Below are 54,111 nucleotides of genomic sequence, written 5' to 3' on the forward strand. Positions count from 1 at the left end.
CACGGGTGTGACACGACTCCCAACGCGCCCCCCGGGGTTGCGATTTCGTCCAGGAGCGATTCCAGAGTGACGCTGTGCGTACTTGCGACTGCGCGCTAGCAGGGCGCATTCGGTATCACGCATCCACCCACCTACGAGGGTCGGGTCGCCGCGTTTCTATCCGGTGACGACGAAGATCTCGACGGTGCCGTCCTTCGCGTGTCGGGCGAGCCCCGGGACACCGACCATGTACGGGGAGTCCCCTGTGTTCATCGTCCGCACGACCTTTTCCCAGTACGGCGTCTCTGGCGTGGCATGCGCAAGGATTACGCCGCCGAGGTCTCGCGGTATCGAACTCAACGTGATCACGACCGTACGAGCGTCGATGACGCTCATCGAGATGTGATGACCGCTCGCCGAACCCTCACCGATCACAAGAGTGCCCGCCTTCGGAAGGTGCCGGTTGATGCCGGAGGAGCTGATCCCTTCACCTGACAAGGCGAGAGTGAACCCGATGCTGGAGTCACCGAAGCTGATCGGAACCGTCTTTCGCTTGCGTCCGAACAATGTGGTCCATCCTCTCGGAGCAGCTTGGGCTGGGCGTCAGGATACTAGGAAGTCGAGACGCTGCACAGTCCTCGGCGGGTGGTGGGGCGTCCTTCGCGTGCCGAAGAACGGGACGTCTCCAGTTTGGCCGTGCTGTTTCCGCTCGACGAGCGACCTGTTTCAACGATTCCTGAGAGGGTCTGCCATAATCGCGAGCATGCTGCCTCAGTTGGACTCGACGACGGGACTTCTGCCGTTAGGACGACACCACGTGTCTCTAGCTGCGGTTAAGGCGCAGTTCGTCGATGCTGCGATGTTCGCATCGTCGGTCAACCGCGGCGTGATCTGGGACAACTTCGAGGATCTGGTTGCTGAACTTCAGAGGATCCTCCCGGTGGCGTACGTCTGGATCGCGGGTTCGTTCATCACGAACAAGCCCGAACCGGATGACCTCGACCTAGTCTTCTGGTGTGAAGACCGCTTCGTTCAAGCAGTGTCCGACCCCCGGGACATGATGATGCTTCAGGTGATAGCTCAGAATCAGCTTCGGCAGGCGACCGGGCTACGTCTCGATACGCGAATCGCTCACTGGCACGTTCACGCCGAGGCCGCCTCGAAACGTACACCTGCACACGATGCATATGTTTCGGCGAGGGGGTATTGGGATGATTTCTGGCTTCGGCGACGTAGCGGGGCGAAGACTGACCCTCCAGTACGGTCTGATGCTCTTCCACGAGCGGGCTATCTCGAAATCATGTTGGATGGCGTAGATGTCCTTTGATTGGAACTCCTACCGTGAAGGTCTGAACCCCGACGATCTGATCTGGGACAGTCCGACCGATCTGGCGCGCTTGAGCATGAGCACCTTCATCGCCGAACAGTCGCCTGTGCGCCGCGATTCCTCAAGCGGCTACTTGCGTCTCCTTGGTCCTGGAGTCCACGGGCACAGCGCATCGCTGACTCATGTAGCGGGCGTGATGACGCAGTTCCAGCGACTCGTTCTCGCGTCGGGACTCGCACTCGCCGGATGGAAAACGTCCCGAGGGCGTGCGCCCGCAGATGTTGTTGCGCGCACCAAGCTCCTCTTGGATGGATCGGCGGCACCTGGCAGCCTGGTCTTGCAGATGGTTCCGGCCGCTCTTCCTGCCGAGGAAATCATGCCCAGCGGCCAGGGGGAGTTTTTCCGAGAGGACGATAACCAAGTCGTCGATAACGCGATGGCTCGGTCCATCGATCTCCTCAACCTTGGTAAGGCGACGGGGCCGGATGCTGACTCGTCCCCATTCCTGACGGAGGTGAAGGCGTCTGGGCCGCGCGTGGCTGCTGCGTTGCGCGACTTCTCAAAGGACCTAGCTAGTAGCGGGTTCGAAGCGGATATCCTCTGGGCTCAGCCTCGCGTTAAGCCGAGACGCTCACGCTTGTCGGTGGGTGAGCTCTCGAATGTTGCCGCCCTCGTTGCGTCTCGTGAGTTGGAGAAAGAGCCGGTGACGTTGGAGGGGGTGCTTCGAACCGTAAGTGACATCGGCCCACTCAAACTGGAGATAGCTCCGGGGGAGTACGAAGACATTTCGGCGAAGAATATTCCGGGTTCCGTGATTGCCGGTCTCAACGTTGGTGATCGCGTGAAGGTCCTTGCTGATGTCACTGAGGAAGTTTCCGCTGGAGGCGAGTCCAAGGTGAAGTACCGAGCCACCCAGGTGACCGTCCTCTAGGACCCGTCGGAATCGTTGCGGGCGGGGTGGTGCAAGGGGGCGAGAAGGTCGCCGAGATCGGTGTCGAACGCCTGCGCAATCCGGTACCAAGTGGTCAGTGTGCCGGTGGTAGCTGGTTTCTCTGGGTTTCGGCGAGGGCTACCGCTCTCTAGCGTGACTAGCGTGCTCCGTCCGACGCCGGATCGTGCAGCGAGTTCGTCGTAGCTCCAGCCGCGTTCGTGACGTAGGCGGGCGAGATGAAGACGCAGAGCGTCGAAGTTCGGGTCGTCGTCAGCATGAGGCACTCTGCAAGCTCAGTCGCGGAACGCTTGCAGTAGGTTATGGCTATCCATCACAACTGATGGTTAGCCATCCTGAAAGGGCGAGATGATGTCGACGCCAGGCTCAGTTCCTCAACCCGCGCCGAGCGCTGTACCGGCAGGGTGGTACCCAGATCCGCATGATGGCCGCGTGCAGCGGTGGTGGGATGGATACCAATGGACGCAGCACACCTACCCGCGGGGTTCGCAGCCGCAGCTTGCTGGGGCCGGACCAGGGAGTCTGTATAACGGTGCGAAGGATGCGGAGTCCGGCAAGAACAGCGCGGGTGCATGGTCGCTCGTTCTCGGCCTGGTGTCGATCCTGGCTGGCATCCCTCGCGGACTGACGCTCCTGAGTGTGGCGCTCGGTATCGCCGCGATCGTGTGGGGTTGCATCGGTCTAGCTCGGGCGAGCCGCTTCGGCGTCAAGCGTGGCGCGGCCATCGCCGGACTCGTCCTCGGGGTGTTGACGCTGGTCATCACCCTCGTGTGGCTCGCCGCTCTGTAGGACATCCGGGAAGCAAGCGCGGAGGTCGCGCCTGGGCAGTACGGTATTTGCCATGCCGCCTACGCCCACTCCGTCGCCCTCACCCTTTCTAGTACAGCTGGTGGGGGAATCGAATGGTGCCTCCTGGCTCGGCCCCGCTCTCTTGTCGGGACTCTTTCTCGTGCTGGGCGCTGGGTTAGCGTTGCTCTCCACCTACCTCTCCGACAGCCGTCGGGCCAAGCAGGAGCGTGAGCAGCGGTTCCACGATGAAGTGCTCGCGATCTGCGCACGGCTCGTTGTTACCACCGGCGATCTCTACAAGCACATGAGCGCCCTTGACCACCTCGTGATGCTGAAGGAACAGCTCGATGAGCGGAACAAGCAATTCGCGGATACCGCCTTCGTCCTCGACAAGGTTCTTGGCGCAGTTGAATCCATCAACTCCGACGTCGCGACCCTGCGTCTCATCGCGCCTGAAGCGATTCGGACGGCATCCGTGGAGGTGGTGGTGCATGCGGGCCGGATAGGCAAACTCGCGTCATCCCAGTCGCCAGACCTTCACGATGCCGCGGGTCGATTGCTGGAACTGGACATCGCGTTCCAGGACGCGGTGCGCAAGTCACTCACTGCTGATCGGTAGCGGTACACCGTGGATCTGTTGTGATTCCGGATTCTGGCGCACGATAGATGCATGCACGATGACAAGTATCTGGTAACGCGGACCCGGGCGGATGCTGCTGAGCGGGCATCGAAGGCATGGCGGATGCGTGTTGCCGGTGGCGCGTGGGATGACATCGCGAAGGCTCTTGGCATGAGGGGTGGTGCTCCTGCGGCGTATCGCGCGGTGAAGAACCACTTCGGGAAGGTGCCACAGCCTGATCGGGAGATGCTGCGCGAGGTGGCCCGTCAGCGGGGTGAGCGGCTGTGGCTGAGGGCGCTCGCGGCGGTGGAGGAAGTGCCGTCTCCTGCGGCGATCCGAGCCGCGGTTGCGGTGTTGGATCGGGCCGCGAAGCTCGATGGCTTGGACGCCCCGACTCAGGTCGCTATCGGGTCCGTTGATGACGCTTCGTTCCAGGCGTTCGTCGATGCAGCTGCGCGCGGCCTGGGGTTGGCGATGCCTGAGGAAGCCGACATCTTCGCGGACGAGTACGTGGACGCGGAAGTGGTCGACGATGCGTCTCCCGCTGACGAGCCTCAGGTGCGTTCTGACGCGACAGCTGGCGAGCCTGGGGTGCTTGCCCGTCGCGAGCCTCGTTAGCGCGTCTAGGCACGGCGAGGCCGCGATGGTGGGTTAAAGGGGACCGCCCGCGGAGTGTGTTTTCATCAGATCCGCCTGCGGACGGCCCCCGGTCTGTCACCAGGCGGACGCGTGTTCGGTCTCAGCCTGCTGCTGCGCTTCCCGCTTGGTCTCATCGATGCGTTCGCGGAGGCGCTGCGCGAACTCGTCGCGCCGATCCTCCGGTGCGAGACTCGGGCGGTCAGCCCAGATCACTTCGCGGAACTCGCGGATGCCGTCACCATAGTCCCAAGCGAGCGCGTGACCGTTCCCGTCGCAGTCCTTCGTCTCGGCGTACAAGCGGAACTCGTCGGGGGCGCGGTAGTACATCTGGGCGAACCCGGTCGCGATCTCGACACCGATGACGCGAAGCTGATCGATGGTCCCCGCCTCGGGGCGGCGGTCGACCACTCGCTGGCATTCGGCGCACACCGGAGCGGGCGAGCCATCCGGCCACCTCAGGAAGCTCGGTCCTTCGTGCCAGCGGAGCGATTCGCGCCGTCCGCAGAGGCCGCACGCACCCCACTCGGAGATCCCCGGACGACGGTCGTCGATGACTGCGCGAAGTACGTTCCGAACACGACGACGGTCCTCGGTGCCGAGGTGCCCCCAGGGGCGACCGGTGCCACGCCCTGCCGTCTGCGCGGTCGGGAACTCCACCACGAGGACATCGTTCACGTCGAAGTTCCGCATCCGCCCGAAGACCCGGCTCGCATCGTTCGTGTCGACGGTGTGGCCGACGACGGCAGAGACGATCTCGCCAGGCGTTGCGACCACACACGCTGCGCATGTCCGCCGCCAGTCGTCAGCATCTGCGGGAGCCGTCGGCGGCGACACGACTACGCGACGGCTCGGATCGGAGGGGTGAGGTGCAAGTCCTCTGAACGGCTCCGCGTCGCGGCTGCCTTCGCCCGCCTTCGCCCAACCGCCGCACACCCGGCACTGGGCGCGGGGGAGTTCCCTCTCACGTTCCCGGCGCTCATCGTCGCCAGCGATCCAGTCATTCAGGCGGCTCAGCTTGTCGTTCATGTCGTCTTCCTTTCGCATGTGGTGCAGATGGTGGTCGTCCCCCGAATGAACCCTCGTTCGGAGCGGGGGAGCTTCTGAGCGCAGCGGGCGCAGTAGCTCTCGATGTGGTCACGGACGCGGAAGATTCCGTTGTCCCGATGGACGGTTCCCGCCACGATGAGGTCGCGGAGCGCTCGTTCGCGGTCGCGCGGTTCCAGGTCACGGGTTCTGCGCTCAATCACGTCGAGGTCGGCCCCACCGTGGCAGGCCATCGCGACGGCCCTGAGTACCTCGTTCGATGTCATGACGCTTCTCCTTCGTTCCAGCAGGTGGCGCACCATGCGCCGAAGATCATCGCGTGTCCGGCGACGGTGAACGCCGCCAGGCGACCGCTTTCGTCCACGACCCGAGCGCAGGACACGCAAGTAGTCATCAGCGCGGCGATCTCAGACTCCGCGGCGCACGTTGCGCACCACGCGTCGGGCCGTCCGACGATGCGGAACACGACGCCCGTGGTCGCGACGGCGATGGAGTGCGGGCACGGAGTTGCCTGGCGACGCAGCCAGCGGGAGATGTCATCGCGAACATGCGTAGGCATCTCTGTCAGGCCGTGCATCGGTACAGTGCCGCTGTCGTCGGCGTACCTCCAGATCACCTGATCAGCAGCGTCCACGGCGACCCTCCAGCCATTCCTTCGCCCACTCCGTCGAGACGTGGACGCCCGCGTTCGAGAGCGCATCGCGGACCTGTACAGGCGTCGCTCGTCGCGGGTCGAGACGCGCGAGTGAGCGACGCACCGTCTCGTCGAGCGATGAGGTTGCGAACGATGCCGCCGCCCAGATGGGCCGCTCGTGCGGGATGTCGCTGGGGAGAGCGCTCATGGTGTTTCCTTTCGTATTGACAGCGGGCGGTTACGAAGCATCGCGGAATGCATGGCGTGGCTTCTCGGCGCGGAGAGTCGCGAGCGCGTCGGCGTAGCTCTCCGGTCCGGGGAAGTGCAGAGTGTTCTCCACGCGCAGCGGTTCGCCGTGTACGCGCTCCCACTCCGGTGCGTACTCTTCCCACTGAGCGCGGTTCAGCCGCCCCCGCCAGCCCCAGGCAAGTTCTCGAGTTACCTCGGGTGCGGGGGTAGTGATCTCTTCCCGTTCTGACCGCGCGCGCGAGAAGCTGCCGTCCTCTACGGGGGAGGGGGCAACCTCGCCGGTGGGCTGCCTAGGTTCGAGGCCAACCTCGGCGGTGGGCTGCCTAGGTGCATCGGAAGGGGCTGTCGCAACCTCGCCGGTCGGCTGCCTAGGTTCCGAGTGCTGCACCTCGGCAGTGGGCTGCCTAGGTTCGAGAGCGGGACCAATCGGAGATACCCACCTCGGGTAGACGGTGTAGACGGTTGTGCGCCCTGAGTGTCGGTGCGCTCGGATCGCACCGATGTTCTCCAGGCGCGGGACAGCATCGCGAACAGTCCTCGGAGCCACCCCCGTCTCTTGGGCGAGTACCGCATCGCTGATGCTGATGACACCTGCGCGTCCTACCTCTCCGTCTGCCGGGCTGTCCTTGGCGTTGACAATCAGATAGAGGAGGATGCGCCACGCGGCTTCACCGATCATCTCCACGGCGGCGAGGCGGCCCTTGCCAGGCTCGAAGGGGTGGGACGGAGTCTTCATGGCGAACCGCCCTCGGACTCGTCGCGGTCGCGTCCCTCAGATGGTGCTTCCAGCTCGGCAACAGCGCGCTGGCGCTCAGCCGAGTTCATCCGCTGCACCTCATCTCGGGCGCGCCGGAACTCATCCATACGAGTCGTTCGGGGGTTCACGTCAGCATCCCTGCAAGCAGGACTGCAATGGCAGCGAGCATGAGCAGGCTGGCGATGATGAGCCGTGCCCGTGAGGGGTGACGACTCGGGGTCGAAGTGGTCATCTCGGAGCACCCTGTTCCTGATCTCGGTTCGATCTTTTGAAGGCGTCCACGTGTCCGCATGGGCGCTTTCGTCGTGTGGTGGTTAGTCCTCGATGCCGAGCTGACGGCGAAGCGGGGCGCTCAGCACGTGGATTCGATGTCCCAAGCGGATGGTTGCGATGTCGCCGGATGCGATAGCGCGGCGCACAGTCGTCTCCCCCCAGCCAGTCAGCGCCATCACGTCGTAGACGGTGATCGTCGCGCGCGTCATCAGCCGTTCCGTCGCTTCATCACGGCGCGAGAGGCGATTCGTTGAAGTCACTCGCTGTACCTTCCCTTCGTTGTTCGGTACCTCTACCTTCGAATCTTGTGCGACGAATAACAAGCAGATATATTCGTCACATGGACAGTTCACGAGTTACGGTCTCGATGACTCGCATCCCCCTCGGGCGCGGGGCGAGCCGAAGCGATTGCGATGCAGTCATCATTCGTGACCGTGAGTCAGGCGTGCGGTGGGTGCTGGTACCGAAGCGTGTAGATGGTCGTCCGGCGCTGTTGTACATCAGCGAAGAGAGCCCTCCAGGGGTGGTCTTGTCGCGCATCTCCCACCTCGACCGTGACAAGTTGGCCATCGTCGCCCTGCGTCATATGGAGAGAAGTGCGGAAGAAGATGCTCAGGGCTTCGTGACGCAGCGTCGCGCGACCGGCTTGACCGTCCGCTCAGCCATGCCTGACGACTCCGACCTGTTGCAAGTGATTCGAGACGCCATCGCCTGCCAGAGGAGCGTTCGGCAGACGCTAGCCGAGGTCTACGGCGTCTCCGTGAACACCGCCGACAAGTGGTACAAGTACGCGCGCGGACGCCCCGGCACGGACGACCTTCCCGAGCCTCGGCGGGGTCGCCCGTCAGGTCGCAAGAACCTCAACCCGAAGGATCAGTCATGACTACCTCGCGTCAGCGTGGATCGAGCATCAAGAAGGTTCTGCTGTCCAGTGGGGATGTGCGATGGCGGTTCCGCATCGATGCCGAACCGGACTCGAAGGGCAAGCGCCGTCAGCGCACCCTCACCTTCCGCACCGAAGCTGAAGCCGTCCAGGCTCAGGCACGCGCACGGGCTGACATAGCGCAGGGCACGTGGACCGAGCCGAGCAAGGTGACTGTCGACGAGTGGTGCCAGACGTGGCTGGACATCGGGGAGCGCACTTGGAGGCCGTCTACCCACGACAGCTACAGGCGAACACTCGCACTCCCACGCCGCGAATTCGGTCATGTGCGGCTTCAGAAGCTGACTCGCGCCGATGTCGAAGCTCTCGTGCGGAAGATGGCGCGAGAAGGTGGCAACGGGGGCAACGGGCGCTCGCCGCGTACCGTCAGCCTCATGCTCACCGTTCTCGGCAAGGTGGTGAAGGAAGCCGTGCGGGAAGGCTATGTCGGCTCGAACGTGGTTGATCGCGTGCGCAAGCCGCGTCGTGCGCCCCGAGAGATGCAGACGTGGACGGCAGCAGAGATGTCGCGCTTTCTCGGATCGGTGGCGGACGATCCTCTCGTCGGCGTGTGGCACGTCGCCGCACTCGGTCTTCGCCGGGGCGAACTGCTCGGCATGCGTTGGTCCGACATCGACCTGGACAAGGGGCTTCTGACGATCCGTCAGGCTCGGGTCCAGGCGGGGAAGGAAACGGTGGTGGGCGACCCCAAGACCGACCGTGGGCGGCGCACCGTGCCCCTCCACCCTGCCGCCGTGAACGCGCTACGTGAGACGCGGCGCATGACGCTTACCGAAAACCCCGCCGTGCCGATGAGGGAGAAGGTGGGGAGGGATCGTCTCGTCGCCGTCGATGCCATCGGAGAACCGATCAGCCCCGCCGCCTTCAGCACTGCATTCCAGCGTCATGCCACAGCGGCAGAGCTTCCGCGCATCCGGCTCCACGACATGCGCCACTCGGCAATCTCGATCCTGCTTCAGCAGGGAATCCCTATCGTCACAGTAGCCAAGCTGGCGGGTCACGACCCCGCGATGACGATGAGCGTCTACGGTCACGCGACCGACGACACGACGCGGGTAGCAACCGACCTTCTCGGGCGTCTCTACGGCTCCTGAGCCAGTGCTCTTGCTGCCCAGATCCGGAGCGCTTGTGACAGAACGGGCAAGTCTCGTGACATCGGCAGAGCAGGGCCACCGGGGGAGCAAGCGAGGCAGCGGCGGAATCACGCGGAAGTTGACGCGTGCCCCCGCTGGGACTCGAACCCAGACTGAAGCGATTTTAAGTCGCCTGCCTCTGCCATTGGGCTACGGGGGCGTGACCCTGGTCAGCCTATCGGGGAGCAGAGGCGTGCCCCGCGCCGAAACCCGGTGCCGTGAAGGGTGAATCCCGGTCCCTCACGCCGTATGGTGGGGGAGTGCTCGACCTCACCGCCGAACTGAGCCCGATCGAGGCTCGACACCCCGTCGCCCCCGAGTGGGACGATCCCGCGCGCTACTGGCCGAGGCTGTCCGCCGCGACAGGACACCTGCCCGCGCCGGTCGCGGTGATCGATCGCGAGGCGCTGCGTTTCAACGCGATGGATCTGCTCGCGCGTTCGGGGGGCCTTCCCATCCGTGTCGCCTCGAAGTCCGTGCGCGTGCGCGCGGTGCTGGACGCCGTCCTCGCCCTGCCCGGCTACCACGGCATCCTCGCCTTCACGCTCGCCGAGGCGCTCTGGCTCGCCGCCGATCACGACGACATCATGCTCGGCTATCCGACGGTCGACCGCGCCGGGCTCGCTCAGCTCTTCGCCGACGAGGATGCCGCGCGCCGGATCACCCTCATGGTCGACGACCCCGCCCACCTCGACGTCATCGACAGCGTGGCGGCTCCCGGTTCGCGGCCCGAGATCAGGGTGGCGATCGACGTCGATGCGTCCTGGCGGTCCGCGCTGCTGGGGCACATCGGGGTGCGGCGCTCGGCGCTGTTCACGGCAGGCGAGGTCGCGGCCTTCGCGCGGCGCGTGGTCGCCCGGCCCGGATTCCGTCTCGTCGGTCTGCAGATGTACGACGCGCAGATCGCCGGCCAGGGCGACGACGCGGGGCCCGACGCGCCGCTGATCCGCCTGGTGCAGGCGCGCTCACGGACGGAACTGCGCGAGCGCCGCGCGGCGATCGTCGCGGCGGTGGCCGAGGTCGCCGCGCTGGAGCTCCTCAACGGCGGCGGCACGGGCTCGCTCGAGTTCTCGGGCAGCGACGAGTCGCTGACCGAGGCGAGCGCCGGCAGCGGCCTGCTCGGCGGTCATCTCTTCGACGGCTACCGGTCGTTCCGTCCCGCTCCGGCATCCGCCTTCGCCTTCGATGTCGTCAGGCGTCCCGCCGCGGACATCGCGACGGTCCTGGGCGGGGGATGGATCGCGTCCGGTCCGGCTGTCGCGTCGCGGCAGCCGCTGCCCGTGTGGCCGCAGGGTCTGCGCACCCTCCCGCGTGAAGCGGCCGGCGAAGTGCAGACGCCGCTGCAGGGTCGCGCCGCCGAACGTCTCGGCGTGGGGGACCGGGTGTGGTTCCGGCACGCGAAGAGCGGCGAGCCCGCCGAGCGCACCGACCGGTACCACCTCGTGTCGGGCGACGAGGTCATCGACGAACTGCCCACGTACCGCGGCGAGGGAAAGGCGTTCCTGTGACGCGGATCGGCGGCACCTGGCAGAACTGGGGGCGGTCGGTGCAGGTCACGCCGTTGCGCGTCGAGCGTCCTCGGACGCCCGAAGGCGTGCAGCGCGCGGTGGTCGCGGCGGCCGCACGCGGCCTCTCGATCAAGGCGGTCGGAGCCGGTCACAGCTTCACCGGCATCGCGGTGGCGCCGGGGGTGCTGCTCGAACTCGACGACATGCAGGGGCTGGTGTCGGCTGATGCCGCGAGCGGTCGCGTCACCCTGCTCGCCGGCACCCGGCTGCACCGCATCCCCGCCCTCCTCGCACCGTTCGGGCTGGCGATGGAGAACCTCGGCGACATCGACCGTCAGTCGGTCTCGGGAGCGATCTCGACCGGCACGCACGGCACCGGAGCGCGCTTCGGCGGCCTTGCGACCCAGGTCGTCGGCGTCTCCCTCGTGACGGCGGCCGGCGAGCTCCTTCGGATCGACGAGCACCGGAATGCGGAGCTGCTGCCCGCGGTCGCCCTGGGTCTCGGCGCGCTCGGGATCATCGTCGAGGTGACGCTGCAGTGCGTGCCCGCGTTCGTCCTCGACGCGGTCGACGAGCCGGTGCCGCTGGACGAGGTGCTCGACACGGTGTCGGAGCGCGTCGCGGCCTCCGATCATTTCGAGTTCTACTGGTTCCCGCACACCGACGTGGCACTCACGAAGAGGCAGACGCGTCTCCCCGAGTCGACGAGGCGCCGGCCGCTCCCGCCGGTGGGACGCTGGATCGACGAGACGCTGCTGTCGAACGGCGTCTACCGCGCCGTGTGTGCGGCCGGACAGTTCGCCCCTGCCGTCACCGCGCCCTTCAACCGCCTCGCGGTGACCCTCACGGGTGACCGTCGCTACACCGACCTGTCGCACCGTGTGCTCACGCAGAGTCGCACGGTGCGGTTCCGCGAGATGGAGTACGCGCTGCCCGCCGAGAACACCGTCGCGGCCTTCCGCGCCGTGCGAGCCCTGATCGACGAGCGCGGATGGCGGATCGAGTTCCCGATCGAGGTGCGCTTCGCGGCGGAGGACGACCGCTGGCTGTCGACCGCGTACGGCAGGGCGAGCGGATACATCGCCGTGCATCGGTACTGGCGGGTGGATCCCACCGAGTACTTCGAGGCGGTGGAGCAGATCATGCTCGATCACGGGGGCCGGCCGCACTGGGGCAAGCTCCACACGCTGACGGCCGACGGGCTGCGGGAGCGCTATCCGCGCTTCGACGACTTCAGCGCGCTGCGCGACCGTCTCGATCCCGACCGAAGGTTCACCAACCGCTACCTCGATCGCGTGCTGGGCGCGTGAGGGCGATCCACGGAGTCGACGACGGCACCGCACCCAGTCGACGCGCAGACTGCGCCGATAGGATGAGAAAAACACGAGGAAGGGTGGGCTTCTGATGGAATGGCTCGTGCCGGTACTGATCGTCGTCGGTGTGATTCTGCTCATCGGGATCTACCTGTGGGCGACGTACAACTCGCTCGTGCAGCTCAACGTCCGCGTGGACGAAGCCTGGAGCGGGATCACCGTGCAGCTCAAGCGCCGGGCCGATCTGATACCCAACCTCATCGAGACGGTCAAGGGCTACGCGTCGCATGAGAAGGCGGTCTTCGAGAACGTCACGAGGGCGCGAGCCGAGACGCTGTCGGCCGCCGGGCCCGGCGAAGCGGGGATCGCCGAAGGACACCTCCAGCAGGCTCTGCGCAGCCTCTTCGCGGTCGCCGAGGCATACCCGCAGCTGCAGGCCAGCCAGAACTTCCTCCAGGTGCAGCAGGCACTCGTCGACACCGAAGACAAGATCCAGGCCGCGCGTCGCTTCTACAACGGCGGGGTCCGCGAGCTGAACACGAAGATCAAGGTCTTCCCCAACAATCTCTTCGCCCGGGGACTGGGCTTCACCGAGCGCGAGTTCTTCGAGGTGGCCGACAGCGGAGCCATCTCCGAGCCGCCGCGCGTGCAGTTCTGACGCGACGGTCGACCTCGGTCACCAGACGTCGAGTGCGACGTTCGTGCCGTCGCGTGTGACGTCGCCGCGCACGCTCCACGAGTCGGTGTGGTAGGTCTCGGTCCTCGCCGATCCGTTCTGCCCCGTGCCGGTGACCGTGACCACGAGAACGCCGTCCTCGGCGACGAATCCCTCGTCGGTCAGTTCGAGCGTGGGCAGCCGGTCGATCCGCATGCGCACACGATCGACCGCGGCGAACTCGGTGCCCCACGGAATGCGCAGGCCGCAGCCCTCGGGGAGCACTGCGCCGACGGCATCCGCGATGCAGCTCCCGAGGTGATCGTCGAGCTGCTGCTGCGCGACCTGCTGCACGTCCGCGTCGGTGGCGACCGATGTCGGAGAGCGAGATGCCGCGGGAGCGGGATCCTCGAGCGACGACTGCCACCACCAGACGGCAATGCCGGCCAGCAGCAGCGCCAGCGCGATCGCGCCGAGCGACCAGGCGGCGCGTCGGGTCATGGGGCGCTCTCTCTGGGGTGCACATGGCGTCGCACCGAGGCGTCGGGGCGGGCGATGAGGGCGGCATGGACCGCGTCGGCCGCCGAGCCCCACCGCGAGACCGACACGTGCTCGAGGCCCTGCCACGATGCCGCGAGCCGCAACTCGGCTGCGATCCGGTCGGCATCGTCGTGAGGCCGGGCCTGGGGCTCCCACCAGGCGGACTGCACCTGCAGCGTCGACGTCGCGCGATCGGCCTTGAGATCGACCCTGGCGACGATGCGGTCACCCACGAGCACCGGCAGGGAGTAGTACCCGTAGCGGCGCCTGTCTGCGGGCACATAGATCTCGATGCGGTAGTCGAGCTCGAACGCTCGCAACGCCCGGTCGCGGAACCACACCACGGGGTCGAACGGCGTCAGCAGCGCGGCGGCGTCGATCGCACGAGGCAGCGACGCGTCGCGATGCCGCCAGGCCTGCAGGGGACGACCGCCGCGCTCCCACCCGCGCACGGTGACCGGCAACAGCTCGCCCGTGTCGACGAGGTCGGCGATCGAGCGGGCGACGGCCGCGCGATCGCGGATCCGGTGGTAGTCCGCGAGATCGGACTGCGTCGCCACCCCTGAGTGACGGGCGGCCCGGCGGGTCAGCTCACGGATCGCATCGTCGCGTGTGACGTGCTGATCCCGGAGCGCATCGGGGATGACCTGCTCAGCGAGCGCATAGCGTCGCTCGAAGCCCTTTCGACCGCTGATCGCCACGTCGCCGGTGCGCCAGAGGTGCTCGAGTGCCAGCTTGACGTCATCCCAGTCCCACCAGCCGCCGCGCTCCCTCGGCACGTCGTCGCGAAGATCGGCGGGGCGCAGCGGACCCCGCGCTCGCAACTCGTCGCGCACCCAGTCGAGGGTGCGCGCGTTCGTGCTCGTCCAGGAGTCGGGGGCCGCCCAGCGCTCGCGGAAGCTCTCCATCCGGAATCGCCACAGCGGCCAGTCCTCGATCGGGATGAAGGTGGCCTCGTGCGCCAGATACTCCACGTAGTGCGTCGTGCGCGAGTGGAAGACCCGGTCGAACACCGCGGGGTCGTACGCCCCCAGGCGCGAGAACATCGGCATGTAGTGCGACCGCGCGAAGACGTTGACCGAATCGATCTGCAGCACACCGAGCCGGGACATGGTGCGATGCAGGTGCGCGGCCGAGACCGTGGTCGGGCGGGCCCGGGAGAACCCCTGCGCACCCAGCGCGATGCGGCGGGCCTGGGCGGCGCTGAGGGAGTCGGTCACGTGGTCAGCGTAACGCCGTGTGCCGACATCCGGGCGGGCGTCGTGGCCTGCAGCGACAGCGCCGTAGAATCGGACGATGAGCGAAGAGCAGCGTCCGCGGCTGAGGGATCTCTTCCGTCCGCGCGCGGTGTCCACGCAACGCACGGTCACCACCGACGCTGATGCGGCGGTGCCGATCGGGCTGCGCGTCACCGCGGCCTACGCCTGGCGTCTGCTGCTGATCGCCGCGGCCGTCGCCGGCATCATCTGGCTCGTCATCGAGCTCAAGCTCCTGGTCATCCCGCTCATGGTGGGCATCCTGATCACGGCTCTGCTGTGGCCGGCGCTGCAGTGGATGCTGCGGCATCGGTTCCCGCGATGGCTCGCCGTCGCGGTCTCGCTCATCGGCACGATCGCGATCGTCTCGCTGCTGCTGTGGCTCGTGATCTGGCAGGTGCGCGAGCAGCTGCCCGACGTGCAGCAGCGCAGCTCGCAGGCCATCGAGGAGTTCCGGCAGTTCCTCCTCAACGGGCCGCTGCACCTGAGCGAGGCCCAGATCCAGAGCTACATCGACCAGGGTCTGCAGATCATCAACGAGCAGACCCAGGCGCTCCTGAACGGGGCACTCGCCGTCGGCACCACCGCGGCCCATGTGGTGACGGGCGCCGTGCTGTCGCTGTTCATCCTCATCTGCCTGCTCGCCGACGGACGCGGCATCTGGCGGTGGACGCTGCGCCTGTTCCCGCGCGCGGCCCGTCCCGCGGCCGACGCCGCGGCCAGCAACGGCTTCGCGACCATCATCAACTACGCGCGCACCCAGCTGCTCGTGGCGGCGATCGACGCCGTCGGCATCGGGGTCGGTGCGGCTCTCCTCGGCGTGCCGCTGGCGATCCCGGTCGCCGTCCTGGTCTTCCTCGGATCCTTCATCCCGATCGTCGGTGCCGTCGTCACCGGCGCGATCGCGGTGCTGCTCGCTCTCGTGTACAACGGTCCGCTGATCGCACTGGCGATGCTGGCCGTCGTGCTCGGGGTGCAGCAGCTCGAAGGCCACATCCTGCAGCCGATCCTGATGGGCTCCGCCGTGAAGGTGCACCCGCTCGCCGTGGTGCTCGTCGTCGCCGGCGGAGCGATGGTCGGCGGCATCCCCGGCGCACTCTTCGCCGTGCCGCTCGCGGCGTTCGTCAATGTGGCGGCGGTGACCGTGAGCAGCGGCGCCTGGCGTACGGGGGACCAACCCGACGCCGACCTGATCTGGAGCACAGTCCCGCGCGAGCGGACACGGAGGAATCGATGAACGCAGTCCCCAGCCTGACCGAGTTCGAGGAGGCCGCTCGGAGTCTGGCTGAGGTGATCACGCACACGCCGACCCTGCCGTCGAGGGCGCTGTCGGACATACTCGGTGCCCCCGTGCTGCTCAAGATGGAGAACCTCCAGCGCACCGGGTCGTTCAAGATCCGCGGAGCCGCCTATCGGCTGTCGCGCCTGAGCGAGGAGGAGCGCTCGCGCGGCGTCGTCGCCGCATCCGCCGGCAACCACGCGCAGGGCGTCGCCCTCGCCGCGCAGGCCCTGGGCATCCCGGCCACGATCTTCATGCCGCTGGGGGTCCCGGTGCCCAAGCTGCTCGCGACGCGCGGCTACGGCGCCGAGGTCGTTCTCGAGGGCGAGACCGTCGCGACCTCCCTGCGTCTCGCCGCGGAGTTCTCGGAACGCACCGGAGCGGTGCTCATCCACCCCTTCGATCACCGCGACATCGTCATCGGCCAGGGCACGCTCGGACTCGAGCTGCTCGACGACGCACCCGAGGTCGACACGATCGTGCTCAGCATCGGCGGCGGCGGTCTCATCGCCGGTGTGGCCGCGGCGGTGAAGGCCAGGGCCGCCGAACTCGGACGAGAGGTGCGGATCATCGGCGTGCAGGCCGAGAACGCGGCCGCCGTCCCGCCCTCGCTGCTGGCCGGACAGCCCGTCGACATCGAGACGCGGCCCACGATCGCCGACGGCATCCTCGTCGCCCGGCCGGGAGCGGTGCCCTTCGACATCATCAAGGATCTCGTCGACGAGGTCGTGACGGTCTCGGACGACGACCTCGCCCGAGCGATCCTCATCATCCTGGAGCAGTCCAAGGTGGTCGCCGAGCCCGCGGGCGCGGCCGGCGTCGCGGCGATCCTCGCGGGCAAGGTGTCGGCGACCGGGACGACGATGGCCGTGCTGTCCGGAGGCAACATCGATCCGCTCCTGCTCCAGCGCGTCGTCTCCCACGGTCTGGCGGCGTCCGGACGCTACCTGACGATCCGGATCCCGCTTCCCGACCGTCCCGGTCAGCTGGCACGCGTGTCCGAGCTCATCGCTGAGGCGGGGGCGAACGTCATCGAAGCCATGCATACCCGACACGGACACGGCCTGCAGATCAGCGACGTGATCCTCGAGCTCAGCGTCGAGACCCGCGGAGCTGAGCATTCCGAGCTCACGCTCGACACGCTGCGCCGCGCGGGCTTCCACCCCATGATCGTCCCGGACTGACCGGGTCCCACCCGCATGCAAGAGGGGCCCCGTCCACATGGACGGGGCCCCTCTTGCATGCGGGCGCGGCTCGGCGCCTGCCGTGTCAGCCCGTGTAGGTCTCGACCGCGACGATCTCGACCGAGATCGAACGGCCGTTCGGGGCCTCGTACGACGACTTCTCGCCGACCTTGAGGCCCAGGATCGCCTGGCCGAGCGGGCTGGCCTCGCTGTAGACGTCGTGGTCGCTGCCCGCGGCGATCTCGCGGCTGCCGAGCAGGAAGACCTCCTCGCCTCCGGCGACGATCGCGGTGACGACGGTGCCGGGCTCGACGATGCCGCGGCTCGCGGGCGCCTCGCCGACCTTGGCGGTCTTCAGGAGGTTCTCGAGGGTGCGGATCCGCGCCTCCTGCTTGCCCTGCTCGTCCTTCGCGGCGTGGTACCCGCCGTTCTCCTTGAGGTCGCCCTCTTCGCGGGCCGCCTCGATGCGCTTCGCGATCTCCTCGCGCCCCGTGGTGGAGAGGTGTTCGAGCTCGGAGACGAGCCGGTCGTACGCTTCCTGCGTGAGGAAGGGAACCTGAGCGTCAGTGGACATGACGGAGCTCCTTCGTTAGGTACCCGGCGATGGTCCGCGGGGGATATGCCAAGACGCCCTGGCACAGTGCCAGGGCGTCATCTGTCTGCGATGAGTCTAGGCGACCCAGCAGCTGTTCACCAAACCTGTGGTGGCCTCGGACACGGTGGGCACGCTGGCCGACAGCGCCTGCGAATGGCTGTTCCCGGCCGGGATCTCGACGACCTTCCAGCCGACGACGCCGAACTCCTCATCGAGGGCTTCGACCGCGCACGCGACATCCTTGCCCTGCACCCCGGTGACCTGGAAGCGCACGGTCACGCTGTGCTCGTCGACGAGGTCGTAGCCGAGGTCGTCGGCATCGACGGCGTTCATCTGCGTCGTGACGATCGACCACCCGAACGCGGCGATGATCACGACGGCGATCGTCAGGAAGACGATCCAGGGGCCGCGTCGTCGTCGGGTTCGGCCATAGCGGGCGTCGAGCTGTTCTGCGGTCGTCACGGGGCGGGTCTTCCGGTCGTTAGGCTGGTGACACCAGGTTATGCGACCTGCGCAGGAAAGGCAGAACCCCATGCTCGCTCTGACCGAGACTCCGATGCCCACCCCCACGATGACGGTGGACCCGCAGCTGGTCACCCCGGGCTTCGTCGGCTTCGCCGCCGTGGTGATCATCCTGGTCGCCGTGATCCTGCTGATCCTCGACATGAACCGACGGATCCGCCGGGTGCGCTACCGCGAAGAGGTCAGGGAAGAGCTGGATGCCGAGGAGGCCGCCCTCGCCGCGGATCGGGCCACCGAGACCGATGCCGATCTGCCCATCGTCACCGAGGGCGACGACGACCCCGACAGGCGCTGACCGCTCGGGGCGGGTGCCCCGGCCTCGACGGTCCGATAGGACCGGTCTGAGACGACGGTGCTGTGCGCCGGTGCGATCCGATGCGCCGGCGATCAGGCTCCCAGGGACGGCGACAGCGGGCCGAGGGCGATGAGCAGACACGCCGCCCAGTGGCAGAGGAACGCGAGCACGGTGCACACGTGGAAGATCTCGTGGAAGCCGAAGTGGCCGGGCCAGGGGTTCGGCTTCTTCAGGGCGTAGACGATCGCGCCGCCCGTGTACAGCAGTCCGCCGATGATGACCAGCACCATCATCGTCGCGTTCGCCGTGAACAGGTCGACCATGAACATCACCGCGGCCCAGCCCATGAGCAGGTAGAGCGCGACGTAGAGCCAGCGCGGCGCATTGATCCAGAACACGCGGAACAGGATGCCCACCACGGTGCCGCCCCACACGAGGGCGAGCAGCAGAGCGCCCTTCCCCGGAGGGAGCGCGAGCACGGCCAGGGGCGTGTACGTGCCGGCGATCAGCAGGAAGATGTTGGCGTGGTCGATGCGCTTGAGCGTGATCTTGACCTTGGGGCTCCAGTCGAAGCGGTGGTACAGCGCGGAGTTTCCGAACAGCAGCATCGACGTCACCATGAACACCGCCGCAGCCCACTTGGCGGCCCCGCCCTGAGCCACCGCGATCAGCACGATGCCCGCCACGATGGCGACGGGGAACGTGGCCGCGTGGATCCACCCTCGCCAGGTCGGTCTGATCTCGACCGCGGAGTCGTGCGCCGCCTCCTCGAGGAGCGGCAGCTGGGGGAGGTCGGGTGCCGAGTCGGGAGTGCTCACGGCCCCACTCTATTGCGGCGGGCATTCCGCGAACCGTACATATCCGGTGCTGCTGCTCTCTCACACGTGCCCCGCACAGTCGGGCACGATAGCGTAGGGAGGTGATGTCACGCGACGGCCAGGGGCGAGGCCCGCTGTACCGGCTGTACACCAGCCGGCTGCGCCGCCATCTCGACCCGTCGTCCGTGCCGCACCACGTCGCCATGATGATCGACGGCAACCGGCGCTGGGCTCGTCAGCTCGGTTACGCGACGCCCGCGGAGGGGCACCGCGCAGGCGCGGCGAAGATGCGCGAGTTCCTCGCCTGGTGCGACGAGCTCGGCATCCGGGTGGTGTCGCTGTACCTGCTGTCGAGCGACAACCTGCGCAAGCGCGACTCCGCCGAACTCGCCGATCTCATCGAGATCATCGCGGAACTCGCCGAAGCCGTGTCGGAGGAGCCGAACTGGCGTGTCAAGCACGTCGGCCGCTCCGACATCCTTCCTCCGGAGCTGGCCAGGGTGCTCGATGACGCCGAACAGCGCACGCGCGATCACACCGGTCTGCACGTGAACCTCGCCGTCGGCTACGGCGGGCGCAACGAGATCGTCGACGCCGTGCGCAGCATCGTGACGTCGCACCAGGCGTCCGGCGGCACGATCGAGGATCTCGCAGCCCACCTGACGCCCGAGATGATCGGCGAGCACCTCTACACCGGGGGTCAGCCCGACCCCGATCTGGTGATCCGCACGAGCGGCGAGCAGCGACTCAGCGACTTCCTGCTGTGGCAGAGCGCGCACAGCGAGTTCTATTTCGTCGAGGCGCTCGGGCCGGATCTGCGCCAGGTCGACTTCCTGCGGGCGATCCGCGACTTCGCCGACCGCGACCGACGTTTCGGCCGCTGAACCCGTGGAGCCGTCGCTCGCGCGACGCACGGCCCGGGTCCTGCCCCTGCGACACGAACCGTTAATCAACGCGTAACGAATCCGCGGTGTGTCGGATCGGGCGAATGTCGGCACCTGGACGTAGCTTCTAGGCATCGGGCAAGGCGCCCGTCGGGTCGACCTCAGGTCTACGACTCGTGACCCCCTGGTCGACTCGTTCGAACTACCGGGAATGCCCGGGTCGGGAGTGGGTCGTGACCTCACGTACAGCGCAGCAGTCCGCAAGCACCGCGCAGCAGTCCACCCGTAAGTCCACGTCACGGGCAGGGGGAGCCGATCCGGATCAAGATCTGCGCACCTACGTCCTCGACACGTCGGTCCTGCTGAGCGATCCGCAGGCGTTCTTCCGATTCGCCGAGCACTCGGTCGTGCTCCCCGTCGTGGTCATCACGGAGCTCGAGGGCAAGCGTCACGACCCGGAGATCGGCTACTTCGCTCGGCAGGCGCTTCGCCACCTCGACGATCTGCGGGTCGAGCACGGACGTCTGGACTTCCCGGTCGAGGTCGGCGAAGGGGGCACGCTCCGCGTCGAGCTGGCGAACACCGACGCCTCGGTGCTGCCCGCCGGCATCCGCCTGAGCGACAACGACACGCGGATCCTGTCCGTGGCCATGCACCTCGCCCAGGACGGGCAGGATGTCACGATCGTCTCGAAGGATCTCCCGATGCGCGTCAAGGCGGCGTCGCTCGGCCTGCGGGCCGAGGAGTACCTGGCCGAGCAGGCGGTGGACTCGGGGTGGACGGGCATCACGACCCTCGATCTCTCCGGTGACGAGATCAGCGACCTCTACGAGAGCGAGGTCGGGATCAGCGAGGATGCCCGGGGTCTGCCGGTCAACACCGGGCTCATCATCCACTCCGAGCGTGGATCCGCCCTCGGCAGGGTCACGGGCGACGGCGAGTACCGCCTCGTGCGGGGCGACCGCGACGTGTTCGGGATGCACGGCCGTTCCGCCGAGCAGCGCATCGCGATCGACCTCCTGACGGATCCCGATGTGGGCATCGTCTCGCTGGGCGGTCGCGCGGGAACGGGCAAGTCGGCGCTCGCCCTCTGCGCCGGGCTCGAGGCGGTTCTCGAGCGGCAGCAGCAGAAGAAGATCATCGTCTTCCGTCCGCTGTTCGCGGTGGGCGGTCAGGAGCTCGGCTACCTGCCCGGCGACCAGGGCGAGAAGATGGGGCCGTGGGGCCAGGCCGTGTTCGACACTCTCGGATCGGTCGTCTCCGGCAACGTGGTCGAAGAGGTCATCGAGCGCGGTCTTCTCGAGGTTCTGCCGCTCACGCACATCCGCGGACGCTCCCTGCACGACGCGTTCGTGATCGTCGATGAGGCCCAGTCGCTCGAGCGCAATGTGCTGCTGACGGTGCTCAGCCGCATGGGGCAGAACTCGCGGGTCATCCTCACCCACGACGTGGGCCAGCGGGACAACCTCCGCGTCGGTCGTCACGACGGCATCGCGAGTGTGATCGAGACGCTCAAGGGCCACGACCTGTTCGCGCACGTCACGCTGATGCGCTCGGAGCGGTCGGCGATCGCGGCGCTGGTCACGGAACTGCTGGAGGGCAGCGAGCTCAGCTGACCACGGGACCCGGGGCCCGTCCCGGGCCCCGGGTCCCGTCAGGGTCTGTGCCATTTTGGGGGCCGACACGCCAGATCTCGGACGTTCCGGTGCGATCGGAACGAGAAGTGGCGTGTCGGCCCCCAAAATTTGTCATGCGTGGTCGTGCTCGCGGGTGACGGCGCCGAGGATGGCAGCCTGCACGGTCGGCCAGGAATGGATGACCTGGGCATAGCTGAAGCGCAGCGTCTCGTATCCGACAGCGGATGCGGCGGCGTCCCGCATCAGATCATGGTGTCTCCTCGCGCCGGTGTGGTTCTCCTGCCCGTCGACCTCGATGATCAGACGGTCTCCGACGACGAAGTCGACACGTCCGACCCCTCTGATGTCCACTTGGCACGCGAGCACGAACCCGAGGAGATGAAGCCGGAATCGCAGCAACGATTCGAGTCCGCTCTGTGCGTCGGAGCGAGCGAGATCGACCAGCCAGCGCGCGTAAGACGGGATCGACCGACGCATCCGCTGCAGGGCGGAGCGACTGACGCGGCGGAGGTTGAGGGCGGACTCCAGCGATGCGAAGAACGCCTCATCGCCTTGACAGTTGTGTAGCTGGATGAGCGCGGTCTCGATGTCGACGAGACCGAGCGGAACGTCTCCGCGGAAGTAGTGGCTGACGCATCGGCATCCTCCGTGCTCCAGCCGGCGCCCGCGCCGGCCGATCCATACGTGCGGCCGCGTGCCGTCGTCGAGCACCCAGATGCCGTGCGCGCGCAGAGCCGAGGTGCAGGCGAGGGCGCCGCCGTGCAGCGCGGCCTCGCGAACGTCGCTTCGTACCGAGATCGCTGCGAAGAGTCCTGGACGCACGCGTTGGATCTCTCCGCGTCTCGTGGCCTGGGAGAGGCGTTGACGGGTGACGCCGAAGCTCTGCAGCGTGGTCCCTCGCGCGATCCCGCCGAGGGTGGTGAGGACGTCGTGGGGCGAGAGCATCGACCCAGTGTCGCGGGGTCGCCGCGCAGCGGCATCCGGGCCGGCCGTCCGCGCCGGCATCCGGGGAGAACTCGCAGAATCTCAGGTCTGGGGAGAGCAGGTGGGGTGCACCAAACGGGGGCCGACACGCCAGATGTCCAACCGCATCGTGTGTTGCGGCTGTGATCTGGCGTGTCGGCCCCCGAAAGGGGAGAGCCGCCCCCGAAGTGGGAGAGCGGCCCCCGAAGGGGGAGAGCCGAGCCGGAGTTCCCGGGGCGTCAGCGGGAGACGATCACCCGGGGTGGGTCATCGAGAGCAGGTCGAGCTTCTCGTCGAGCTGCTCGATCGTCAGGTCGCCGCGCTCGACATAGCCGAGGTCGATCACCGCGTCGCGCACCGTGATGCCCTGGGCCACGGCGTGCTTGGCGATCTTCGCCGCCGCCTCGTAGCCGATCAGCTTGTTGAGCGGGGTGACGATCGACGGGCTCATGCCGGCGAACGCGGCGGCGCGGTCGAGGTTCGCCTGCAGGCCGTCGACGGTCTTGTCGGCGAGCACGCGCGAGGCATTGGCGAGTAGACGGATGGACTCCAGGACTGCGGTGCCCATGACGGGGATCGCGACGTTGAGCTCGAAGGATCCGGATGCTCCGGCCCAGGCGACCGTCGCGTCGTTGCCGATCACGCGTGCGCACACCATGAGCACCGCCTCGGGGACGACCGGGTTCACCTTGCCGGGCATGATCGACGACCCGGGCTGCAGGTCGGGGATGTGCAGCTCGCCGAGACCCGTGTTCGGGCCGGATCCCATCCAGCGCAGGTCATTGTTGATCTTCGTGAGCGACACCGCGATGGTGCGCAGCGCGCCGGAGGCCTCGACGAGACCGTCGCGGTTGGCCTGAGCCTCGAAGTGGTCCTTCGCCTCGGTGATGGGCAGTTCGGTCTCGGCCGCGAGCAGCTCGATGACCTTCTGCGGGAACCCGAGCGGGGTGTTGATGCCGGTTCCGGTCGCCGTACCGCCGAGGGGCACCTCGGCGACGCGCGGGAGGGCCGACTGCACGCGCTCGATGCCCAGGCGCATCTGACGTGCGTAGCCGCCGAACTCCTGGCCGAGAGTGACCGGCGTCGCATCCATGAGGTGCGTGCGGCCGGACTTGACGGCGTCCTTCCACAGCTCCGCCTTGGCCTCGAAGGCCACGGCGAGGTGGTCGAGCGCGGGGATGAGGGTGTCGATGAGCGCCTGCGTCACGGCGATGTGCACGGAGGTCGGGAACACGTCGTTCGACGACTGCGAGGCGTTCACGTGGTCGTTGGGGTGCACGTCGGCGCCGAGGATGCGGGTCGCGAGCGTCGCGAGCACCTCGTTCATGTTCATGTTCGACGACGTGCCCGACCCCGTCTGGTAGGTGTCGACGGGGAACTCGGCGTCGTGCGCGCCGGTGGCGACCTGGTCGGCGGCCTGCGCGATGGCGTCGGCGATCGCACCGTCGAGGGTGCCGAGCTGCTTGTTGGCGAGCGCCGCAGCCTTCTTGATGCGCGCGAGGGCGGCGATCTGCGTCGACTCGAGGCCCTTGCCGGAGATCGGGAAGTTCTCCACGGCGCGCTGCGTCTGCGCACCGTACAGGGCGTTGACGGGCACCCGTACCTCACCCATGGTGTCGTGCTCGATGCGGTATTCCTGCGCTCCGCTGTGCTGGTCGGTCATTCCGAACCCTCCTTGGTTGCGGGGTCGTGCCCCTCGGTGTCGATCCCGACCGTGATGATGGGCACCGCGGTGCCCTCGGCCAGGCGGTAATTGGCGCCGACGATGCCCAGACGGCCCTCGGCGACGGCCTGGGAGATCACCTCGGACGACTGCAGCAGATCGCTGACGGTGTTGCGGAGGTGCTCCTCGCCGACGAGATCGGCGTCGATCTCGTCGACGGTGCTCCCGCCGTTCTCGACCAGCACCTTGCGCGCGGCCGGGACGATCGGGGCGATGAGCTTCCAGATGTGCGGGGGCAGGGGAGCGGCGTCGATCGCGGTCCCGTCGATCGCGGCGCGGACCGCACCGCACGAGTCGTGGGCGAGCACGACGATCAGCGGCACCTCCAGAACGGCCACGGCGTATTCGAGACTCGCGACGATCGACTCTCCGATCACCTGTCCGGCGTTGCGTACCACGAACAGGTCGCCCAGTCCGAGGTCGAAGATGATCTCGGCGGCCAGGCGCGAGTCCGAGCATCCGAAAAGCGTGGCGACCGGATGCTGCGCCGCGGCCAGGTGCCGGCGGCGGGCGACGTCCTGGTTCGGGTGCTGGGGAGCGTCGTCGACGAAGCGTCGGTTGCCCTCCTGCATCTGGGTCCAGGCGGCGGTGGGCGTGAGCGCGTGGGTCATGAGGTCTCCGAGAGATCGCGGATCTGGGGGACGAGGGACTCGGCCAGCTCGGCGGTCGAATCAGCCGAGCGGGAACCGTAGAGCAGCACGTAGTCGTCTCCGGCCTGGGTGCCGATCGCGTAGGTGATGTTCTGCTTCGCACCGGCGTCGCCGAGGGGGTAGACGTCCCACTCCAGGCCGCCGATCGAGATCGTGTCGGTGGCGGCCGTGCCGTTGAGTCGCTGCGGCGCCCACGAGGAGTCGGCGTCGAACGCCTGCGCGAACTTGATGAAGCCGCGCTCGTTCTGCGCGGACGGGGCCAGGGTGACATCCCATACCGCGGTCGCGCCGCTGGTGAGGCCTGCGGCATTGACGCGCCAGAAGCCGTCGAGATCCGGCACGATCACGGCGCTGTCCACGGTGGACTCGACATCGGCCGCGATGCCGACCATGTCGATGGTCCTGGTGGTCGCGGGCTCGCCTCGGGGAACGGCGAACACGATCACGGCGACGATGGCGAGGGTGGCGATCAGCGCCGCGACAAGGCTGCGCACCGTCTGGCTTGACCGGTAGGCCTTGCTCGAGGCGGCCTTGCGTGCGGCGGTCTCGGCCGGGGTCTCGGGGCGTCCGAGCTCGGCGACGATCGGTGCGGGCTTGTTCACGATGCGTCCTCGCCGGACGGGGCGGCGGAGTCGGATGCCTCGGTGCGGGCGGCCTCGAGCCGGCGCTTCGCGCCGAGCAGCCATTCCTCGCAGCGCGCGGCGAGCGACTCGCCTCGCTCCCAGAGGGCGAGGGACTGCTCGAGGGTGGGAGCGCCCTGTTCGAGTTCGGAGACGACCCTCACGAGCTCATCGCGAGCGGCCTCGAACGACAGGGTGTCCACAGGGGTGTCGTTCAGCGCAGTCACCCCTTCATCCTACGCCGTGCGCGGGGATCGCTCATTCGGCGGAGGGTGCCGATGCCTCGTCGATCTCGCCTTCGGAACGGGCGGCGACGGAGCCGCGGTCGACGGTGATGGTCAGGGCGCTGCCGGCCGGCGCATCCGCGGCGTCGCGCAGGATCAGACCGCCCTCCAGATGGGCGATCGCGTAGCCGCGTGCGAGAGTGGCGGCCGGCGAGAGGGCGCGCAGCGACGCCCGCAGCTCGCTGGTCGCCCGCCCGGCGGAGTCCAGGCGCCGCGTGATCGTGTCGCGCCCTCGCGAGAGCAGCAGCCACACGTCCTGCGAGCGGGAGTCGATGATGGGATCGGGGGAGCGCAGCGCCGGGCGGGAGCGCAGCTGCTCGAGCTGGGCGATGTCGTGCGACAGCCGCTGCGTCAGCCGGCTCGTCGCCCGCGAGCGCAACTGGGCGATCAGCGCACGCTGCTCGCTGACATCCGGCACGACCCGCTTCGCGGCGTCGGTGGGCGTCGATGCCCGGAGGTCGGCGACATCGTCGAGCAGAGGGTGGTCGTTCTCATGCCCGATAGCGCTGACGACGGGGGTGGATGCCGCGGCCACGGCGCGCACCAGGCGCTCGTCGCTGAATCCGAGCAGGGTCTGCGGGTCGCCGCCACCGCGGGCGATGACGATCACATCGACGTCGGGATCGGCATCGAGCCGAGCGAGCGCGGCGAGGGTCTCGGGCACGCAGCGATCGCCCTGCACCGCCGCGTACTCGGTGCGGAACCGGACCTGCGGCCACCGCAGCTCCGCATTGCGGTGCACGTCCTTCTCCGCGTCGGACTTCTCGCCCGTGATCAGCCCGATCACGTGCGGGAGGAAGGGCAGCCGCTTCTTGCGGGCCTGATCGAACAGGCCCTCCTGGCGCAGCTGCAGCCGCAGCTTCTCCAGACGCTCGAGCTGGTCTCCCAGTCCCACGTGCTTCATGGCGGAGACCGCGAAGCTGAAGTCGCCCGCCTTCACGAAGTAGTCCGCTTTGACCGCCGCGACGACGTGATCACCGACAGCGAGGTCCCCGGGGATCCGGGGGCGCACGCTCGACCAGATCCGGATCGAGATCTGAGCATCCGAGCGGGTGTCCTTGAGGCGGGCGAAGATGTTGCCGCCTCGCACGTTCCACGACGTGATCTCGCCCTCGACCCACACGGTGTTCCAGCGCGCGATGAAGTCGCGGATCGTGCCGTTGAGCCGGGCGACCGAGGTCGGGGCGTCCGCCGTCGAGTCGCGCGGAGCGACCGCATCCGCCGGGGGAGTCTCACCCGGGCCCGTGGACGCTTCGAAGACCGTCATCCGCTCAGTGCACCTTCCCGCTCCTGCTCAGGTTCTCGGCGGTAGAATTGGTGTGTGACCTCGACTGCCGTTCATCTGCCCCTTCCGCGCGTTCCACGAGTACGTGGGGCGGCGGGGCGGCTTCAGGATAACCCGGTGGCGGGCAACAAGCGTGTTCTGCTCGCCGCTCCTCGCGGGTACTGCGCCGGCGTCGACCGCGCGGTGGTCGCCGTCGAGAAGGCTCTGGAGCGCTATGGAGCCCCCGTGTACGTGCGCAAGCAGATCGTGCACAACATCCACGTGGTGACCGAGCTCGAGGACAAGGGTGCGATCTTCGTCGAGGAGGTCGATGAGGTTCCCGAGGGCGCTCACGTCGTCTTCAGCGCCCATGGGGTCTCGCCCGCGGTCGTCGATGCCGCATCCGACCGTGGACTGCATGCCATCGATGCGACCTGCCCCCTGGTCACGAAGGTGCACCGCGAGGCCGTGCGCTTCGCACGCGACGATTTCGAGATCCTGCTCATCGGCCATGAGGGCCATGAGGAGGTCGAGGGCACGGCGGGCGAGGCGCCCGAGCATGTCACGATCGTGAACTCGCCAGACGAGGCCGACACGGTCCAGGTGAAGGACCCGTCGAAGGTCGTGTGGCTCTCGCAGACCACTCTGTCGGTCGACGAGACCATGGAGACGGTCAACCGTCTGCGCGCCCGCTTCCCCGAGATGCACAATCCCCCGTCCGACGACATCTGCTACGCGACGCAGAACCGCCAGGTCGCGATCAAGAAGGTCGCGGCGAACGCCGATCTCGTGATCGTCGTCGGATCGTCGAACTCCTCGAACTCGGTGCGACTGGTCGAGGTAGCCCTCGAGTACGGAGCGAAGGCCGCCTACCGGGTGGACTACGCCGAAGAGGTCAAGCAGGAGTGGCTCGACGGCGTCGCCACGGTGGGCGTCACCAGCGGCGCCTCGGTCCCCGAGGTTCTCGTGCGCGAGGTGCTCGACGCGCTCGACGGCGCGGGCTACCGCGATGTCGAAGAGGTCAAGACGGCGGAGGAGGACCTCATGTTCTCGCTGCCGAAGGAACTGCGACAGGACGCCTCCGGCCAGCGCGACGCTCGTGCGTTGGGTGGACGCGCTTCCGGCGGAGGCGCCTGACGGTGCCCGGCACCGAGGCGGCGCCGACCCTCATCGGGTCGGTCCAGCGTGCGCTGCGACTCGTCGACATCGTCGCGAACTCCCCCCGCCCCGTGCCGGTCAAGACCCTCGCGATGCTCACCGGCCTCACGCAGGGCACCACGTACAACCTCGTGCGCACGCTGATCCACGAGGGATACCTCGCCACCGAGCCCGAGGGGCTGGTGCTCGGGGAGCACTTTCCGATGTTCCAGTCGCGTCCGGATGCCGGCGGTGTCCTTCTCGCGCGAGTGCGCGTCGCGCTGCGTCAGGTCACCGAAGACGTCGGCGCCACCGCGTATCTGTCGAGGTATCACGAGGGCGAGGTGCATCTGATCGACATCGTCGATGCCGCGGAACGGCCGCGGATCGATCTGTCGGTCGCCCTCGAGTCGAGCGCGCACGCCACGGCGCTGGGCAAGCAGATCCTCACCGACCTCACCGGTGCCGAGCGTCTCGACTATCTGTCGCGCCACCGCCTGGAGGAACTGACGCCCCGCACGATCAAGGACCCGCGCGCGCTGCTGGCGGAGCTCGAACGGTCGCCGGGGTTCACGGTGGACCGCGAGGAGTACGCGATCGGCAATGCCTGCGTCGCTGTCCCCGTGATCGCGCCGAACATCCGGGCGTCCCTGGCGATCTCGCTCCCCGTCGAGCAGGCGCACGCGGGGCGTGGTCTCGTGGCGACGCTCACGCGGACCGCACGGCGACTCGCCCTGCAGCTGGGTGCGGACGGCTTGACCGGGGGAGCCCCCGGACTGAGCGCCGCCGTCTGAGCGCGTTCTTCACTATCTGAAGAACTGCCACTAGCGGATCGGCACGCGCTTTCCTAGAGTGTTGAGGGTAGTCGCATGTGCAAACGGCACTACAGGTGACGGAACGTCCCCAGCGTTCCTCGCCCACTTGGATGACGAGCGTCCCCAGCGCTCCGAGTCCGCGGCCCCGAGGAGTCCCCACTTCTCCGGGGCCGCCATCATTTTCGGGGCCTGCATCCTGAGAGTCGTGCAGAGGCCGGACGGATAGCATGTCGGGATGACGGACCAGCGGCCGCAGTACGGCGAAATCGCGACCATCGAAGAGCAGCGCCGAGCAGCAGGGCTGCCGCCGCTCGGCGAGGTTGCGCCGCCGACTCCCGCCGAGGCCGTGCCCGGCGCCGGGACGGAAGCTCCGAGGGCGGGTGGCCGCACGGATGCGCCTCGCCGGCGCCCTGTCGACCGTCTCGTCACCATCGCTCTGCTCGCTTACGGCCTGGTGAACGTCGCCGTGACCGCGGTGTCGTACCTCGACTTCCCGACTGCGATGAATCAGATGATGGACGCGCTCGGCGTCGACGGCGAGTTCACGAACTATGCGCAGGGCAAGCTCTGGGGGACCATCGCCTCGATCGTCCTCATCGTCGGATGGTCGCTCACGGCGATGTTCTCGGTCCGTCGTCTGCGCAGCGGCAAGGTGGCGTGGTGGGTGCCCCTGGCCGGCGGTGCCGTGACCCTGCTGGTGGCGTCGGTCTGCGCGGCGATCCCGCTGATGAACGACCCGGCGTTCATCGACTTCGTCGCGAAGACCGCCGGGCAGTAGCGCCGATCACACGACGATGCCCCCGACCGGATCGGTCGGGGGCATCGTCGTGTTCCGCGTCTGCGGGTCAGCTCTGGGACTGGCCGTACGAGCCGAGCTGACGCGTGGACTCGAGCACGCGAGCAGCCATCGCCGTCTCGGCGACCTTGCCCCAGGCGCGGGGGTCGTACAGCTTCTTGTTGCCGACCTCGCCGTCGACCTTGAGCACGCCGTCGTAGTTCTTGAACATGTAGTCGGCGATCGCGCGCGTGTAGGCGTACTGCGTGTCGGTGTCGATGTTCATCTTGATGACGCCGTTGGCCACCGCGAGGGCGATCTCGTCGTCGGTCGAGCCGGACCCGCCGTGGAAGACGAGGTCGAGCGGCTTCGCTCCGGTGTTGTACTTCGCGGCGACCTGCTCCTGGATCTCTCCCAGCAGCTCGGGCCGCAGCTTGACCCCGCCCGGCTTGTAGACGCCGTGCACGTTGCCGAACGTCAGGGCCGCGATGTAGCGACCCTGCTCGCCGAGACCGAGCGCCTGAACGGCCTGGTCGACATCGGCGAACGTGGTGTACAGGGCCTCGTTCGAGCCCTCGTGCTGCACGCCGTCCTCCTCGCCGCCGACGACGCCGATCTCGACCTCGAGGATGGCGTTGATGTTCTTCATGCGGGGGAGCAGATCCTTGGCGATCTCGATGTTCTCCGCGAGCGGGACGGCCGAGCCGTCCCACATGTGCGACTGGAAGATCGGGTTGCGTCCGGCCTTGACCTCTTCTTCGGACGCGGCGATCAGCGGCTCGACGAAGCCGGCGAGGGCGTCCTTCGGGCAGTGGTCGGTGTGCAGGGCGACGGTGACCGGGTAGTTCTTGGCGACCTCGGTGGCGTAGCGGGCGAAGGCGAGCGCGCCGGTCGCGCGTGCCTTCACCGTGTGGCCGGCGAAGTAGTCGGCACCGCCGGTGGTGACCTGGATGATGCCGTCGGAGCCGGCCTCGGTGAGGCCCTGCAGGACGGAGTTGATCGTCTGCGAGCTCGAGACGTTGAAAGCCGGGTACGCGAAGCCGCCGGCCTTCGCGCGGTCGAGCATTTCGGCGTACTGATCCGGGGTGGCGACGGGCATGAGAAACTCCTGCGATAGGGGAAGCCGGGACAGCAGTCACTCTATCGGGGCTGGCTCGCGGATGTCGTCGACGCTGGTCGGCGTCCGATCTCCGCCATGCTCTCCTGTTAAGAAACGAGATTCCTTCAGCTCCGGACGGACGAAAACAGCCCCGTCGAAGCTGTTCCGATGGCTAGGCTGGCCGCATGGTGAGTCTGACTGCGGATCTGAGCCCTCTTCGTCCCGATCGAAACCTCGCGATGGAGCTGGTGCGCGCGACCGAGGCGGCGGCGATCCGTGCCGTGCCTTTCATCGGTCGGGGAGCCAAGGAGGCTGCCGACGGTGCCGCCGTCGATGCGATGCGTGCCTTCCTCGGGACTGTCGCGTTCCAGGGCCGGGTGGTCATCGGTGAGGGCGAGAAGGACAACGCCCCCATGCTCTTCAACGGCGAGGAGGTCGGCACCGGTACGGGGCCGGAGTGCGACATCGCGGTCGACCCGATCGATGGGACCTCCCTCACCGCCGCCGGACGACAGAACGCGCTCTCGGTCATCGCGGTGTCTGACCGCGGATCGATGCTCGACGCATCCAGCGTGTTCTATATGGACAAGCTGGTCACGGGACCCGCGGGCGTCGGAGTCGTCGACATCCGCCTCCCGATCGGCGAGAACATCCGCAAGCTCGCCGGGGCGCTCGGCAAGCCGGTGGACGAGATCGTCGTGTCGGTGCTGAATCGCCCCCGACACGAGAAGCTGATCCAGGAGATCCGGGATGCGGGTGCCGGAACGCGTCTGATGAGCGATGGCGACGTCGCCGGTGGCATCAATGCCGCACGTCACGCCGCGCGCACGGACATGTGCGTCGGTGTCGGCGGAAGCCCGGAGGGCATCGTGACCGCCTGTGCGATCAAGGCGCTGGGCGGGCACATCCAGGGACGCCTGTGGCCGCGCGATGACGAGGAGCGTCAGCGGGGCATCGATGCGGGGCTCGACATGGACAAGGTCTACGAGGCCGATGATCTGGTGCGCGGTGACAACACGATCTTCGTCGCCACCGGTGTCACGGACGGTCAGCTCGTGGCCGGTGTCCGTCGCGAGGGCGGCTACATCTACACCGAGAGCGTCGTGCTGCGCGGGGCCTCGGGAACACTGCGCAGGATCGCGTCGGAGCACCTCGTCTCGAAGTGGCTCTGACACGGTCGGCCTGACCGCGCCACGGGCATCGTTACCGACCCGGTATCGCGTCGCGGGGCGCTGAACCGGGCTTCCTCCGGTCGCCGTGTCACAATTGACACTGGATTTGTCGCCGTCGACGGAGCCGCCAGGCACCGCAGGCACAGGAGGGCAGACCGATGACAACGCAGCACACGAGTGGCTCCAAAGCCACTCCGACCAAGATCGTGACGACGAGCACGGGGCGCATCATGCGTGTCAGGGTCGACGAAGCGGGCGCGCCGATCGCGAGCAACGTCCCTACGCCGCCGGTGGTCAAGGCCCCCGTCATCGCGGATCCCGCGCGTCGCGCCGACGTCCTCTTCCGCGTCCGTCGCGACGAAGGTCATGAACTCAGCTCCTGGTGGATGATCGGCGCTTTCGTCGTCACCAGCGGCCTCGTCATCCTGCTGCTCAGCGGCGTTCCGGGTATCGCCTGACGACACCTCGCGACGGCATCGCCCGTCAGCGGTGTCCGTTCAGGGATCCGTCCGGGGCCGAGAACGGCTGTTCCGTGTTCTCCGCGTCAGAGTTATCCGTGTCAGCGCTCTCTGCGTCAGGGATCTCCGTGTCAGTGCTCTCTGGGTCATCGCGATCCACGTCGTCGAGACGCGTACGGATCTCGCCGACGTCGGCGATCATCGCCGCGTCGTCCTGATCACGGGCCTCGACGAGTTCGGGCGCGGTGAATCTGCGTGTCTGCGCGGCGATGGTCGGGGGAGCGGCATCGAGGGTGGTGGCGCTGATGCCGGGGAACTGCCGTGCGGTCACGAGAACCCTGTTCTCGAGCGACCCGGCGAATCGGTTGTAGCTGTCGACAGTGCGCTCCAGTGCTCTTCGCAGATCGTCGGCGTGGCCGGCGAGCACGCCCAGACGGTCGTAGAGCTGCGTGCCGAGGGTGAGGAGTGCACGGGCCTCGGTCGAGACCTCCTGCTGGGTCCACGTGTACGCGACGGTCTTGAGCACTGCCCACAGGTTCACGGGGGAGGCCAGGGCGACGCGCCTGCTGAAGGCGTAGTCGAGCAGCGTCGGGTCTTCGTCGATGGCGGCGGCGAGCAGCGATTCACTCGGCAGGAAGCAGATGACGAACTCGGGGCTCGAGTCGAGCCCCGCCCAGTACGCCTTCTTCGCGAGGGCATCGACATGGGCGCGGACCGCCTTCACATGCTTCTGCATGTGCTGTCGGCGCTGTGCCTCGTGCGTGTCGCCCAGCGGCAGCGCGGAGGCTTCGAGGTAGGCGTCGAGCGGCACCTTCGCATCGACGGCGATGGAGGCGCCGCCGGCGAGCCGGATCACCATGTCGGGTCGGCCCTGGCCCTGATCGGACGAGATGGTCGTCTGCAGGTCGAAGTCGACGTGCCGGGTCAGCCCCGCGGCCTCGACCACCCGACGCAGCTGCGTCTCGCCCCACACCCCGCGCGTGGCCGTGGACTTCAATGCCCCGGCCAGGGACTCGGTGGTCGCACGCAGCGCCTCGTCGGACTCCTGCGCGCGGCGCAGCTGCTCTGCGAGCGAGCCGAACTGCGCATGACGCTCCTGCTCGATGGCAGAGACCTTCTGCTGCATCTGCTGCAGGCTCTCGCGAACCGGTGCGAGCGCGGTGAGCACCGCGTTCTGCTGCTGCACCCGCTGCGCCTCGGCGCGCTGCTCGCCGCGGGCGTGCTCCACGGCATCTCGGTACAGGTCGTACTGACGGTCGCGATCGTCTCGTGCGGCCACCAGCTCGGCACGCGCTGTGGCGAGGTCGGCCGCCCCGCGGAAGGCGTGGAGATACCAGCCGACAGCGACGCCGGCCACCAGCGCGGCCAGGAGGAGAACCATCGTCAGAGCGTCCATGTCTCCATGATGCGCGCGACCACGGACATTCGTCCGTCACGACTCAGGCGACAGCGCGCTCCGGGACTGCGGCGGGCTCGGTCACGCGCAGTGACAGAGCCGCGGCGAGGCCGAAGATGTCGGGGGACGCGGTCCGGCGAGCGGCATCCATCACGATGTGGGCGCAGGCGAGAGCATCCGCGAGCGCATCGTGATGCGAGAAACCGGTGAATCCTGCGGCTTCGGCCGCCTTCGGCAGACGATAGGAGTCGAGGTCGTAGACCTTCCGGGCCACCTGCAGGCTGCACAGCGAGCGGTAGGGCGGGCACTCGCTCCCGGTCGCCTCCGAGGCGCGGCGCAGGACGTTGAGATCGAAGCCGGCGTTGTGGGCGACCAGCACGTCGGCTCCGGCGAACTCGCACAGGCGGTCGAACTGGTCGACCCAGGTCGCGGCCGAACGCACATCGTGAGCGCGGATGCCGTGGATCCGGGTGTTCCACTCCTGGAACTCGTCGTGCCCGGCCGGCGGACGGATCAGCCATCCCGCGGTGGCGACGACCTGACCGTCGCGGACGCGGACGAGCCCGACAGAACAGGCGGAGGCGGGGCTGGAGTTCGCGGTCTCGAAGTCGATCGCAGTGAAGTCCAGGGGCACATCCCCACTCTCTCCCGAGCGTCCTGACGCCCGAGGAGGACTCGCCGTAGGCTGGCGATATGAGTGCAGACAGGGCGACGTCGTTCGGTGCCGAGGCAGAGAACTACGAGGCCGGGCGTCCCGAGTATCCCTTCGAGGCCGTCGCCTGGATGCTCGAGCGGATGCCGCAGGGTGCCCGCCGCATCGCCGACGTCGGAGCGGGGACGGGCAAGCTCACGCGGGTGATCCGCCAGGCACCCGGTGCCGAGGTCGTGGCGGTCGACCCCGATCCGGAGATGCTCGCCGCGCTGCGGCGGAGCGTTCCCGGCATCCCGACCTTCGAGGGGTCGGCCGAGCACATGCCGGTGCCGGATGCGAGCCTCGATGCCGTGACGCTCGGCCAGGCGTGGCACTGGGTCGAGCCGCTCGCGGCGTCCGTCGAGATCGGCAGGGCGGTGCGCACCGGGGGAGTGCTCGGCCTGATCTGGAACATCCGCGACGAGCGCGTCGAGTGGGTGCGTCGGCTGACCGACATCATGCACAGCAGCCCGGCCGAGAACATGGTCAACGGCCCCGAGTCCGAAGGACCGCGCATCGCCGAGCCGTTCGGAGAGGTCGAGTCGCAGCAGTGGGAGTGGAACCGGGCGATGACGCGCACGCAGCTGCACCGGATGGCGCTCTCCCGCAGCTACCTCATCACCGCCCCGGTCGAGGAGCGCGCCGAGATCATCCGGCACATGGACGCACTGTTCGACGAGCTCGGGCTCGAGGGCGAGGGCACGATCGACCTGCCGTACGTCACGCACGTGTTCCGCGCCGTCCGCAGCTGAGCGGGGATCGCCCGGCACGCAGGGGCGGAGCATCCGCGACCGGTAGACTCGACCCCCGTGGCTCTCACTATCGGAATCGTCGGTCTGCCCAATGTCGGCAAGTCCACCCTCTTCAACGCCCTGACCAAGAACGACGTGCTCGCGGCGAACTATCCGTTCGCGACGATCGAGCCGAACGTCGGGGTGGTCAACCTGCCCGATCCGCGTCTCGACACGCTCGCCGAGATCTTCGGGAGCGAGCGCATCCTGCCGGCCGCGGTGTCGTTCGTCGACATCGCCGGCATCGTGCGCGGAGCGAGCGAGGGCGAAGGTCTCGGCAACAAGTTCCTCGCGAACATCCGTGAGGCGGATGCCATCGCGCAGGTCGTCCGCGGCTTCGCTGACGACGACGTCGTGCACGTGGACGGCGCCGTCAACCCGGCATCCGACATGGAGACGATCAACGCCGAGCTGATGCTCGCCGACCTCGAGACGGTGGATCGCGCGATCTCCCGCTACGAGAAGGAAGTACGCGGCAAGAAGATCGAGCCGGTCGTGCTCGAGACCGCCGTGGCCGTGAAGGACGCCCTCGAGCGCGGCGTGCTGCTGTCGGTCGCCGGCATCGACCTCACCCCGGTGCGCGAGTTGGGCCTGCTGACGGCCAAGCCGGTCATCTTCGTCTTCAACGTCGACGAGGCCGTACTGACAGACGACGCTCGCAAGGCGGAGCTCGCCGCCCTCGTCGCCCCGGCGAAGGCGATCTTCCTCGACGCGAAGATCGAATCCGAGCTCATCGACCTCGACCCCGAGGATGCCGCCGAGCTGCTGGCCTCCACCGGCCAGGACGAGTCCGGTCTCGACCAGCTCGCCCGCATCGGCTTCGACACCCTGGGCCTGCAGACGTACCTGACGGCCGGTCCGAAGGAGGCGCGCGCCTGGACGATCCCCAAGGGATCGAAGGCCCCGCAGGCCGCCGGGGTCATCCACACCGACTTCGAGAAGGGCTTCATCAAGGCGGAGATCGTCTCGTTCGCCGACCTCGTCGAGACCGGATCCGTCGTCGAAGCGCGAGCCAAGGGCAAGGCACGCCTCGAGGGCAAGGACTACGTCATGCAGGACGGCGACGTCGTGGAGTTCCGCTTCAACAATTGAGTGGGACCAGTGGTCGTCAGTGATGGACCGGAAGATGTACGAGCCGAACGGGCTGCTGTCGCGCCTTGTCGGCGAGAGGATGTACTCCGTCGAGTTCGTCCTCAACGACTATGTGCAGTTTCGGTTCGACGGATCGCCCGGCGCGGGTGACCCGGTCACGCTCAATTGCTACGTCTGGCCCCTGATCGAGTTCGATGGACGCACGTGGAGCGAGAAGGACGCCGGATATGCGGATGCCCTGCGCAGGCTGACGCCCGGTACGGTCGTTTCGACAACGGAACAGACGGGATCAGGCGTTCGAATCGCCCTGGACACTGGCGCACTTGTCATCCACCCGACGCTCGACGACATTCACGTGGAGATCGCGGAGATCAGCGGATTCAAAGACGGCGCATCGATGGTGTGGCGTCCCGGTGAAGAGAGCTTCGAGGACTTGGTGTGAACGGCGACGTCGTGGAATTCCGCTTCATTAATTGAGGTCGGGCGGATCCAAGTAGTCTTCGTCCATGATCCAGAGCAACAGGGCGTCGCTCAGCATCCACAGCGACACGAAGACGGTAGCCGAGATCTCCGCGATGCTCGGAATGGAGCCTACTCACTGGGGTGACAAAGGCGATCTCACCCCTGCCGGGCGGGCCGGTCGGAACTATGCGCCGGAGCGTCTGACACATCAGCGGACCTACTGGTCGCTCACCGAGACAATCGATGAACCGAGCACCGAGGATCAGACCGGCTTCTCCGCACTTCGCGCGTTGGTGGTGAGACTGGAACCCAAGGCGCAGGCGCTCATGGATCTACGCCAAGGCGGCGAAACCGTGCTCTGGTGGTCCGGAGACTCCGACAGCACGCAAGGTGGATTCGTGCTGGAGGCGGACCTGATCAGCTCCCTTGCCATGCTGGGGTGTGATGTCTTCGGGACCGCGTATCTCACCGAGGACGACGAGGACGAGGATGCGATGAGGGACAGCGACGTCACTGAGTTCGGTATCGGAAGTACACCCACGAGCAAGAACTGATCCGATGGTTTCGCGGCGGTTGCACAAGGCGCTCCAACGGGCGCAGGACACGAAGTCGATTCTGCGCATCGAACGCAAGCCGAAGTTCGCCGATCGGGTCGATGGCATCGTGCTTCGAATCGGCGAGCAGTGGATTCTGATGGCGCAGACCGCCGACGGCGGGTACTTCGACGGGTACGTCCTGCTCCGATTGCGCGATGTCGCGCGTCTCACGCCTGACGAGACATTTGCCCACGAGTTCGTCAGGTTTCAGCCTGAGTGGCCGCCTTCCTTCCCCTTCGACGTCGATCTGGACGACACTGCGTCCGCCCTCAGCGGGTTTGCGCGTCAAGGCGAATTGGTCGGGATTCAGAAGGAGAATGAACGCAGCGCGATCTGGATCGGCACTCCGGATGATGTGACTTCGCGCTATATCTACCTGAACGAAGTTCGACCAGATGCCACGTGGCATCCTCGACCGCTCGGCTACAAGCTGCGGTCGATCACGATGGCTGAGGTGGGTACGCGGTACCTCATCGGGCTATCGGAGGTCGCAGGGGCGGGTGCTTCGTCGGTTCGAGCCGACTAGGACGGCGACGCGGTGGAGTTCCACTTCAACAACTGAGTGTCTCTCCTCGTACGGCGCGGGCCAGCGTGCGCCCGACCGTGCGGGAGACCCGCTAGGCCGAGCGCGGATGAGGGTAGGCGGCGTCGCGTCCCTGGAAGCTGAGGATGCTCGGGTTCTGCACGACGCCCTCGCGGATCTCGATCGCGCGCGTGAGGGTGGTGTTCTCCGCCCAGGCGTCGGGGCCCTCGAGCACGGTGCGGAGGAACGGCAGCAGGGCCTCGCTGATGTCCCACGTCGCGGAGTTCCACAGGTACGACGGGCTGTGATCGACGGCGTAGTAGTTCACGCCCTGGCCCACGGTGAACATCGGCTCATCGAACGTCGTCGGCGTGGCCCATTCGAACCCCATGCCCTCATCGCACGAGACGTCGACGATCAGGCTGCCCGGCGTGAAACGGCTGAGGTCCTCGGTCCGCAGGTATGTCAGCGGTGCCGCGACATCCTGGAACGTGCAGTTGACGACGATGTCGTACCGGGCGAGGAAGTCGGGGAGCAGCACCTCGCCCTCCTCCGTGCTGACCTCGCTGAGGTGGGTGGGGCCGTCGTCGGTGTTGAGCTGGGTGAGGTGGGCGTTGTGGATGGGGGAGCCCACGGCCGCTGCCCCGCGCTGCGTGAGCACCTCGATGTCGTGGACTCCGTGCGCGTTGAGCGCGGTCACCGCTCCTCGGGCGGTGGCCCCGAAGCCGATCACGACCGCGCTCAGCCGGGGTCCGTAGTCCCCGGTTGACCCGACGAGGCTCATCGCGTGGAGCACCGAGCAGTATCCGGCGAGCTCGTTGTTCTTGTGGAAGACGTGCAGGCTCATGTCGCCCTGCGAGGTCCAGTGATTCATGGCTTCGAACGCGATCAGCGTGAGGCGGTTGTCGATCGCGGTCTGCGCGAGCTCCACATCCTGCACGCAGTGCGGCCAGCCCCACAGGATCCGCCCCTCGGGGATCGCGGCGACATCAGCCAGCTGCGGCTTGGGCAGCAGCAGGACGTCGGCGGATGCGAGGACCTCCGCCCGGTCTGCGACTCGCCCCACCCGCGATTCGATGTAGCCGGGCTCCAGCTGGAAGTCCGATCCGTAGCCGTGCTCGACGATCATCCGGGCGCGCACATCGGCGTCGATCCGGTCGAAGTGGTGCGGGTGGATCGGCAGACGCCGCTCGTTCTCCATGGACGAGCTCGCCAGCAGGCCGAGGCTGCGGAGTCCGTCATTCGACGATGCGGTGTGAGCGGTGGACGTGCGTGTCGTGTCGGACAACGGGTTCCCATCTTCGGGGAACCAGGGTCAGCTCCTGTGCTGACTCTACGCCCGAAGTCACGCGGCCCTCGCCGCAGGCGGGATACGCTTGTTCGCGCAGGGTCGGCCGCGACTGTCAGATCAGCTCCGCGCAGCCCGCTCGACACCCCCACCGCGACGGCACGAGGAGAACGACGCCCATGACCGACACCCAGATCTTCGAGCCAGACGGCCGTGCCATCCCCTTCGTGGACGAGGGCGACGGACCCGTAAAGCTCGTGCTGATCCAGGAGCAGGGCCTCGCGGCCGACGTGCTGGGCGTGGCCGCCCACTACCTCGCCGAAGAGGCGGGATTCCACGTCCTGCGCATCGGACACCGTGCCGGTGACGCATCGCTGGAGGAGCGTGTCGACGACGCGATCGCCGTGATCGACCACGTCGGCATCGACGACACCTGGATCGGTGGACACGGCTTCGGCGGGACGATCGCCCGCGCCCTCGTCGCCGCACACTCCGACCGGGCCAACGGACTGCTCCTGCTCGGCGTCGAGGACGTCGACGTCGCCGTGGCACCGGCGATCCCGGTGCTGATCGTGCAGGCCACCGAGGACACCGACACCCCTCCCGCGAATGCCGAGGCGCTGCACGCGACGATCCCCGACCGTTCGAGCATCAAGACGATCGCGGGTGATCACCTGTTCCCGATGCATCACCCCATCGAGACCGGCGTGATCATCGAGGAATACCTGGACTGGGACTGAACCCGTCGGCTCGCGACCGGGTGCATCCGTCGCCGGACCGCCTCTGCGTCACGGCTCACAGGTCGCTGTAATCGTTCGAGGGCGACTGGATCTCGGAGACCAGGTCCCCGTCGAGGGAGACGAGCACGAACATGATGCCGACCTCGCCCGGGCGCGACAGCGAGGTCGTCCCCTCCACCTCCTGATGCCCGACGCCGACCTGTTCGGCGATGCCGTCCCCGTCCTCGTCCCAGACGTCCCATCCTCCGGCACTCACGACGTCGGTTCGCGACGATCCGACGGCGAGCCCGTCGTCGGTGGTGATCGCGACGCCGTCGACGGTGGGAGCCGTCGCGGTGACCGTCGCGCTACCGGTGCCACCGGCATCGGTGACGACCATGAGGCCGTTCCATTCGTAGCGGACGAGGTCGATCTCGTAGCCGGGTGGGCTCTCGAGCTCGACCGGTGCGGGGAGTTCGCCCGTCGCATCTTCGAGCAGGGCGAGCACGCTCGCCGCATCCTCGAAGGGGGCCGTCGCCGTGTCGTCGCCGTCGACGTACTCCACGCCGTCGATGGTGATGACCAACTGAACGGCGACTGCGGGGGTGGGCGTCGACGAAGGAGGGCTGGACGGCGGTGTCGTCGCGCTCGGCGACGCCGCTTCCTGCCCGGACTGCGGCGCACAGGCGGTGAGCAGCACGACGCTGGTGGTGAGAGCGAGCAGAAGTCGGACGCTACGGTGCATGGGCCCGATGCTAGCGCCTGACAGACTGGTGTGATGACCGCCACCCTCGTCGCCCAGGACCTCGCAGGTGGCTATGGTCACCGCATCCTCTTCGAAGGCCTCGACCTGACCGTCGCTCCCGGAGACGTCATCGGGGTCGTGGGCGCGAACGGAGCGGGCAAGTCGACGCTGCTCCGGGTCCTCGCGGGGGTTCTCGCTCCCGCTGACGGAACGGTGTCTCTCGCACCGACCGACGCCTTCGTCGGCTGGCTGCCGCAGGAGCACGATCGGATCGAGGGTGAGACGGTCGCCGAGTACATCGCGCGACGCACGGGGTGCGCCGCGGCGACACGCGAGATGGATGCCGCGGCTGCCGCCCTCGGCGATCCGTCGCTCGCCCCTGCGGGCACGGACCCCGCAGACACGTATTCGCTGGCCCTCGACCGCTGGCTCGCCAGCGGCGCCGCCGACCTCGATGAGCGCATCCCCGCGGTGCTGGCGGATCTGGGGCTGCCCAGCGGAGGTCGCGTCTCGGACGAGGCGCTGATGACCGGTCTGTCCGGCGGGCAGGCCGCCCGCGTGGGGCTCGCCGCCCTGCTGCTCTCGCGCTTCGACATCGTCTTCCTCGACGAGCCCACGAACGACCTCGACCTCGACGGACTCGACCGTCTGGAGTCGTTCGTCCGCGGGCTCCGCGGCGGGGTCGTGCTCGTGAGCCATGATCGCGAGTTCCTCGCGCGCAGCGTCACCCGGGTGCTCGAGCTCGACCTCGCACAGAACTCGCATCGTCTCTACGGGGGAGGATACGACGCGTACATCGAGGAGCGCGCGGTGGTGCGCCGCCACCTGCGGGAGAAGTACGACGAGTTCGCCGACAAGAAGGCCGACCTCGTCGCGCGCGCCCGCACCCAGCGCGAGTGGTCGAGCCAGGGCGTGCGCAACGCGATGAAGAAGTCTCCCGACAATGACAAGATCAGGCGCAAGGCATCGACGGAATCCAGCGAGAAGCAGGCCCAGAAGGTCCGCCAGATGGAGAGCCGGATCGCCCGCCTCGACGAGGTCGAAGAACCGCGCAAGGAATGGCAGCTCGAGTTCACGATCGGCTCCGCCCCGAGATCGAGCAGTGTCGTCTCGACACTCAACTCCGCGGTGCTGCGGCAGGGTGACTTCACGCTGGGCCCCGTGTCGGTGCAGGTCGATGCCGGTGACCGGATCGGGATCACCGGTCCGAACGGCGCGGGCAAGTCGACGTTGCTTCGCGCCCTGCTCGGGCGGCAGGAGCCCGTCGAGGGCAGCGCCGCACTCGGCAGCAGCGTGCAGATCGGCGAGATCGACCAGGCACGATCGCTGCTGCTCGGCGACGAGCCGCTCTCCGAGGCGTTCGAGGCAGCCGTCCCGGAGATGGCGTCTGCGGAGGTGCGGACGCTGTTGGCGAAGTTCGGACTCAGGGCCGACCACGTGACCCGGCCGGTGTCGGGCCTCTCACCCGGGGAGCGCACGCGGGCGGCGCTGGCGCTGCTGCAGGCCCGTGGAGTGAACCTGCTCGTGCTGGACGAGCCGACGAACCACCTCGATCTCGCGGCGATCGAGCAGCTCGAAGAGGCGCTCGAGTCCTACACCGGCACGCTGCTGCTGGTCACCCATGATCGACGGATGCTGGAGGCGGTGCAGACGAACCGGCGGTGGAGCGTCGCGGACGGACGCGTCGAGGAGCGCTGAGTCTCAGCGTCCCTGACGCTTCTTGTAGGGCTTGGGCTGCCCCTTGACGATCGGGGCCCGGCCCTTGCCCTTCGAGGCCTTGGCCTTGCCGCCCGCGGGAGCGACCGTCTTCGGTGCGGGCGGGGGAGCAGCGGCGACGGTCTCCTTCGCCTCGACGAGGAACAGCTCGCCGACACTCGTCAGGCGTGGTGTCCCCTCGCGGTTCACGAGTGCGTGACCGACCTCGTCCTCGAGCTTGTCGAGCGACGTGTACAGCGACGCGAGCGGGATGCCCAGCTCTTTCGCCGCACGGGGGAAGTGCAGCGTCTCGGCGAGCACGACGTACCGGCGGAGCAGTGCGATCTTCATGCGGGGGACGGTCCTTCTCGAGCCGCGACGATCGCGGCTCTGGTTCTAACCTACGCGAGCGGGAGGCGCGGTCACTCCGCACGCACGGATGCCGCGACCCGAGGGCCGCGGCATCCGGTGCACCGTGCTCAGGCGACCTGGGGGAGGACCGCGAAGGAGACGGAGCCCTCATCGTCGACGCCGGCGTCGAGGATCTTGTCCTCGAGCGCGGCGGCGGCGGTCTCATCGAGGAAGAGGCGCGTGCCCGACACCTCGACGACCCGGTCTTCGGGCTCGGGGTCGGGGGTGACCAGGACCGCGAGCCGGGCACCGCCGTCGGGTCCGGGTGCCGGGGTGGAATGGATGCGGAGCCCCGCATCGGTGGCGTCGGTCTGACGGCTGACCAGGGTGTTGACGATCGCGGTGGCGTTGTCGGTGAGGGTGAGCACGAGACTCTCCTTCCGGTTGCGGTCACGACGCGGTTGCGGCGCGTTCGGGACACGATTCCGAACCCCGCCGCGCGATTCAACCCGACGCGCCCCGTTCGGAGGGGTCTCCCACCTGATGCAGAGGTTTTCTCAGGAAGACCTGCTCGGTGCCGTCCCCCTGCGGGATCCGCTCGTGCTCGCGATACCCGACCGATTCGTAGAGCCGGATGTTGGCCTCGCTCAGACTGCCGGTGAAGAGCTCGGCGACCTCGGCCGACGACGACCGCTCGGCGGCGTCGAGCAGCCTGCGTCCGATGCCCCCGCCCTGGGTGTCCGGGGCGATGGCGATCCTGCCGATCAGCAGCACGCCGTCATCCTCGACGAAGCGGATCGCGCCCACCAGCCTGCCGTCGATGCGGGCGGTGAGACCGTCGCCCGCCCGCAGCTCCGCCTCGACCTCCGCGAGCGTCTGCGTGAGCGGGGGCATGTCGGCGCTGCCGTAGATCTGCGCCTCCGACACGAATGCGGCGCGCTGGAGCGTGAGCACCTCTCCCGCATCCGATTCCGTGATCGCGGCGATCACGATCTCCGGGTGGGCGTCCTGCGCGCCGGCATCGCCGGTCTGTGCTCTCTGGGTGTCCGATGTTCTCTGGGTGTCCGATGTTCTCTGGGTGTCCGATCTCATCACTCCGCCACGATCCGACGTGCCGGAGGAGGCTGTCAACCCCCTCGATCGGCGGGGCGTCGCGGCGTTACGGTCTGTGGGCCGGGGCCCGCACGTCGCTCCGGATCCACTCACAGAGCAGGAGACACCCATGGCTGAGAAGACGAAGTCCACGACTGCCGCCTCCGCGAAGCGCGGCGCGAAGACGACCAGGCGTCAGAACGCGGAGAAGGGCTTCACCGCGTCCTCCGAGCTCGCCGGCAACCTCCAGACCGTGCTCGTCGACCTCATCGAACTCTCGTTGCAGGGCAAGCAGGCGCACTGGAACGTCGTGGGCCGCAACTTCCGCGACACGCACCGCCAGCTCGACGAGATCATCGACGCCGCGCGCGAGTTCAGCGACACCGTCGCCGAACGCATGCGCGCCCTGCACGCGGTGCCGGACGGCCGCACGGACACGATCGCGGAGACGACGTCGCTGCCGGCCTTCCCGGCCGGCGAGGTGTCCACCACCGACACGATCGATCTGATCACCGCGCGCCTGGATGCCGTCGTCGGCACGATCCGCGACGTCCATGACGCGATCGACGAGGAGGACCCGACCTCGGCCGACATCCTGCACGCGGTCCTCGAGAGCCTCGAGCAGTTCGCCTGGATGGTCAGCGCCGAGAACCGCACGCCCGCAGGCCGCTGAGCCGTCGCCGGTGGGTCGCTCTCAGGAGCGGCCCACCGCTCTGCGCACGAGACGCGGAAGGACGAGCGAGAGCAGTCCTATCGCCACCAGCGAGGCCACCAGAGCGATCAGCCCGGCGGTGCGATCCACGGTGAAGTCGACGATGAGCGTCGTCACGCCGATCGTGAGGGCGGCGATCACCACGAGGTCGATCTTCACGATGCCGGCCGCCACGCGCACCAGCTCGGGCTTGCGGCGTCGCCCGAAGGTGGCACGATGCATGCCGACGGGGGCGAGAGCGAGGATCGTCGCCAGGGCGGCGAGGCCGACCAGCACGACGTAGAGGTCGCGCTGGAGCTCATCCATGTCCTCGAAGCGGGGCTGGAAGGCCACCGCGAGCAGGAAGCCGGTGAGGATCTGCGTCCCGGTCTGCATGACGCGCAGCTCCTGCAGCAGCTCGTCCCAGTTGCGATCGGCCCGCTCGTTGCGGGTCTCATCGCGTCCGTCGGCCTGATCGTCGAGCTCGGCCGGCGTCGCGCGCTGTTCGGGTTCCATGCGGCCAGTCTCGTGGCGCAGGTCCGATCGTGTCCACAGTCTTGTGTGCGCACGACGGGGTGCGTGCGCGACGGGCTCCGGTCTCAGCGCTCGCCGTCCTCCTCGCGCAGGCGCGGAACGGTCCGCCGCTCGGGGCGGAGCCCTGCCTTGTCGGCGTAGAACGCACGGATCCGATCCATGTCCGCCGCGACGTCTCCTGTGAGATCGAGGGTGGGTCCGAGGCCGGTGGTCATGGTCGTGCGGTCGACGAAGCCGAGGGTCAACGGCATCCCGGTCTCGCGGGAGATCCGATAGAAGCCCGACTTCCAGTGCTCGTTACCGCCGCGAGTGCCGTCCGGCGTGATCACCAGTCCGAACACCGAGCCGGAGCGCACCTGATCGACCACGTCCGCCACCACACGGGCGGGGTCGGCACGATCCACCGGGATACCGCCGAGTCGCCGCATGAGGGGGCCGCGCCAGCCGCGGAACAGGCTGTTCTTGCCGAGCCAGTGCACCTCGATGCCCAGCTGCCACGAGATGGCGAGCATCAATACGAAATCCCAGTTCGAGGTGTGCGGCGCGCCGATCAGGATCGTCGGCCGAGACGGGGTCGTCTCGGCGGTCAGGGTCCAGCGGCTGAAGGTCCAGAACACGCGGGCGAGGAGTCGTTTGAGCACTCGTCAACCGTAGAGGACGACGGCACCGCGTCCGCCGTGAGAGACGAGCGGATTCGACGCCTCCACCCCGCAGCAGGCGTAGCATCTAATGATGGCCACGTCACAGGACTCCGATGCGCAGGAAGCACCCGCGGTGCTCCAGACGATTCCGGACGCTCTGAACCTGCTCGAGGAGGGCGCCGTCGGATACTGCAGCGGCGGCGTCTGCCACATCCCCGCGCCGAAGACGCAGCAGTAGCGGACGCCGCCGCAGCGGTCGTCGTCGCTCGCCGGATCCGGCGAGCTGCGGATCAGTGCCCGCCGTGGGCCCCGCCAGAGACGTCGTCTGCGGGCTTGCGCACGAAGGCGCTCAGGGCCACCGCCGCCAGTGAGATGATCGCCGCGATCAGGAACGCCATGCGTGCACCGGGTGCCCCGGCCGCCGCGGTGGCCAGGCCCTCGGCCTCGCCCGCGTGCAGGATCGCCGAATAGGTCACGGTGAGCACTGCCACGCCCGCCGCGCCGCCGACCTGCTGCAGGGTGTTCAGCACCGCGGACCCGTGGGAGTACAGCGAGCGCTGCAGGGATCCCAGCGACGCCGAGAACAGCGGGGTGAACGACATCGCCAGACCCACCGACATCGCGGCCTGGACGATGATCAGCACCCACCACACGGTGTGCTCGCCGACCGTCGAGTAGTAGAACAGCGCGGCCGACACGAGGATCGTGCCGGGGATCAGCAGCGGACGGGTGCCGCGGGCGTCGTAGACGCGACCCATGACGGGGCCGAGCAGACCCATCAGCACGGACCCGGGGAGCAGGATCAGACCGGACTCGAGGGCGTTCAGACCCGCGACGTTCTGCAGGTACTGCGGCAGCAGCGTGAGAGTGCCGAACATCGACAGCGCGAGGATCGTCATGATGATGACCGAGAGCGTGAAGTTCGTCGAGCGGAACACCCGCAGGTCGAGCAGCGCGTCGTCGACACGCTGCAGCACGAGCTGACGCCAGACGAACAGCGCGAGCGCGACGGCGCCGACGACGAGCGAGGTGATGCCCGCGGCCTCACCGGATCCGCCCTCGCCGCCGAACTGGCTTAGACCGAACACGATGCCGCCGAAGCCGAGCGCGGCGAGCGGGATCGACAGCACGTCGAGGGGCACCGCGCGCGTCTCGCCGAGATTGGTCATCCACTTCACGCCGATGAGGAGCGAGACCAAGGCGATCGGCAGAATGATCGCGAACAGCGCGCGCCAGTTCAGCGTCTCGAGCACGGCGCCGGCGACGGTCGGGCCGATCGCGGGTGCCAGCGAGATGACGAGGCCGACGCGGCCCATCATGCGTCCTCGCGACTGGGCGGGCACGACGTTCATGATCGTCGTCATGAGCAGCGGCATCATGATGCCGGTGCCGGCGGCCTGGATCACGCGACCGGCGAGCAGCACCGCGAATCCCGGCGCGACCAGGGCGACGAGGGTGCCGAGGGAGAAGAGGCTCATCGCTGCGATGAACACCTGCCGCGTGGTGAAGCGCTGCAGGATGAAGCCGGTGGTCGGGATGACGACGGCCATGGTGAGCATGAACGCACTCGTCAGCCACTGGCCGAGCTCGGGCGGGATGCCGAGATCCGCATTGAGGTGCGGGATGGCGATGCCCATGGTCGTCTCGTTGAGGATGGCGACGAACGCCGCGACGAGGAGCAGCCAGATGACGCGCATGTCGCTGCGCGCGATCTCACCCGTCGGCGCGGAAGAAGTGGGCGTGGGGATCGAACCGGTGTCGACGGCAGACATACGGCCTCCAAGGCACGCGAGAAGAGGGGAGGGAGGGTGCACGCGAGAGCGTGGACCATTCAGCGTAACGGCAGGCATCGACATTTCATTCCGGATCCGCACGAATCCGCTGCACCCGCTCGGACGCCGGTGCCTGCGTCGCCTGCCGGTTCGACGCCGTCGGATCCGACCGTCCGCCGCCCTGACTACGCTGGCGGGATGAGCATGGGTGGAGTACGCGGCGGGTTCCGCGGCGTCGACGAGGACGCGCAGCGTCGACTCAACGCCGAGGCACCGCGCATCAGCGGGCTGGGAGCGCGGGCGGTCGCCCTGTTCCGGCCCTACCGCTGGCGGATCCTCTGGACCGGGGTGCTCGTGATCCTCGGCGCCGGGATCGCGGTGATCCCTCCGCTGATCGTCCAGCGCATCTTCGACGAGGGGCTGTTCCCGGTCGACGGCGGGGGACCGCACCTCGACCTGCTGGCCTGGCTCGTCGGCGGCATGGTCGTCCTCTTCCTCGTCTCCGCGGCCCTGGGCGTCGCCCAGACCTGGTTGACCTCGACGGTCGGCAACAACGTCACCGGAGATCTGCGGGTGCGGCTCTTCGAGCACCTGCAGGCGATGGAACTCGGATTCTTCACGCGGACGAAGACGGGCGTGATCCAGTCGAGACTGCAGAACGACGTCGGCGGTGTGTCCGGTGTGCTCACCAACACCGTCACCAGCATCCTCGGCAACGTCGTCACGGTCATCGCCTCCCTCGTCGCGATGATCCTGATCGACTGGCGACTCACGCTGATCGCGGTCGTGCTGATGCCGTTCCTCATCGTGGTGCAGCGACGCGTGGGACAGGTGCGGGCCCGGATCGCCGGCGAGACGCAGGAGTCCCTGTCGGAGCTCACCTCGATCACCCAGGAGACGCTGAGCGTGTCGGGGATGCTGCTGTCCAAGGCGTTCAACCGTCAGCGCACCGAGTCGCAGCGCTACCAGGCCGAGAACCGCAACCAGGTGACGCTGCAGGTGCGCCGGGCGATGAGCGGTCAGGGCTTCTTCGCGGTCGTGCAGGTGCTGATGGCGAGCGTCCCCGCCGTGATCTACCTGGTGTCGGGGTATCTGATCGCCGGCGGCACCGGCGCGATCACGGCCGGCACCGTCGTCGCGTTCACAACGGTGCAGGCACGCCTCCTGCAGCCGCTGATGGGGCTGATGCGCGTCTCCCTCGACCTGCAGACGTCATCGGCGCTCTTCGCGCGCATCTTCGAGTACCTCGATCTGGTGCCGGAGATCCAGGACGCGCCCGATGCGATCACCGTCGCCGATGCTCCGGGGCCGCGCGGCCGGATCGAGTTCGACGATGTCGTCTTCCGCTACCCCGATGCGGCGGCCGACGCGCGACCGACCCTCCAGGGCGTCTCCTTCGTCGCCGAGCCGGGGCAGCATGTGGCGTTCGTCGGCCCGTCGGGCGCAGGCAAGACCACGGTCCTCTACCTGGCGCCGCGCCTGTACGAGGCTGCGGGCGGTGCGGTGCTCTTCGCGGGCGCCGACGTGCGCACGCTCACCCAGGAGTCGATCATCGACCAGGTCGGCATCGTGTCGCAGGAGACGTACCTGTTCCACGCCACGATCCGCGACAACCTGCTCTACGCCCGTCCGGAGGCGACGGAGGACGAGCTGATCGCGGCATGCACGGCTGCGAACATCCACCACATCATCGCCGGATTCGAAGACGGGTACGACACGATCGTCGGCGAGCGCGGCTATCGCCTCTCCGGCGGCGAGAAGCAGCGCATCGCGATCGCCCGGGTGCTGCTGAAGGATCCGCCGGTGCTGCTGCTCGACGAGGCCACCTCCGCTCTCGACACCGTCTCGGAGCGTGTCGTGCAGGAGGCGCTCGACGAGGCAGCCAAGGGACGGACGACACTGACCATCGCGCACCGCCTGTCGACCGTGATCGGCGCCGACGTCATCCATGTGCTCGAGGCCGGCCAGATCGTCGAGTCCGGCACCCACTCCGAGCTGATCGCCCGGGGTGGCCTCTACGCGGAGCTCGCGGCGCAGCAGGTCGCGGCGTCACGGGTGATCCAGACCGAGGCCGTCGTCGAGAGCACGGTCACCGGCGGTGTGCGGGCGGCGCTGCCCGACCGGCGGGCCGATCGGGCACCCCACGATTCCGCGGGGGCGGATGCGGTCGCCGCGCTCACCGCGCCGGTGCCGCTGCTCGACGTGGCCCGCGCGGACGAGAGGGTCCACCCGGCGGAGGACTGAGCGCCGGATCGTCAGTGCACCGACAGACCGCCGTCGACGAACAGCGAGTGGCCCGTCACGTATCCCGATCCCGCGCCCGCGAGGAAGACGGCCGCCGCGGCGAAGTCCTCCGGCAGTCCGTTGCGGCCGATCATGGTGCGCGCGGCCAGCGCGGTGATCTGCGCGGGGTCCTCCTGCAATCGCGCGTTGAGCGGCGTGAGCACGAACCCCGGCACGAGGGTGTTGCTGGTCACGCCGGTGCCGCCCCAGGCCTCGGCCTCCGACCGCATCAGAGATTCGACCGCGCCCTTCGAGACGCCGTAGACCCCGCTGCCGACGAACGCGCGGTGGGCCTGCTGGGAGCTGATGTGGATCAGTCGGCCGAACCCGCGTTCGGCCATGCCCACGGCATAGCGCTGCCCGAGCAGCAGCGGGGCGAGCGTGTTCACGGTCATGCTCGCGTCCCAGTCGGCCTCGGAGATCTCGGCGAACGGCGGCCGGATGTTGATCCCTGCCGAGTTCACCAGGATGTCGGGTTCTCCGAACGGCTGCGCCGCGGCCTCGGCCAGCGCGCGGATGCCAGCGCGTGTGCTCAGGTCTCCGACGACACCCGCCGCGCGGCAGCCGGCATCCGTCAGCTCTCCGACCGTCTGCGCGATCCGCTCCTCGCCGCGCGCGACGACGACGGTCGCCGCTCCGGCCCGTGCGAGGGCGGTGGCGATGCCGCGACCGATGCCCGAGCTTCCTCCTGTGACCACGGCCGTGCGGCCGTCGAGCGCGAAGAGGTCGGCGAGGTAGTCGTTCATGAGTCTCCGGGGTTGCGGCGTCACCACGCCAGGGCGGCGGCGAGTGCGGGGTCGGGGTGGGCGTCGCCGAACTCGGGCAGCGCCTCGATGTCGGCGACGAACGACGCCACGACCGCCGAGTACTCGGGGTCGGGATGGGTCGCGGCGATGTCGAGAAGGGGAGGCAGATCCATCGCGAGGATCAGTTCGAGTCGGGCGACGACCGCCGCGCGGGCTCCCGCCTCGTGCAGCACGCGGATGCCGCCGCGGAGCGCGGCGAGGTAGTCGCGCACCACCCGTAGCTGCGCGCGCCCCTGCGTGATGGACGTGCCGTCGGCACGCAGCCGCCACCGCACGACCGTGTCGGGGATCACGTCGAAGGCCCGAGCGCGGGTGTAGAGCAGTTGGGCGACGATCTGATCCTCGTAGGCGACACCCTCGGGGAACCGCACATCGCGCCACAGCTCGGTCCGGCTCATCTTCGACCAGGCGACGATGTTCGCACTCGCCGCGGGGTGCTCCAGGATCGTGGTGTCCATCCGTGCCGGCGACGTCGCCGCGGCCACCCAGGGCTGCACCCGACCGGGGAGGTAGCGTTCGCCATCGAAGCGCGACCGCACGTAGGCCCCCGCGACCAGGTCGCTGCCGGTCTCGGCGAGCGTGCCGCTCAGGCGTTCGAGGGCGGTGGGGGTGAGCTCGTCGTCGCCGTCGAGGAACCCGACGAGGGGCGTGTCGACCAGGTCGAGCGCCGCGTTGCGAGCGGCGCCGAGACCACGGGACGCCGCGTGGGTGAGAGCCCGGAAGCGGCGGTCGGAGGCTGCGGCCGCCGCGAAGATCTCCCCGGTGTCGTCGGTGGACCCGTCGTCGACGAGGATCGCCTGCCACCGGCGCTCGGTCTGCGCCAGGAGCGAGTCGAGAGCGGCGGGTGCGAATCCGCCGATGTCGCGGCCGGGGACGATCACGGTCACGAGCGGTGCGGAGGCGGTCACGAGCCGAGTCTAGAGCCGCCCGCGCGTCGCACCCGTCCGCTCACCCGGCGACGGCGCGCACGGACTCGGCGACGAGGGCGGCGAGCCGTGGGGGAAGGTCGTCGGGCAGCGTCTCGCGACCGAAGGTGAAGCGCACCGCACTCTGCGCGACCGCGGGATCCACCCCGCAGGCGAGGAGCACGTGGGAGGGGTCGTCGCTCCCGGCCGCGCACGCGGAGCCGCTCGACGACACGACGCCCCGACGCTCGAGCTCGAGGAGCACCGCCTCGCCGCTCACGCCCGCGAAGGTGAAGCTCGCGGTGGCGGGGAGTCGCCCCTCCGGGTCTCCCGTCAGCACCGCCTGCGGGACGGCCGCGAGGATCCCGGCGATGACGCGGCGGGTGGCCGCGCCCACCCGTGCGCTCGCCGCCTCACGCTCGGCCTCGGCCAGCTCGAGCGCGACGGCGAGACCGACGGCGCCCGCGACGTTCTCGGTGCCCGAGCGGCGACCGCGCTCCTGACCGCCTCCGTGCAGGAGGGGTTCGAGGGGGATGCGCCCTCGTACCGCCAGGGCGCCGATCCCCTTCGGGGCGCCGATCTTGTGACCGGCGATGGCGACGGCATCCGCGCCGAGTCCGTCCAGCGGCAGCCATCCCGCGGACTGCACCGCGTCGAGGTGCAGCGCGGCGCCCGTGGCATGCGTCACCGCGGCGAGTCCCGCGACGTCCTGGACCGTGCCGATCTCGTTGTTCGCGTGTCCCAGGGCGACCAGGGCCGTGTCGTCTCGGACCTGCGCGCGCAGAGCGTCGGCGGAGATCCGCCCCCACGCGTCGACCACCGGCATCGTCACCTCGACATCGTGGAATCGGCGCAGGAAGTCCGCCGACTCCAGGATCGACTCGTGCTCGATCGGCGAGACCACCAGATGGCGCCGCCCCGCGCCGAGAGCGGCGAGCACGATCCCCTTCACCGCGAGGTTGTTCGCCTCGGTGCCGCCCGCCGTGAACACCACATCGCCAGCCCGCACCCCCAGCACGCGGGCGACCCTCGCCCGTGCGTCGTCGAGCGCCGACGCCGCCGCCTCGCCGTAGGTGTGATGGCTCGACGGATTGCCGAACGTCCCGGTGAGGTACGGGCGCATCGCGTCGAGCACCTCCGGTCGCACCGGAGCCGTCGCAGCATGGTCGAGGTAGAGCATCCGTTCAGTCGATCCGCACGTCGAGGCCGAGGTCGAGGGCACGCGCCGAATGCGTGAGCGCCCCGACCGAGATCACGTCGACCCCGGTCGCGGCCATCGCACCCACCGTCTCGAGATCGACGCCGCCGGAGGCCTCGGTCTGCGCCCTGCCGCCGATGAGCGCCACCCCCGCCCTCAGGTCGTCGAGCGAGAAGTTGTCGAGCAGCACCGTGTGGGCGCCGCCGTCGATCACGGCGGCGATCTGATCGAGCCTGTCGACCTCGACCACCACATGAGTGGTGTGGGGGAGCGCGGCGAGCGCGTCGCGCAGGGCGACGGCGAGATCGAGGCCGGAGCGCTGCAGCACCGCGAGGTGGTTGTCCTTCGCCATCACGGCGTCCGACAGCGAATGCCGGTGATTGCGTCCGCCGCCGGACACCACCGCGTGGCGCTCGAAGGCCCGAAGGCCCGGAGTGGTCTTGCGTGTGTCGGCGATGCGCGCCGCGGTTCCCTCGATCGCACGCACATACGCGGCGGTGAGGGTGGCGATCCCGCTCATGCGCTGGGTGAAGTTCAGTGCGACGCGCTCGGCGGTGAGGATGCTCCGAGCCGTCCCCGACACCGAGGCGAGCACGTCGCCCGTGGCGAACGTGTCGCCGTCGCCGACGTGCACGTCGACGGTCAGGGTCGGATCGGTGAGGGTGAAGGCTGTCGAGAAGACGGCACCGCCGCTGAAGACACCGGGTTCCCGCGCGACCAGATCGGCGTTCGCCGTGGCATCCGCCGGCAGCAGCGTCACGCTGGTCAGGTCGCCCCAGGGCGCGTCCTCGTCGAGGGCGGCCGCGACGACGCGGGTGAGGATGGCGGGCGTGAGCATCAGACGGTCTCCAGAACGGGTGAGGGTGCGGGTTCGCGGAAGTGCGCACCGACCGAGTCGGTGCGGGTGAGGGCGGCGGTCGCCGTGGCGAACCCGAGCAGCAGGAGATTCTGCTCCTCGTGCTCCGCGACCGTGCGGGGATGCCGCGAGTCGGCGCGCCAGGCATCGAGCGTGTCGAGCGCCTGCCCCAGCCCCTCGGCGGATCTGAGCAGCCCGACACG

General features: G+C 68.3%; 65 protein-coding genes, 1 tRNA gene and 1 pseudogene (1 of these 67 cut by a window edge). 31 read left to right on the plus strand and 36 right to left on the minus strand.

The genetic code is table 11. The features are described 5' to 3' along the window. Positions 1-156 precede the first annotated feature (156 nt). Positions 157-375 (minus strand): hypothetical protein, encoded by a 219-nt coding sequence (locus ASD43_RS17205; protein ID WP_157550909.1) that lies wholly within the window; start codon positions 373-375, stop codon positions 157-159. Positions 376-742: 367 nt separating this feature from the next. Here ASD43_RS17205 and ASD43_RS08360 point away from each other — a divergent pair, with 367 nt between their 5' ends. Then, positions 743-1,306 carry a DUF6932 family protein gene (locus ASD43_RS08360; RefSeq protein ID WP_442922212.1) on the plus strand — a complete coding sequence of 188 codons (564 nt, stop codon included), beginning with the start codon at positions 743-745 and terminating at the stop codon, positions 1,304-1,306. Then, entirely contained in the window at positions 1,296-2,237 is a 942-nt protein-coding gene (locus tag ASD43_RS08365; RefSeq protein WP_056415997.1) for a hypothetical protein, read from the plus strand. Before ASD43_RS08360 ends, ASD43_RS08365 begins: the two co-directional genes overlap by 11 nt. Here the strand turns inward: ASD43_RS08365 and ASD43_RS16995 are convergent. Then, positions 2,234-2,521: a helix-turn-helix transcriptional regulator gene (locus ASD43_RS16995; RefSeq protein ID WP_082539327.1), complete on the minus strand. Its 288-nt coding sequence runs from the start codon at positions 2,519-2,521 to the stop codon at positions 2,234-2,236. The genes ASD43_RS08365 and ASD43_RS16995 overlap by 4 nt on opposite strands. Before the next feature lie 85 nt (positions 2,522-2,606). On the opposite strand from ASD43_RS16995, the pseudogene ASD43_RS17525 reads away from it, so the two are divergent. From ASD43_RS17525 to ASD43_RS08380, 4 genes and pseudogenes are all read left to right on the plus strand, one after another. Then, positions 2,607-2,738 (plus strand): annotated as a pseudogene (locus ASD43_RS17525) (DUF2510 domain-containing protein); the annotation flags it as partial. A gap of 156 nt (positions 2,739-2,894) precedes the next feature. Then, positions 2,895-3,044 (plus strand): hypothetical protein, encoded by a 150-nt coding sequence (locus ASD43_RS17530; protein WP_235564182.1) that lies wholly within the window; start codon positions 2,895-2,897, stop codon positions 3,042-3,044. A 100-nt stretch (positions 3,045-3,144) separates the two neighbouring features. Continuing rightward, positions 3,145-3,663 carry a hypothetical protein gene (locus ASD43_RS08375; RefSeq protein ID WP_157550915.1) on the plus strand — a complete coding sequence of 173 codons (519 nt, stop codon included), beginning with the start codon at positions 3,145-3,147 and terminating at the stop codon, positions 3,661-3,663. A 51-nt stretch (positions 3,664-3,714) separates the two neighbouring features. After that, a complete protein-coding gene (locus ASD43_RS08380) occupies positions 3,715-4,281 on the plus strand; it encodes a hypothetical protein (RefSeq protein ID WP_056416008.1) in 567 nt (188 codons plus the stop codon). A gap of 96 nt (positions 4,282-4,377) precedes the next feature. Here ASD43_RS08380 and ASD43_RS08385 read toward each other — a convergent pair whose 3' ends face one another. The 6 genes from ASD43_RS08385 to ASD43_RS17215 form a co-directional block, all read right to left on the minus strand. Further along, the gene (locus ASD43_RS08385; protein ID WP_056416012.1) at positions 4,378-5,076 is read right to left on the minus strand and encodes a hypothetical protein; all 699 of its coding nucleotides are present in this window, start codon (positions 5,074-5,076) and stop codon (positions 4,378-4,380) included. A gap of 248 nt (positions 5,077-5,324) precedes the next feature. Beyond that, positions 5,325-5,612, minus strand: a complete 288-nt coding sequence (locus ASD43_RS08390) for a hypothetical protein (RefSeq protein WP_056416015.1) — start codon at positions 5,610-5,612, stop codon at positions 5,325-5,327. Next, positions 5,609-5,980 carry a hypothetical protein gene (locus tag ASD43_RS08395; protein ID WP_056416017.1) on the minus strand — a complete coding sequence of 124 codons (372 nt, stop codon included), beginning with the start codon at positions 5,978-5,980 and terminating at the stop codon, positions 5,609-5,611. Before ASD43_RS08395 ends, ASD43_RS08390 begins: the two co-directional genes overlap by 4 nt. Continuing rightward, positions 5,967-6,188 carry a hypothetical protein gene (locus ASD43_RS08400; protein WP_056416020.1) on the minus strand — a complete coding sequence of 74 codons (222 nt, stop codon included), beginning with the start codon at positions 6,186-6,188 and terminating at the stop codon, positions 5,967-5,969. The genes ASD43_RS08395 and ASD43_RS08400 overlap by 14 nt, the downstream gene beginning before the upstream one ends. A gap of 30 nt (positions 6,189-6,218) precedes the next feature. Then, entirely contained in the window at positions 6,219-6,965 is a 747-nt protein-coding gene (locus tag ASD43_RS17210) for a hypothetical protein (RefSeq protein WP_157550919.1), read from the minus strand. Between the two features lie 335 nt (positions 6,966-7,300). After that, on the minus strand, positions 7,301-7,519 hold the full coding sequence (locus ASD43_RS17215; RefSeq protein WP_157550922.1) for a hypothetical protein: 219 nt from the start codon (positions 7,517-7,519) through the stop codon (positions 7,301-7,303). Between the two features lie 80 nt (positions 7,520-7,599). On the opposite strand from ASD43_RS17215, the gene ASD43_RS08405 reads away from it, so the two are divergent. Together ASD43_RS08405 and ASD43_RS08410 are read left to right on the plus strand one after the other, a co-directional pair. Then, a complete protein-coding gene (locus ASD43_RS08405) occupies positions 7,600-8,142 on the plus strand; it encodes a hypothetical protein (protein ID WP_157550925.1) in 543 nt (180 codons plus the stop codon). Beyond that, the gene (locus ASD43_RS08410; RefSeq protein ID WP_056416026.1) at positions 8,139-9,296 is read left to right on the plus strand and encodes a tyrosine-type recombinase/integrase; all 1,158 of its coding nucleotides are present in this window, start codon (positions 8,139-8,141) and stop codon (positions 9,294-9,296) included. The genes ASD43_RS08405 and ASD43_RS08410 overlap by 4 nt, the downstream gene beginning before the upstream one ends. A 126-nt stretch (positions 9,297-9,422) precedes the next feature. Here the strand turns inward: ASD43_RS08410 and ASD43_RS08415 are convergent. Beyond that, positions 9,423-9,495: transfer RNA gene (locus tag ASD43_RS08415), tRNA-Leu, on the minus strand. 100 nt (positions 9,496-9,595) lie between these two features. Here ASD43_RS08415 and ASD43_RS08420 point away from each other — a divergent pair. From ASD43_RS08420 to ASD43_RS08430, 3 genes are all read left to right on the plus strand, one after another. Next, entirely contained in the window at positions 9,596-10,843 is a 1,248-nt protein-coding gene (locus ASD43_RS08420) for an alanine racemase (RefSeq protein ID WP_056416031.1), read from the plus strand. Continuing rightward, on the plus strand, positions 10,840-12,153 hold the full coding sequence (locus tag ASD43_RS08425) for a D-arabinono-1,4-lactone oxidase (RefSeq protein WP_056416034.1): 1,314 nt from the start codon (positions 10,840-10,842) through the stop codon (positions 12,151-12,153). Before ASD43_RS08420 ends, ASD43_RS08425 begins: the two co-directional genes overlap by 4 nt. 94 nt (positions 12,154-12,247) lie before the next feature. Next, the gene (locus ASD43_RS08430; protein ID WP_045255585.1) at positions 12,248-12,814 is read left to right on the plus strand and encodes a LemA family protein; all 567 of its coding nucleotides are present in this window, start codon (positions 12,248-12,250) and stop codon (positions 12,812-12,814) included. An 18-nt stretch (positions 12,815-12,832) separates the two neighbouring features. Here ASD43_RS08430 and ASD43_RS08435 read toward each other — a convergent pair whose 3' ends face one another. Both ASD43_RS08435 and ASD43_RS08440 read right to left on the minus strand, forming a co-directional pair. Further along, on the minus strand, positions 12,833-13,312 hold the full coding sequence (locus tag ASD43_RS08435; protein WP_056416036.1) for a hypothetical protein: 480 nt from the start codon (positions 13,310-13,312) through the stop codon (positions 12,833-12,835). After that, positions 13,309-14,571 (minus strand): winged helix-turn-helix domain-containing protein, encoded by a 1,263-nt coding sequence (locus ASD43_RS08440; RefSeq protein WP_056416039.1) that lies wholly within the window; start codon positions 14,569-14,571, stop codon positions 13,309-13,311. Before ASD43_RS08440 ends, ASD43_RS08435 begins: the two co-directional genes overlap by 4 nt. Before the next feature lie 76 nt (positions 14,572-14,647). On the opposite strand from ASD43_RS08440, the gene ASD43_RS08445 reads away from it, so the two are divergent. Further along, positions 14,648-15,844, plus strand: coding sequence for an AI-2E family transporter (locus ASD43_RS08445; RefSeq protein WP_082539328.1), 1,197 nt, complete (start codon positions 14,648-14,650; stop codon positions 15,842-15,844). Then, positions 15,841-17,070: a threonine ammonia-lyase gene (gene ilvA / locus ASD43_RS08450; protein WP_056416042.1), complete on the plus strand. Its 1,230-nt coding sequence runs from the start codon at positions 15,841-15,843 to the stop codon at positions 17,068-17,070. The genes ASD43_RS08445 and ilvA overlap by 4 nt, the downstream gene beginning before the upstream one ends. An 85-nt stretch (positions 17,071-17,155) precedes the next feature. Here ilvA and greA read toward each other — a convergent pair whose 3' ends face one another. Together greA and ASD43_RS08460 are read right to left on the minus strand one after the other, a co-directional pair. After that, a complete protein-coding gene (greA, locus tag ASD43_RS08455; protein ID WP_045255581.1) occupies positions 17,156-17,644 on the minus strand; it encodes a transcription elongation factor GreA in 489 nt (162 codons plus the stop codon). Positions 17,645-17,740: 96 nt separating this feature from the next. Next, positions 17,741-18,127, minus strand: a complete 387-nt coding sequence (locus tag ASD43_RS08460; protein WP_056416045.1) for a DUF4307 domain-containing protein — start codon at positions 18,125-18,127, stop codon at positions 17,741-17,743. A gap of 70 nt (positions 18,128-18,197) precedes the next feature. On the opposite strand from ASD43_RS08460, the gene ASD43_RS08465 reads away from it, so the two are divergent. After that, positions 18,198-18,482, plus strand: a complete 285-nt coding sequence (locus tag ASD43_RS08465) for a hypothetical protein (protein WP_045255579.1) — start codon at positions 18,198-18,200, stop codon at positions 18,480-18,482. A gap of 92 nt (positions 18,483-18,574) precedes the next feature. Here the strand turns inward: ASD43_RS08465 and trhA are convergent, their stop codons facing one another. After that, complete coding sequence (gene trhA, locus ASD43_RS08470) at positions 18,575-19,300, minus strand: PAQR family membrane homeostasis protein TrhA (protein WP_056416046.1); 726 nt, start codon at positions 19,298-19,300, stop codon at positions 18,575-18,577. 104 nt (positions 19,301-19,404) lie between these two features. Here trhA and ASD43_RS08475 point away from each other — a divergent pair, with 104 nt between their 5' ends. Both ASD43_RS08475 and ASD43_RS08480 read left to right on the plus strand, forming a co-directional pair. Beyond that, the gene (locus ASD43_RS08475; protein WP_056416050.1) at positions 19,405-20,184 is read left to right on the plus strand and encodes an isoprenyl transferase; all 780 of its coding nucleotides are present in this window, start codon (positions 19,405-19,407) and stop codon (positions 20,182-20,184) included. Between the two features lie 233 nt (positions 20,185-20,417). Beyond that, complete coding sequence (locus ASD43_RS08480) at positions 20,418-21,800, plus strand: PhoH family protein (RefSeq protein ID WP_056416053.1); 1,383 nt, start codon at positions 20,418-20,420, stop codon at positions 21,798-21,800. Positions 21,801-21,932: 132 nt separating this feature from the next. Here ASD43_RS08480 and ASD43_RS08485 read toward each other — a convergent pair whose 3' ends face one another. The 6 genes from ASD43_RS08485 to xseA all read right to left on the minus strand — a co-directional run bounded on the left by ASD43_RS08485 (position 21,933) and on the right by xseA (position 27,328). Continuing rightward, on the minus strand, positions 21,933-22,766 hold the full coding sequence (locus tag ASD43_RS08485) for a DUF559 domain-containing protein (RefSeq protein ID WP_056416056.1): 834 nt from the start codon (positions 22,764-22,766) through the stop codon (positions 21,933-21,935). Positions 22,767-23,037: 271 nt separating this feature from the next. After that, positions 23,038-24,447 carry a class II fumarate hydratase gene (locus ASD43_RS08490; protein ID WP_056416059.1) on the minus strand — a complete coding sequence of 470 codons (1,410 nt, stop codon included), beginning with the start codon at positions 24,445-24,447 and terminating at the stop codon, positions 23,038-23,040. Then, positions 24,444-25,118, minus strand: a complete 675-nt coding sequence (locus ASD43_RS08495) for a carbonic anhydrase (protein ID WP_045255574.1) — start codon at positions 25,116-25,118, stop codon at positions 24,444-24,446. The genes ASD43_RS08490 and ASD43_RS08495 overlap by 4 nt, the downstream gene beginning before the upstream one ends. Next, on the minus strand, positions 25,115-25,759 hold the full coding sequence (locus tag ASD43_RS08500; protein WP_082539329.1) for a DUF4245 family protein: 645 nt from the start codon (positions 25,757-25,759) through the stop codon (positions 25,115-25,117). Before ASD43_RS08500 ends, ASD43_RS08495 begins: the two co-directional genes overlap by 4 nt. Next, the gene (locus ASD43_RS08505) at positions 25,756-26,004 is read right to left on the minus strand and encodes an exodeoxyribonuclease VII small subunit (protein ID WP_056416062.1); all 249 of its coding nucleotides are present in this window, start codon (positions 26,002-26,004) and stop codon (positions 25,756-25,758) included. The genes ASD43_RS08500 and ASD43_RS08505 overlap by 4 nt, the downstream gene beginning before the upstream one ends. A 31-nt stretch (positions 26,005-26,035) precedes the next feature. After that, a complete protein-coding gene (xseA, locus tag ASD43_RS08510) occupies positions 26,036-27,328 on the minus strand; it encodes an exodeoxyribonuclease VII large subunit (RefSeq protein WP_056416065.1) in 1,293 nt (430 codons plus the stop codon). A gap of 54 nt (positions 27,329-27,382) precedes the next feature. Between xseA and ASD43_RS08515 the strand changes: the two genes are divergently transcribed. The 3 genes from ASD43_RS08515 (at position 27,383) to ASD43_RS08525 (ending at position 30,055) form a co-directional block, all read left to right on the plus strand. Beyond that, the gene (locus tag ASD43_RS08515) at positions 27,383-28,462 is read left to right on the plus strand and encodes a 4-hydroxy-3-methylbut-2-enyl diphosphate reductase (RefSeq protein ID WP_188042376.1); all 1,080 of its coding nucleotides are present in this window, start codon (positions 27,383-27,385) and stop codon (positions 28,460-28,462) included. A 2-nt stretch (positions 28,463-28,464) separates the two neighbouring features. Next, positions 28,465-29,256, plus strand: a complete 792-nt coding sequence (locus ASD43_RS08520) for an IclR family transcriptional regulator (RefSeq protein ID WP_056416070.1) — start codon at positions 28,465-28,467, stop codon at positions 29,254-29,256. Positions 29,257-29,512: 256 nt separating this feature from the next. After that, positions 29,513-30,055: a DUF6264 family protein gene (locus ASD43_RS08525; RefSeq protein WP_056416073.1), complete on the plus strand. Its 543-nt coding sequence runs from the start codon at positions 29,513-29,515 to the stop codon at positions 30,053-30,055. Positions 30,056-30,122: 67 nt separating this feature from the next. Here the strand turns inward: ASD43_RS08525 and fbaA are convergent, their stop codons facing one another. Beyond that, positions 30,123-31,151, minus strand: a complete 1,029-nt coding sequence (fbaA, locus tag ASD43_RS08530) for a class II fructose-bisphosphate aldolase (protein WP_045255567.1) — start codon at positions 31,149-31,151, stop codon at positions 30,123-30,125. Between the two features lie 185 nt (positions 31,152-31,336). Here fbaA and glpX point away from each other — a divergent pair, with 185 nt between their 5' ends. Together glpX and ASD43_RS08540 are read left to right on the plus strand one after the other, a co-directional pair. Continuing rightward, entirely contained in the window at positions 31,337-32,323 is a 987-nt protein-coding gene (gene glpX, locus ASD43_RS08535) for a class II fructose-bisphosphatase (protein ID WP_056416076.1), read from the plus strand. Positions 32,324-32,481: 158 nt separating this feature from the next. Further along, the gene (locus ASD43_RS08540; protein WP_056416079.1) at positions 32,482-32,781 is read left to right on the plus strand and encodes a hypothetical protein; all 300 of its coding nucleotides are present in this window, start codon (positions 32,482-32,484) and stop codon (positions 32,779-32,781) included. A 25-nt stretch (positions 32,782-32,806) separates the two neighbouring features. On the opposite strand, the gene rmuC is transcribed toward ASD43_RS08540, so the two are convergent. Both rmuC and ASD43_RS08550 read right to left on the minus strand, forming a co-directional pair. Next, complete coding sequence (rmuC, locus tag ASD43_RS08545; protein ID WP_082539330.1) at positions 32,807-34,177, minus strand: DNA recombination protein RmuC; 1,371 nt, start codon at positions 34,175-34,177, stop codon at positions 32,807-32,809. Between the two features lie 43 nt (positions 34,178-34,220). Further along, the gene (locus ASD43_RS08550) at positions 34,221-34,811 is read right to left on the minus strand and encodes an exonuclease domain-containing protein (RefSeq protein WP_056416083.1); all 591 of its coding nucleotides are present in this window, start codon (positions 34,809-34,811) and stop codon (positions 34,221-34,223) included. Between the two features lie 59 nt (positions 34,812-34,870). Here ASD43_RS08550 and ASD43_RS08555 point away from each other — a divergent pair, with 59 nt between their 5' ends. From ASD43_RS08555 to ASD43_RS08575, 5 genes are all read left to right on the plus strand, one after another. Further along, complete coding sequence (locus ASD43_RS08555; protein ID WP_056416085.1) at positions 34,871-35,620, plus strand: class I SAM-dependent methyltransferase; 750 nt, start codon at positions 34,871-34,873, stop codon at positions 35,618-35,620. Between the two features lie 57 nt (positions 35,621-35,677). After that, positions 35,678-36,751, plus strand: a complete 1,074-nt coding sequence (gene ychF / locus ASD43_RS08560) for a redox-regulated ATPase YchF (RefSeq protein ID WP_056416088.1) — start codon at positions 35,678-35,680, stop codon at positions 36,749-36,751. 34 nt (positions 36,752-36,785) lie between these two features. Next, positions 36,786-37,193: a hypothetical protein gene (locus ASD43_RS08565; protein WP_056419374.1), complete on the plus strand. Its 408-nt coding sequence runs from the start codon at positions 36,786-36,788 to the stop codon at positions 37,191-37,193. A gap of 64 nt (positions 37,194-37,257) precedes the next feature. Then, complete coding sequence (locus ASD43_RS08570) at positions 37,258-37,767, plus strand: DUF4279 domain-containing protein (protein WP_056416090.1); 510 nt, start codon at positions 37,258-37,260, stop codon at positions 37,765-37,767. Positions 37,768-37,771: 4 nt separating this feature from the next. Then, the gene (locus tag ASD43_RS08575; RefSeq protein ID WP_056416093.1) at positions 37,772-38,335 is read left to right on the plus strand and encodes a hypothetical protein; all 564 of its coding nucleotides are present in this window, start codon (positions 37,772-37,774) and stop codon (positions 38,333-38,335) included. Between the two features lie 91 nt (positions 38,336-38,426). Here ASD43_RS08575 and ASD43_RS08580 read toward each other — a convergent pair whose 3' ends face one another. Then, positions 38,427-39,533 (minus strand): N(5)-(carboxyethyl)ornithine synthase, encoded by a 1,107-nt coding sequence (locus ASD43_RS08580; protein WP_056419378.1) that lies wholly within the window; start codon positions 39,531-39,533, stop codon positions 38,427-38,429. 266 nt (positions 39,534-39,799) lie between these two features. Here ASD43_RS08580 and ASD43_RS08585 point away from each other — a divergent pair, with 266 nt between their 5' ends. Further along, positions 39,800-40,360 (plus strand): alpha/beta fold hydrolase, encoded by a 561-nt coding sequence (locus ASD43_RS08585; protein WP_045255560.1) that lies wholly within the window; start codon positions 39,800-39,802, stop codon positions 40,358-40,360. A gap of 55 nt (positions 40,361-40,415) precedes the next feature. On the opposite strand, the gene ASD43_RS08590 is transcribed toward ASD43_RS08585, so the two are convergent. Continuing rightward, positions 40,416-41,084, minus strand: a complete 669-nt coding sequence (locus ASD43_RS08590) for a hypothetical protein (RefSeq protein WP_157550929.1) — start codon at positions 41,082-41,084, stop codon at positions 40,416-40,418. Between the two features lie 33 nt (positions 41,085-41,117). On the opposite strand from ASD43_RS08590, the gene ASD43_RS08595 reads away from it, so the two are divergent. Then, positions 41,118-42,782: an ABC-F family ATP-binding cassette domain-containing protein gene (locus ASD43_RS08595; RefSeq protein ID WP_056416099.1), complete on the plus strand. Its 1,665-nt coding sequence runs from the start codon at positions 41,118-41,120 to the stop codon at positions 42,780-42,782. A gap of 3 nt (positions 42,783-42,785) precedes the next feature. Here the strand turns inward: ASD43_RS08595 and ASD43_RS08600 are convergent, their stop codons facing one another. From ASD43_RS08600 to ASD43_RS08610, 3 genes are all read right to left on the minus strand, one after another. Beyond that, a complete protein-coding gene (locus tag ASD43_RS08600; RefSeq protein WP_056416103.1) occupies positions 42,786-43,130 on the minus strand; it encodes a LysR family transcriptional regulator in 345 nt (114 codons plus the stop codon). A 128-nt stretch (positions 43,131-43,258) separates the two neighbouring features. Continuing rightward, positions 43,259-43,558 (minus strand): hypothetical protein, encoded by a 300-nt coding sequence (locus tag ASD43_RS08605; protein WP_056416108.1) that lies wholly within the window; start codon positions 43,556-43,558, stop codon positions 43,259-43,261. Positions 43,559-43,634: 76 nt separating this feature from the next. Next, the gene (locus tag ASD43_RS08610) at positions 43,635-44,222 is read right to left on the minus strand and encodes a GNAT family N-acetyltransferase (RefSeq protein ID WP_082539331.1); all 588 of its coding nucleotides are present in this window, start codon (positions 44,220-44,222) and stop codon (positions 43,635-43,637) included. A 130-nt stretch (positions 44,223-44,352) separates the two neighbouring features. Here ASD43_RS08610 and ASD43_RS08615 point away from each other — a divergent pair, with 130 nt between their 5' ends. Further along, positions 44,353-44,895, plus strand: coding sequence for a Dps family protein (locus ASD43_RS08615; RefSeq protein ID WP_056416111.1), 543 nt, complete (start codon positions 44,353-44,355; stop codon positions 44,893-44,895). 21 nt (positions 44,896-44,916) lie between these two features. On the opposite strand, the gene ASD43_RS08620 is transcribed toward ASD43_RS08615, so the two are convergent. Then, positions 44,917-45,429 (minus strand): DUF6328 family protein, encoded by a 513-nt coding sequence (locus ASD43_RS08620; protein WP_056416114.1) that lies wholly within the window; start codon positions 45,427-45,429, stop codon positions 44,917-44,919. A gap of 83 nt (positions 45,430-45,512) precedes the next feature. Further along, positions 45,513-46,088, minus strand: coding sequence for a 1-acyl-sn-glycerol-3-phosphate acyltransferase (locus ASD43_RS08625; protein ID WP_056416117.1), 576 nt, complete (start codon positions 46,086-46,088; stop codon positions 45,513-45,515). A 91-nt stretch (positions 46,089-46,179) separates the two neighbouring features. Here ASD43_RS08625 and ASD43_RS17310 point away from each other — a divergent pair, with 91 nt between their 5' ends. Further along, positions 46,180-46,326, plus strand: coding sequence for a hypothetical protein (locus ASD43_RS17310; protein WP_162247462.1), 147 nt, complete (start codon positions 46,180-46,182; stop codon positions 46,324-46,326). Between the two features lie 52 nt (positions 46,327-46,378). On the opposite strand, the gene ASD43_RS08630 is transcribed toward ASD43_RS17310, so the two are convergent. Beyond that, on the minus strand, positions 46,379-47,860 hold the full coding sequence (locus ASD43_RS08630; protein ID WP_056416122.1) for an MDR family MFS transporter: 1,482 nt from the start codon (positions 47,858-47,860) through the stop codon (positions 46,379-46,381). Between the two features lie 204 nt (positions 47,861-48,064). Between ASD43_RS08630 and ASD43_RS08635 the strand changes: the two genes are divergently transcribed. Further along, positions 48,065-50,104: an ABC transporter ATP-binding protein gene (locus ASD43_RS08635; protein ID WP_442922230.1), complete on the plus strand. Its 2,040-nt coding sequence runs from the start codon at positions 48,065-48,067 to the stop codon at positions 50,102-50,104. Positions 50,105-50,115: 11 nt separating this feature from the next. On the opposite strand, the gene ASD43_RS08640 is transcribed toward ASD43_RS08635, so the two are convergent. The 5 genes in view from ASD43_RS08640 to nadB are tightly spaced (at most 40 nt apart) and all read right to left on the minus strand, a layout consistent with a single transcriptional unit that may run on beyond the window. Continuing rightward, complete coding sequence (locus ASD43_RS08640; protein ID WP_056416126.1) at positions 50,116-50,889, minus strand: SDR family NAD(P)-dependent oxidoreductase; 774 nt, start codon at positions 50,887-50,889, stop codon at positions 50,116-50,118. A 20-nt stretch (positions 50,890-50,909) separates the two neighbouring features. Beyond that, the gene (locus ASD43_RS08645; RefSeq protein WP_056416129.1) at positions 50,910-51,857 is read right to left on the minus strand and encodes a glycosyltransferase family 2 protein; all 948 of its coding nucleotides are present in this window, start codon (positions 51,855-51,857) and stop codon (positions 50,910-50,912) included. 40 nt (positions 51,858-51,897) lie between these two features. Then, positions 51,898-53,034, minus strand: a complete 1,137-nt coding sequence (locus ASD43_RS08650) for a cysteine desulfurase family protein (protein ID WP_056416132.1) — start codon at positions 53,032-53,034, stop codon at positions 51,898-51,900. Between the two features lie 4 nt (positions 53,035-53,038). Continuing rightward, a complete protein-coding gene (nadC, locus tag ASD43_RS08655; protein WP_056416135.1) occupies positions 53,039-53,890 on the minus strand; it encodes a carboxylating nicotinate-nucleotide diphosphorylase in 852 nt (283 codons plus the stop codon). Continuing rightward, positions 53,890-54,111, minus strand: partial view of an L-aspartate oxidase gene (gene nadB / locus ASD43_RS08660; protein WP_056416138.1) — the 3' end only. 1,290 nt of this gene lie beyond the right edge of the window; only the last 222 of its 1,512 coding nucleotides appear in the window; its start codon lies beyond the right edge, outside the window — the gene reads right to left on this strand; its stop codon occupies positions 53,890-53,892. The genes nadC and nadB overlap by 1 nt, the downstream gene beginning before the upstream one ends.

It is taken from the genome of Microbacterium sp. Root553 (assembly GCF_001426995.1).
Lineage (GTDB): Bacteria > Actinomycetota > Actinomycetes > Actinomycetales > Microbacteriaceae > Microbacterium.

Coding starts and splice junctions, on each gene's coding strand:
- ASD43_RS08620 (WP_056416114.1), bottom strand. CDS start 45,429: ATGGAACCCGAACAGCGCGCGACGCCGGCCGAGCTCGACGATCAGGCC.
- greA (WP_045255581.1), bottom strand. CDS start 17,644: ATGTCCACTGACGCTCAGGTTCCCTTCCTCACGCAGGAAGCGTACGAC.
- ASD43_RS08525 (WP_056416073.1), top strand. CDS start 29,513: ATGACGGACCAGCGGCCGCAGTACGGCGAAATCGCGACCATCGAAGAG.
- ASD43_RS08380 (WP_056416008.1), top strand. CDS start 3,715: ATGCACGATGACAAGTATCTGGTAACGCGGACCCGGGCGGATGCTGCT.
- ilvA (WP_056416042.1), top strand. CDS start 15,841: ATGAACGCAGTCCCCAGCCTGACCGAGTTCGAGGAGGCCGCTCGGAGT.
- ASD43_RS08540 (WP_056416079.1), top strand. CDS start 32,482: ATGACAACGCAGCACACGAGTGGCTCCAAAGCCACTCCGACCAAGATC.
- ASD43_RS08575 (WP_056416093.1), top strand. CDS start 37,772: ATGGTTTCGCGGCGGTTGCACAAGGCGCTCCAACGGGCGCAGGACACG.
- ASD43_RS08495 (WP_045255574.1), bottom strand. CDS start 25,118: ATGACCCACGCGCTCACGCCCACCGCCGCCTGGACCCAGATGCAGGAG.
- ASD43_RS08365 (WP_056415997.1), top strand. CDS start 1,296: ATGTCCTTTGATTGGAACTCCTACCGTGAAGGTCTGAACCCCGACGAT.
- ASD43_RS17205 (WP_157550909.1), bottom strand. CDS start 375: ATGAGCGTCATCGACGCTCGTACGGTCGTGATCACGTTGAGTTCGATA.
- ASD43_RS08570 (WP_056416090.1), top strand. CDS start 37,258: ATGATCCAGAGCAACAGGGCGTCGCTCAGCATCCACAGCGACACGAAG.
- ASD43_RS08405 (WP_157550925.1), top strand. CDS start 7,600: ATGGACAGTTCACGAGTTACGGTCTCGATGACTCGCATCCCCCTCGGG.
- ASD43_RS08600 (WP_056416103.1), bottom strand. CDS start 43,130: ATGAAGATCGCACTGCTCCGCCGGTACGTCGTGCTCGCCGAGACGCTG.
- ASD43_RS08490 (WP_056416059.1), bottom strand. CDS start 24,447: ATGACCGACCAGCACAGCGGAGCGCAGGAATACCGCATCGAGCACGAC.
- nadC (WP_056416135.1), bottom strand. CDS start 53,890: ATGCTCACGCCCGCCATCCTCACCCGCGTCGTCGCGGCCGCCCTCGAC.
- ASD43_RS08650 (WP_056416132.1), bottom strand. CDS start 53,034: ATGCTCTACCTCGACCATGCTGCGACGGCTCCGGTGCGACCGGAGGTG.
- ASD43_RS08635 (WP_442922230.1), top strand. CDS start 48,065: ATGGGTGGAGTACGCGGCGGGTTCCGCGGCGTCGACGAGGACGCGCAG.
- ASD43_RS08445 (WP_082539328.1), top strand. CDS start 14,648: ATGAGCGAAGAGCAGCGTCCGCGGCTGAGGGATCTCTTCCGTCCGCGC.
- ASD43_RS08595 (WP_056416099.1), top strand. CDS start 41,118: ATGACCGCCACCCTCGTCGCCCAGGACCTCGCAGGTGGCTATGGTCAC.
- ASD43_RS17310 (WP_162247462.1), top strand. CDS start 46,180: ATGGCCACGTCACAGGACTCCGATGCGCAGGAAGCACCCGCGGTGCTC.
- ASD43_RS08400 (WP_056416020.1), bottom strand. CDS start 6,188: ATGAGCGCTCTCCCCAGCGACATCCCGCACGAGCGGCCCATCTGGGCG.
- fbaA (WP_045255567.1), bottom strand. CDS start 31,151: ATGCCCGTCGCCACCCCGGATCAGTACGCCGAAATGCTCGACCGCGCG.
- ASD43_RS08610 (WP_082539331.1), bottom strand. CDS start 44,222: ATGAGATCGGACACCCAGAGAACATCGGACACCCAGAGAACATCGGAC.
- rmuC (WP_082539330.1), bottom strand. CDS start 34,177: ATGGACGCTCTGACGATGGTTCTCCTCCTGGCCGCGCTGGTGGCCGGC.
- ASD43_RS08485 (WP_056416056.1), bottom strand. CDS start 22,766: ATGCTCTCGCCCCACGACGTCCTCACCACCCTCGGCGGGATCGCGCGA.
- ASD43_RS08590 (WP_157550929.1), bottom strand. CDS start 41,084: ATGCACCGTAGCGTCCGACTTCTGCTCGCTCTCACCACCAGCGTCGTG.
- ASD43_RS08640 (WP_056416126.1), bottom strand. CDS start 50,889: ATGAACGACTACCTCGCCGACCTCTTCGCGCTCGACGGCCGCACGGCC.
- ASD43_RS08430 (WP_045255585.1), top strand. CDS start 12,248: ATGGAATGGCTCGTGCCGGTACTGATCGTCGTCGGTGTGATTCTGCTC.
- ASD43_RS08585 (WP_045255560.1), top strand. CDS start 39,800: ATGACCGACACCCAGATCTTCGAGCCAGACGGCCGTGCCATCCCCTTC.
- ASD43_RS08390 (WP_056416015.1), bottom strand. CDS start 5,612: ATGACATCGAACGAGGTACTCAGGGCCGTCGCGATGGCCTGCCACGGT.
- ASD43_RS08475 (WP_056416050.1), top strand. CDS start 19,405: ATGTCACGCGACGGCCAGGGGCGAGGCCCGCTGTACCGGCTGTACACC.
- ASD43_RS17210 (WP_157550919.1), bottom strand. CDS start 6,965: ATGAAGACTCCGTCCCACCCCTTCGAGCCTGGCAAGGGCCGCCTCGCC.
- xseA (WP_056416065.1), bottom strand. CDS start 27,328: ATGACGGTCTTCGAAGCGTCCACGGGCCCGGGTGAGACTCCCCCGGCG.
- ASD43_RS08630 (WP_056416122.1), bottom strand. CDS start 47,860: ATGTCTGCCGTCGACACCGGTTCGATCCCCACGCCCACTTCTTCCGCG.
- glpX (WP_056416076.1), top strand. CDS start 31,337: ATGGTGAGTCTGACTGCGGATCTGAGCCCTCTTCGTCCCGATCGAAAC.
- ASD43_RS08580 (WP_056419378.1), bottom strand. CDS start 39,533: ATGGAGAACGAGCGGCGTCTGCCGATCCACCCGCACCACTTCGACCGG.
- ASD43_RS08435 (WP_056416036.1), bottom strand. CDS start 13,312: ATGACCCGACGCGCCGCCTGGTCGCTCGGCGCGATCGCGCTGGCGCTG.
- ASD43_RS08615 (WP_056416111.1), top strand. CDS start 44,353: ATGGCTGAGAAGACGAAGTCCACGACTGCCGCCTCCGCGAAGCGCGGC.
- ASD43_RS08360 (WP_442922212.1), top strand. CDS start 743: ATGCTGCCTCAGTTGGACTCGACGACGGGACTTCTGCCGTTAGGACGA.
- ASD43_RS08465 (WP_045255579.1), top strand. CDS start 18,198: ATGCTCGCTCTGACCGAGACTCCGATGCCCACCCCCACGATGACGGTG.
- ASD43_RS08410 (WP_056416026.1), top strand. CDS start 8,139: ATGACTACCTCGCGTCAGCGTGGATCGAGCATCAAGAAGGTTCTGCTG.
- ASD43_RS08565 (WP_056419374.1), top strand. CDS start 36,786: ATGTACGAGCCGAACGGGCTGCTGTCGCGCCTTGTCGGCGAGAGGATG.
- ASD43_RS08555 (WP_056416085.1), top strand. CDS start 34,871: ATGAGTGCAGACAGGGCGACGTCGTTCGGTGCCGAGGCAGAGAACTAC.